The organism is Streptococcus sp. 1F3 (assembly GCF_054968985.1).
On sequence record NZ_JBUEQR010000037.1, the window covers coordinates 1 to 57671 of the forward strand.

48 protein-coding genes, 6 pseudogenes and 1 other annotated feature (1 of these 55 running past the window's edge) are annotated in these 57671 nt (G+C 41.4%); of the genes and pseudogenes, 51 read left to right on the forward strand and 3 right to left on the reverse strand.

Annotation, left to right across the window (positions count from 1 at the left end; all coding sequences use genetic code 11):
* From ACVPON_RS02935 to rplL, 9 genes are all read left to right on the forward strand, one after another.
* A partial coding sequence (locus ACVPON_RS02935) for a transposase (protein WP_462876122.1) occupies positions 1 to 126 on the forward strand: 126 nt, incomplete at its 5' end.
* Positions 127 to 614: 488 nt separating this feature from the next.
* Positions 615 to 2681: a bifunctional metallophosphatase/5'-nucleotidase gene (locus tag ACVPON_RS02940; protein WP_462876024.1), complete on the forward strand. Its 2067-nt coding sequence runs from the start codon at positions 615 to 617 to the stop codon at positions 2679 to 2681.
* Between the two features lie 684 nt (positions 2682 to 3365).
* Positions 3366 to 4205 carry a thymidylate synthase gene (locus ACVPON_RS02945; protein WP_462876026.1) on the forward strand — a complete coding sequence of 280 codons (840 nt, stop codon included), beginning with the start codon at positions 3366 to 3368 and terminating at the stop codon, positions 4203 to 4205.
* 118 nt (positions 4206 to 4323) lie between these two features.
* The gene (locus ACVPON_RS02950) at positions 4324 to 4836 is read left to right on the forward strand and encodes a dihydrofolate reductase (RefSeq protein ID WP_462876028.1); all 513 of its coding nucleotides are present in this window, start codon (positions 4324 to 4326) and stop codon (positions 4834 to 4836) included.
* A gap of 2 nt (positions 4837 to 4838) precedes the next feature.
* Positions 4839 to 5009, forward strand: coding sequence for a hypothetical protein (locus tag ACVPON_RS02955; RefSeq protein ID WP_462876030.1), 171 nt, complete (start codon positions 4839 to 4841; stop codon positions 5007 to 5009).
* A 21-nt stretch (positions 5010 to 5030) separates the two neighbouring features.
* A complete protein-coding gene (clpX, locus tag ACVPON_RS02960; RefSeq protein ID WP_462876032.1) occupies positions 5031 to 6257 on the forward strand; it encodes an ATP-dependent Clp protease ATP-binding subunit ClpX in 1227 nt (408 codons plus the stop codon).
* Positions 6258 to 6266: 9 nt separating this feature from the next.
* Positions 6267 to 6854 (forward strand): ribosome biogenesis GTP-binding protein YihA/YsxC, encoded by a 588-nt coding sequence (gene yihA / locus ACVPON_RS02965; RefSeq protein WP_462876034.1) that lies wholly within the window; start codon positions 6267 to 6269, stop codon positions 6852 to 6854.
* 80 nt (positions 6855 to 6934) lie between these two features.
* Positions 6935 to 7062, forward strand: a sequence feature (ribosomal protein L10 leader region).
* Between the two features lie 37 nt (positions 7063 to 7099).
* Positions 7100 to 7600, forward strand: a complete 501-nt coding sequence (rplJ, locus tag ACVPON_RS02970; RefSeq protein WP_462876036.1) for a 50S ribosomal protein L10 — start codon at positions 7100 to 7102, stop codon at positions 7598 to 7600.
* A 73-nt stretch (positions 7601 to 7673) separates the two neighbouring features.
* Positions 7674 to 8042: a 50S ribosomal protein L7/L12 gene (gene rplL, locus ACVPON_RS02975; protein ID WP_462876038.1), complete on the forward strand. Its 369-nt coding sequence runs from the start codon at positions 7674 to 7676 to the stop codon at positions 8040 to 8042.
* A gap of 161 nt (positions 8043 to 8203) precedes the next feature.
* On the opposite strand, the pseudogene ACVPON_RS02980 reads toward rplL, so the two are convergent.
* Both ACVPON_RS02980 and ACVPON_RS02985 read right to left on the reverse strand, forming a co-directional pair.
* Positions 8204 to 9048, reverse strand: a pseudogene (locus ACVPON_RS02980) (nucleotidyl transferase AbiEii/AbiGii toxin family protein).
* Positions 9045 to 9635: a type IV toxin-antitoxin system AbiEi family antitoxin domain-containing protein gene (locus tag ACVPON_RS02985; RefSeq protein ID WP_462876040.1), complete on the reverse strand. Its 591-nt coding sequence runs from the start codon at positions 9633 to 9635 to the stop codon at positions 9045 to 9047. The pseudogene ACVPON_RS02980 and the gene ACVPON_RS02985 overlap by 4 nt, the downstream one beginning before the upstream one ends.
* 109 nt (positions 9636 to 9744) lie before the next feature.
* Between ACVPON_RS02985 and ACVPON_RS02990 the strand changes: the two are divergent.
* The 28 genes and pseudogenes from ACVPON_RS02990 to ACVPON_RS03125 all read left to right on the forward strand — a co-directional run.
* Positions 9745 to 9882, forward strand: a pseudogene (locus tag ACVPON_RS02990) (helicase SNF2); the annotation flags it as partial.
* A gap of 70 nt (positions 9883 to 9952) precedes the next feature.
* Positions 9953 to 10217: pseudogene (locus ACVPON_RS02995) on the forward strand (DUF5962 family protein).
* A 13-nt stretch (positions 10218 to 10230) separates the two neighbouring features.
* A pseudogene (locus tag ACVPON_RS03000) lies at positions 10231 to 10530 on the forward strand (DUF5966 family protein).
* Positions 10531 to 11469: pseudogene (locus ACVPON_RS03005) on the forward strand (UDP-glucose--hexose-1-phosphate uridylyltransferase); the annotation flags it as partial.
* Positions 11470 to 11567: 98 nt separating this feature from the next.
* Positions 11568 to 11819, forward strand: a pseudogene (locus ACVPON_RS03010) (helical hairpin domain-containing protein); the annotation flags it as partial.
* A gap of 911 nt (positions 11820 to 12730) precedes the next feature.
* Complete coding sequence (locus ACVPON_RS03015; protein WP_462876042.1) at positions 12731 to 16858, forward strand: endo-beta-N-acetylglucosaminidase; 4128 nt, start codon at positions 12731 to 12733, stop codon at positions 16856 to 16858.
* Positions 16859 to 17718: 860 nt separating this feature from the next.
* Positions 17719 to 18534, forward strand: coding sequence for a gluconate 5-dehydrogenase (locus ACVPON_RS03020; RefSeq protein WP_462876044.1), 816 nt, complete (start codon positions 17719 to 17721; stop codon positions 18532 to 18534).
* 36 nt (positions 18535 to 18570) lie between these two features.
* Positions 18571 to 19212 (forward strand): RpiB/LacA/LacB family sugar-phosphate isomerase, encoded by a 642-nt coding sequence (locus tag ACVPON_RS03025; RefSeq protein ID WP_462876046.1) that lies wholly within the window; start codon positions 18571 to 18573, stop codon positions 19210 to 19212.
* 15 nt (positions 19213 to 19227) lie between these two features.
* A complete protein-coding gene (locus ACVPON_RS03030; protein ID WP_462876048.1) occupies positions 19228 to 20229 on the forward strand; it encodes a sugar kinase in 1002 nt (333 codons plus the stop codon).
* 10 nt (positions 20230 to 20239) lie between these two features.
* On the forward strand, positions 20240 to 20881 hold the full coding sequence (locus ACVPON_RS03035) for a bifunctional 4-hydroxy-2-oxoglutarate aldolase/2-dehydro-3-deoxy-phosphogluconate aldolase (RefSeq protein ID WP_462876050.1): 642 nt from the start codon (positions 20240 to 20242) through the stop codon (positions 20879 to 20881).
* Positions 20882 to 21225: 344 nt separating this feature from the next.
* A complete protein-coding gene (locus ACVPON_RS03040) occupies positions 21226 to 21660 on the forward strand; it encodes a PTS sugar transporter subunit IIA (protein WP_462876052.1) in 435 nt (144 codons plus the stop codon).
* 11 nt (positions 21661 to 21671) lie between these two features.
* Complete coding sequence (locus ACVPON_RS03045; RefSeq protein ID WP_462876054.1) at positions 21672 to 22862, forward strand: glycoside hydrolase family 88 protein; 1191 nt, start codon at positions 21672 to 21674, stop codon at positions 22860 to 22862.
* A gap of 9 nt (positions 22863 to 22871) precedes the next feature.
* The gene (locus ACVPON_RS03050; protein ID WP_462876056.1) at positions 22872 to 23363 is read left to right on the forward strand and encodes a PTS sugar transporter subunit IIB; all 492 of its coding nucleotides are present in this window, start codon (positions 22872 to 22874) and stop codon (positions 23361 to 23363) included.
* Positions 23364 to 23550: 187 nt separating this feature from the next.
* On the forward strand, positions 23551 to 24327 hold the full coding sequence (locus tag ACVPON_RS03055) for a PTS mannose/fructose/sorbose/N-acetylgalactosamine transporter subunit IIC (protein ID WP_462876057.1): 777 nt from the start codon (positions 23551 to 23553) through the stop codon (positions 24325 to 24327).
* Positions 24314 to 25129 carry a PTS system mannose/fructose/sorbose family transporter subunit IID gene (locus tag ACVPON_RS03060; RefSeq protein ID WP_462876059.1) on the forward strand — a complete coding sequence of 272 codons (816 nt, stop codon included), beginning with the start codon at positions 24314 to 24316 and terminating at the stop codon, positions 25127 to 25129. Before ACVPON_RS03055 ends, ACVPON_RS03060 begins: the two co-directional genes overlap by 14 nt.
* Positions 25130 to 25135: 6 nt before the next feature.
* Positions 25136 to 25453 carry a preprotein translocase subunit YajC gene (locus tag ACVPON_RS03065; protein WP_462876124.1) on the forward strand — a complete coding sequence of 106 codons (318 nt, stop codon included), beginning with the start codon at positions 25136 to 25138 and terminating at the stop codon, positions 25451 to 25453.
* Between the two features lie 224 nt (positions 25454 to 25677).
* A complete protein-coding gene (locus ACVPON_RS03070) occupies positions 25678 to 29430 on the forward strand; it encodes a polysaccharide lyase family 8 super-sandwich domain-containing protein (RefSeq protein ID WP_462876061.1) in 3753 nt (1250 codons plus the stop codon).
* A 1118-nt stretch (positions 29431 to 30548) separates the two neighbouring features.
* Positions 30549 to 32450: an alginate lyase family protein gene (locus ACVPON_RS03075; protein WP_462876063.1), complete on the forward strand. Its 1902-nt coding sequence runs from the start codon at positions 30549 to 30551 to the stop codon at positions 32448 to 32450.
* 242 nt (positions 32451 to 32692) lie between these two features.
* Positions 32693 to 33727 carry a LacI family DNA-binding transcriptional regulator gene (locus ACVPON_RS03080; protein WP_462876065.1) on the forward strand — a complete coding sequence of 345 codons (1035 nt, stop codon included), beginning with the start codon at positions 32693 to 32695 and terminating at the stop codon, positions 33725 to 33727.
* 612 nt (positions 33728 to 34339) lie between these two features.
* Positions 34340 to 35107 carry a DeoR/GlpR family DNA-binding transcription regulator gene (locus ACVPON_RS03085; protein ID WP_462876067.1) on the forward strand — a complete coding sequence of 256 codons (768 nt, stop codon included), beginning with the start codon at positions 34340 to 34342 and terminating at the stop codon, positions 35105 to 35107.
* Positions 35108 to 35306: 199 nt separating this feature from the next.
* Complete coding sequence (gene lacA / locus ACVPON_RS03090) at positions 35307 to 35729, forward strand: galactose-6-phosphate isomerase subunit LacA (RefSeq protein WP_462876069.1); 423 nt, start codon at positions 35307 to 35309, stop codon at positions 35727 to 35729.
* A 26-nt stretch (positions 35730 to 35755) separates the two neighbouring features.
* Positions 35756 to 36271, forward strand: a complete 516-nt coding sequence (lacB, locus tag ACVPON_RS03095; protein WP_462876071.1) for a galactose-6-phosphate isomerase subunit LacB — start codon at positions 35756 to 35758, stop codon at positions 36269 to 36271.
* A gap of 29 nt (positions 36272 to 36300) precedes the next feature.
* Positions 36301 to 37296, forward strand: coding sequence for a tagatose-bisphosphate aldolase (lacD, locus tag ACVPON_RS03100; protein WP_462876073.1), 996 nt, complete (start codon positions 36301 to 36303; stop codon positions 37294 to 37296).
* A 171-nt stretch (positions 37297 to 37467) separates the two neighbouring features.
* On the forward strand, positions 37468 to 38301 hold the full coding sequence (locus tag ACVPON_RS03105; RefSeq protein ID WP_462876075.1) for a PRD domain-containing protein: 834 nt from the start codon (positions 37468 to 37470) through the stop codon (positions 38299 to 38301).
* A 51-nt stretch (positions 38302 to 38352) separates the two neighbouring features.
* Positions 38353 to 38664, forward strand: coding sequence for a PTS lactose/cellobiose transporter subunit IIA (locus tag ACVPON_RS03110; protein ID WP_462876077.1), 312 nt, complete (start codon positions 38353 to 38355; stop codon positions 38662 to 38664).
* 20 nt (positions 38665 to 38684) lie between these two features.
* Positions 38685 to 40379 (forward strand): lactose-specific PTS transporter subunit EIIC, encoded by a 1695-nt coding sequence (locus ACVPON_RS03115; RefSeq protein WP_462876078.1) that lies wholly within the window; start codon positions 38685 to 38687, stop codon positions 40377 to 40379.
* Positions 40380 to 40388: 9 nt separating this feature from the next.
* Positions 40389 to 41798 carry a 6-phospho-beta-galactosidase gene (gene lacG, locus ACVPON_RS03120; protein ID WP_462876080.1) on the forward strand — a complete coding sequence of 470 codons (1410 nt, stop codon included), beginning with the start codon at positions 40389 to 40391 and terminating at the stop codon, positions 41796 to 41798.
* Between the two features lie 292 nt (positions 41799 to 42090).
* A complete protein-coding gene (locus tag ACVPON_RS03125) occupies positions 42091 to 42672 on the forward strand; it encodes a xanthine phosphoribosyltransferase (RefSeq protein WP_462876082.1) in 582 nt (193 codons plus the stop codon).
* 333 nt (positions 42673 to 43005) lie between these two features.
* Here ACVPON_RS03125 and ACVPON_RS03130 read toward each other — a convergent pair whose 3' ends face one another.
* Entirely contained in the window at positions 43006 to 43965 is a 960-nt protein-coding gene (locus tag ACVPON_RS03130) for a polysaccharide deacetylase family protein (RefSeq protein WP_462876084.1), read from the reverse strand.
* Positions 43966 to 44065: 100 nt separating this feature from the next.
* Between ACVPON_RS03130 and ACVPON_RS03135 the strand changes: the two genes are divergently transcribed.
* From ACVPON_RS03135 to ACVPON_RS03200, 14 genes are all read left to right on the forward strand, one after another.
* Complete coding sequence (locus ACVPON_RS03135; RefSeq protein WP_462876086.1) at positions 44066 to 45352, forward strand: homoserine dehydrogenase; 1287 nt, start codon at positions 44066 to 44068, stop codon at positions 45350 to 45352.
* Position 45353: 1 nt separating this feature from the next.
* Positions 45354 to 46217, forward strand: a complete 864-nt coding sequence (gene thrB, locus ACVPON_RS03140) for a homoserine kinase (protein ID WP_462876088.1) — start codon at positions 45354 to 45356, stop codon at positions 46215 to 46217.
* A gap of 149 nt (positions 46218 to 46366) precedes the next feature.
* On the forward strand, positions 46367 to 47269 hold the full coding sequence (murB, locus tag ACVPON_RS03145; RefSeq protein WP_462876090.1) for a UDP-N-acetylmuramate dehydrogenase: 903 nt from the start codon (positions 46367 to 46369) through the stop codon (positions 47267 to 47269).
* A 134-nt stretch (positions 47270 to 47403) separates the two neighbouring features.
* Positions 47404 to 48558, forward strand: a complete 1155-nt coding sequence (locus ACVPON_RS03150) for an ABC transporter ATP-binding protein (protein WP_462876092.1) — start codon at positions 47404 to 47406, stop codon at positions 48556 to 48558.
* A complete protein-coding gene (locus tag ACVPON_RS03155; RefSeq protein ID WP_462876094.1) occupies positions 48542 to 49342 on the forward strand; it encodes an ABC transporter permease in 801 nt (266 codons plus the stop codon). The genes ACVPON_RS03150 and ACVPON_RS03155 overlap by 17 nt, the downstream gene beginning before the upstream one ends.
* The gene (locus tag ACVPON_RS03160; protein ID WP_462876096.1) at positions 49342 to 50112 is read left to right on the forward strand and encodes an ABC transporter permease; all 771 of its coding nucleotides are present in this window, start codon (positions 49342 to 49344) and stop codon (positions 50110 to 50112) included. Before ACVPON_RS03155 ends, ACVPON_RS03160 begins: the two co-directional genes overlap by 1 nt.
* Positions 50113 to 51183 carry an ABC transporter substrate-binding protein gene (locus tag ACVPON_RS03165; protein ID WP_462876099.1) on the forward strand — a complete coding sequence of 357 codons (1071 nt, stop codon included), beginning with the start codon at positions 50113 to 50115 and terminating at the stop codon, positions 51181 to 51183.
* A 955-nt stretch (positions 51184 to 52138) separates the two neighbouring features.
* Entirely contained in the window at positions 52139 to 53014 is an 876-nt protein-coding gene (locus ACVPON_RS03170; RefSeq protein ID WP_462876101.1) for an extracellular solute-binding protein, read from the forward strand.
* 10 nt (positions 53015 to 53024) lie between these two features.
* Positions 53025 to 53870, forward strand: a complete 846-nt coding sequence (gene pstC, locus ACVPON_RS03175) for a phosphate ABC transporter permease subunit PstC (RefSeq protein ID WP_462876103.1) — start codon at positions 53025 to 53027, stop codon at positions 53868 to 53870.
* A gap of 5 nt (positions 53871 to 53875) precedes the next feature.
* Positions 53876 to 54727 (forward strand): phosphate ABC transporter permease PstA, encoded by an 852-nt coding sequence (pstA, locus tag ACVPON_RS03180; protein WP_462876105.1) that lies wholly within the window; start codon positions 53876 to 53878, stop codon positions 54725 to 54727.
* On the forward strand, positions 54720 to 55469 hold the full coding sequence (pstB, locus tag ACVPON_RS03185; protein ID WP_462876107.1) for a phosphate ABC transporter ATP-binding protein PstB: 750 nt from the start codon (positions 54720 to 54722) through the stop codon (positions 55467 to 55469). The genes pstA and pstB overlap by 8 nt, the downstream gene beginning before the upstream one ends.
* Positions 55469 to 56110, forward strand: coding sequence for a phosphate signaling complex protein PhoU (phoU, locus tag ACVPON_RS03190; protein WP_462876109.1), 642 nt, complete (start codon positions 55469 to 55471; stop codon positions 56108 to 56110). The genes pstB and phoU overlap by 1 nt, the downstream gene beginning before the upstream one ends.
* Before the next feature lie 5 nt (positions 56111 to 56115).
* The gene (locus ACVPON_RS03195; protein WP_462876111.1) at positions 56116 to 56793 is read left to right on the forward strand and encodes a winged helix-turn-helix domain-containing protein; all 678 of its coding nucleotides are present in this window, start codon (positions 56116 to 56118) and stop codon (positions 56791 to 56793) included.
* Positions 56786 to 57671, forward strand: the 5' portion of a protein-coding gene (locus tag ACVPON_RS03200; protein ID WP_462876113.1) for a sensor histidine kinase. 770 nt of this gene lie beyond the right edge of the window; the window shows 886 of its 1656 coding nt (coding positions 1-886); its start codon is at positions 56786 to 56788; its stop codon lies off the right edge, out of view. The genes ACVPON_RS03195 and ACVPON_RS03200 overlap by 8 nt, the downstream gene beginning before the upstream one ends.

Genomic DNA, 57671 nt, shown 5'->3' on the forward strand with positions numbered 1-57671 from the left:
CCACTTCCTGCTTATTCTCCAGAATTGAACCCTATTGAGCAAACCTGGGCTAATTTAAAGGAGAAAGTGAGAGAATTACTAAGAAAAAAGGTCTCTGTGTGGGAAGCTTTGGAATTCTGTTTATAAACTAAATGACTATATAATCGAGGTAATACTTCTTTAGATTCTGTCTTATCTATAGATAAGGCTAGGGAATATATTTATAAGTACATCAAAAATAATGATAATGATTACTATTTTTCCTTTATTTTGGATGAACATTCTTAATGAGCAAACGAACTCTGTGGTGCTGTTGGCGCTTGAGCTAGTGATCGAGGACTTTGAAAACGTGTATCGTTTTCTGTCCTCTTTTTTCCAGCCCCACAAGTGTTCACCAACAGTCTATCCCTAGCCTAAAAGGAGCACCTTTCGTTGCCTATCTTTTGTAGACAGTCTTAGTCTGAATTCAGTTCAATGATACGTACAAAAACCTATATCCGATAGAAAATGGGAAGAGGTGTGTATTTGGTTCGTTTATTATCCGTTTTCATAATTTGTTTGGATTAAAAATTTGTCTAAAATGAAGAAAAATAGTAGAGTAGTAGATGTTCATAAATCAAATATGAGGAGAAGATATGAAGAAACGTTTTTGGTTAAAAAGTAGTGTACTTACCTTGGTAGCAACCTATGGTGTATGGGCAGCTCATGCGAGCGCAGAGGAAGTTGCAGTCCAAATTCTGGGAGTGAATGATTTCCATGGTGCTTTGGATGCGACGGGAAGTGCCTACATGCCTGAGGGGAAAGTATCTGGTGCTGGGACGGCTGCTTTGTTAGGAACCTACCTTGATGATGCAGAAAGCGAATTTAAGGAAGAAAATAGTGATAAGCATAGCGAAAGTATTCGTGTACAGGCTGGTGATATGGTTGGTGCAAGTCCAGCCAACTCAGGTCTCCTCCAAGATGAGCCGACAGTCAAAGTGTTCAATGAGATGAACTTCGAGTATGGGACACTTGGAAACCATGAATTTGATGAGGGATTAGCGGAATATGACCGAATTATGGAAGGGGAAGCGCCAGCTGAAGGGACCTTCCATAAGATTGTGGATGAATACGAACGTGAGCCTGCTAAACAAGAGATTGTTATTGCAAATGTAGTGGATAAGTCTACGGGAGAAATCCCCTTTGGGTGGAAGCCTTATGCTGTGAAGAAGATTGTAACGCCATCTAATGAAGAAGTTCAAGTCGGCTTTATCGGTGTGGTAACAACTGAAATTCCAAACCTTGTCCTTCGGAAACATTATGAACAGTATGAGTTTCTTGATGAGGCAGAAAGTATTGCCAAATATGCGAAAGCACTTCAAAATCAAGGGATTCGTGCGCTAGTTGTCCTAGCCCATGTACCGTCTACTAGCAAGGACGGACAGGCCTTTGGTGATGCTAAAAAGATGATTGATAAATTAAATACTATTTATCCTGAAAATAGCGTCGACGTCGTCTTTGCAGGGCATAACCATGTCTATACAAATGGTTTAGCTGATCCAGATACGCTCATTGTGCAAGCGACTTCTCAAGGAAAAGCGTATGCAGATGTTCGTGGAGTATTGGATACAGTGACAAAGGATTTTGTGACTGTACCAACTGCAACAGTAACTGCAGTAGCACCAAAGGTCAAGCAACCGAAAGCATCAATTCAAGCCATTGTTGACGAAGCAAACCGTATTGTAAAAACGGTCACAGATGCTAAAATCAGTACGGCAGTCAGTGGAGAAACGATTACACGTGATGTCAATGATGCAAAAGAGAGTGCTGTCGGGAACTTGATTACTGCAGGTCAGCTGGCTATTGCCCGTAAGGCAGGCTACAAGGTAGATTTTGCCATGACCAATAACGGTGGTATCCGGGCAGACCTGCTCGTCAAAGAAGATGGTACGATTACATGGGGAGCTGCACAAGCCGTACAGCCATTTGGGAACATCTTGCAAATCGTTCAGATGACTGGTAAGCAGATTTATACTGTTCTCAATCAACAATATGATGAGGAAGAAAGATATTTCCTTCAAGTGGCAGGTCTTAGCTATACCTATACAGACGCAGAACATGCGACACCAGAAAATCCCTTTCAGGTAGTGGATGTCTATGATGAGGCAGGAAATAAGCTAGATCCAGAAAAAATCTATACGGTTGTCATCAATGACTTCCTATTTGGTGGAGGCGATGGTTTTTCTGAGTTCCGCAAGGCGACCCTGATTGGTGCAATCAATCCAGATACAGAGGTCTTTGTAGAATACCTAACGGATATCGAAAAAGCTGGACAGAAAGTATCGGCAATGGTTGGTGGTAAAAAGACCTATGTGAAGAAATCAGAGGCAGAAATAATGCCTGGTGAGCCTACTCCTGTGCCCAATGAAAATCCAGGTACAGTAGGTGGTACAAGACTACCAAATCAGGCCCCTACGGTAGGTCTATTGTCTCAAAATAAGAAGACACCCTATCAAGTAAGAGATGAGAAAGAGGGAGAAACTAGACCAACGATAGTGAAATCAGTTGAAGCCCCTGTTGCTAAGCAAACACTTCCGGATACTGGTGATATAGCAAGTACAGGTTTCTTGACTTTACTTGGTTTGACTAGCTTGCTAGGTGCAGTTGGTGTCCGGAAAAGTAGAAAAATAGCAGATAGCCTCTCAGCATCTTGCAATGAATAAAAACTGAATCAGACTAGAGAGGACAAATTCATCCTCTCTGGTCTTTATATTTAGAACCTATATTCACAATTCATACTCTTTGAAAATCTCTTCAAATTTCGTCAGTGTCGCCTTGCCGTAGGCTACGATGGTCATTTGCTTTGTAATACTCAATAAAAATCAAAAGTAGACTAGCTTTCACAATTCAGAATTGTGAAAGGTTGGAAATGAGAGTAGCACCGCTCATTTCCTTATAATCGAAGCCGAAGGTAGAACGAGTGTTCACCAAGGCAAGTTGACGAAGTATCCTTTTGATTTTTAAAGAGTATAAGCTCTATTTTCCACCTGCGATTATCCACAGGACTATAGCAGTAACCTTCGGCTAACTTTCTCGTTTGCTTTTTGAGTTTCTTTGAGTATCAGTGCTTCCATCTAAGGATCCTTTTTCAGTTACTCATCTGGAGCTAGGAAAATGTATCTTTTTCTATCATTTTAGTTTGACTTTGGTTTCATTCTAAGATATAGTCTAAAAGATTATATAAGACTGTATTTTAATCCTTCTCTGCCAGGGTCTTTTTCGCGTAGCGTTTAGGGGAATATAGGCTAGAGACCTAGAGAGATTGGGCTAGTTTGTTTAGGATACGATTGAGACAGGAAACATACTAGAAGTCAGACAAATGGTCAAAAGAATGGTATACTAAAGACATGACAAAAGCAGATATCATTTTTAAAGAGAACATCCAAAAAATTATGAATGAGGGCGTCTTTTCAGAAAATGCCCGTCCGCGCTATAAAGATGGAAGAATCGCCAATTCTAAATACATCACAGGCGCTTTTGCTGAGTACGATTTATCCAAAGGGGAGTTTCCTATTACTACCCTGCGCCCCATTCCAATCAAGTCAGCTATCAAGGAAGTTTGCTGGATTTACCAAGACCAGACCAATAGCCTTGAAGTCTTAAATGACAAGTACGGGGTGACTTATTGGAATGATTGGGAGGTAGGCTCTACAGGCACGATTGGTGAGCGTTATGGGGCGATTGTCAAAAAGCACCAGATTATGGACAAGCTTTTGAAGCAATTAGAGACCAATCCCTGGAATCGTCGCAATCTCATCTCGCTGTGGGATTATGAGGCTTTTGAGGAGACAGACGGTCTCCTACCATGTGCCTTTCAGACCATGTTTGATGTGAGACTAGTGGACGGGGAGATGTATCTCGATGCGACTCTTATCCAGCGGAGCAATGACATGCTAGTAGCTCATCACATTAACGCCATGCAGTATGTGGCGCTCCAGATGATGATTGCCAAACACTTCGGCTGGAAAGTTGGAAAATTCTTTTATTTTATCAATAATCTGCACATCTATGACAATCAATTTGAACAAGCAGAAGAACTCCTACGCCGTGAGCCAAGTGAATGCCAGCCCAAACTGACCTTAAATGTAGCAGATGGAACCAATTTCTATGACATCAAGCCAGAGGATTTTGAATTGATTGACTATACCCCAGTAAAACCGCAACTGAAATTTGATTTAGCGATTTAACAGGCACATATCTAAAAATAAAATAACAAATGAGGGTACTAGGCGATGCCTAGTCTCTGCGTTTTGTGGTGAATTTTGATAGAATAAAAGTCAAAGGAAAAGCGGAAAGGAAGAGGCAATGACAAAGAAGATTTCAGCTATTTGGGCACAAGATGAGCAAGGTTTGATTGGTAAAGAAGGTGGTCTTCCTTGGTCATTGAAAGCAGATTTAGAGCATTTTAAGCAGACGACTACAGGTCATGCAATGGTCATGGGACGTACAACCTTTGAGGGGATGGGCAAGCGCGTGCTTCCCAATCGTATCTCTATTATCCTAACCCATGACCAAGATTACCAGGTGGAACATGACCGTGCGGTTGTTTTGCATAGCGTAGAGGAAGTCCTAGACTGGTATCATCAGCAGGATCGGAACCTTTACGTTATTGGAGGAGGTCAGGTTTTTACAGCCTTTGAGACTTCGATAGATGAAATTGTCAAAACAGACATTCATAGTAGATTTGAAGGGGATACTTATTTCCCCAAGACTTTTGATTTGTCTGTATTTGAAGAAATCAGTGCGACCATGCACAGACGGGATGCAGAAAATCCTGTTGATTTTACCGTCAGAATTTTAAAAAGAAAAGAGAAATAGGCATGCAGAAAAGTTTATTTGGTTTATTTACTGCAATTTTATGTGCAATCTGTATGCTTTGTTCCATTCAGGCCTTCCATAAAAAACGATATGGATTAGCCCTTCTCTTTCTCTTAAATGCGGTGACCAACTTGGTCAATAGTATCCATGCCTTTTATGGCGTATTATTTTAATAGAAATAAGGACAAGAAATAATGACAGTACATCATCCAACAGAGCTTATCTATTGCTCATTTTGTGGAAAGAACCAAGAAGAAGTAAAGAAAATCATAGCAGGAAATAACGTATTTATCTGTAATGAATGTGTGGAATTAGCCCAAGAAATTATCCGTGAAGAATTAGCAGAAGAAGTCTTGATCGATCTGGCTGAGACCCCAAAGCCGCAGGAATTACTGACGATTTTAAACCACTATGTCATTGGGCAAGACCGTGCTAAACGTGCCTTAGCAGTAGCTGTTTACAATCACTACAAACGGATCAATTTCCAAGACAGTCGAGAAGAAAATGATGTCGATTTGCAAAAATCGAACATTCTCATGATCGGTCCGACAGGCTCAGGTAAGACCTTCCTTGCTCAAACCTTGGCGAAAAGTCTCAATGTACCCTTTGCTATAGCTGATGCAACAGCCCTGACAGAGGCAGGATATGTGGGAGAGGACGTTGAGAATATCCTCTTGAAGTTGCTCCAAGCAGCTGATTTTAATGTGGATCGTGCTGAGCGGGGAATCATTTATGTAGATGAGATTGATAAAATTGCTAAAAAAGGGGAGAATGTTTCTATTACCCGTGATGTTTCAGGAGAAGGCGTGCAACAGGCTCTTCTAAAAATTATCGAAGGAACTGTGGCTAGCGTTCCACCACAAGGTGGTCGGAAACATCCGCAACAAGAACTTATTCAGCTTGATACCAAAAATATTCTTTTCATTGTAGGAGGAGCTTTTGACGGTATTGAAGAAATTGTGAAGCAGCGCATGGGGGAGAAAATGATCGGTTTCGGTCATAACAACCGGGCTATTGATGAAAAAGAATCCTATATGCAACATATCATTGCAGATGATATTCAAAAATTTGGTATTATTCCAGAATTGATCGGTCGCTTGCCTGTCTTTACCGCCCTTGATCCGCTGACGACAGAAGATTTGATTCGCATCTTGACAGAGCCGAAAAATGCCCTTGTAAAGCAATACCAAACCTTGCTTTCCTATGATGGTGTAGAATTGGAATTTGAAAAGGAAGCCCTTGAAGAGATTGCTAAACGAGCAATTGAATGTAAGACAGGGGCACGCGGGCTTCGCTCGATTATCGAGGAAACTATGCTTGACATCATGTTTGAAGTACCAAGCCAAGATGATGTCAGACGTGTACGAATTACGAAAGAAGCAGTAGGTGGAAAGGCTCAACCAATCTTAGAGACTGCATGAGGAGACGAGATGGAAATCAACACAAATAATGCAGAAATCGTTTTGAGTGCAGTTTCTAAGGCTCAATATCCACAAGATGAGATGCCAGAAATTGCTCTGGCAGGGCGCTCCAATGTCGGAAAGTCCTCCTTTATCAATACTCTTCTCGGGCGTAAAAATCTAGCACGAACTTCTAGTAAGCCTGGAAAAACGCAACAACTGAATTTTTATAATATCGATGATAAGATTCGCTTTGTTGATGTGCCAGGCTATGGATATGCCAGAGTTTCAAAGGCAGAACGTGCCAAGTGGGGCAAGATGATTGAGGAATATTTGACCAGTCGCACGAACCTACGAGCAGTGGTCAGTCTCGTCGATATGCGCCATGAACCATCAGCTGATGATGTCCAAATGTACGAGTTTTTGAAATATTATGAAATTCCAGTGATCCTTGTGGCGACAAAGGCGGATAAGATTCCAAGAGGGAAATGGAATAAGCATGAATCCATGATTAAGAAAAAATTGAACTTTGACAAAAATGACCAGTTTGTCATCTTTTCATCTGAGACCAGACATGGATTTGACCATGCTTGGGCTAGTATTTTGAGTAAAATATAAAAAATGTAGGTTTTGACTACATTTTTTCTTATTTTTAGGTAAAATTCTTGCAAAATACTAGAAAGTATGATAGTATGAGAAAGGTTTGAAAAAACTGACCTAAGACAGTAGGGGAGTTCAACTCATAAAGATCCTACCGAGGCACAAAACGGATAGAAACGTATTTGTACTTTCGTGTCTAGGTTTGGCACGTTTTTTTATGGAGACGAGCTCGAACCCAAAATAATAACGGAGGTAAAACACTAATGAGTGAAGCTATTATCGCTAAAAAAGCAGAATTGGTTGATCAAGTTGCTGAGAAGATGAAAGCTGCTGCATCTATCGTAGTTGTAGACGCACGTGGTTTGACAGTTGAGCAAGATACAGTTCTTCGTCGTGATCTTCGTGGAAGCGAAGTTGAGTATAAAGTGATTAAAAACTCAATCTTGCGTCGGGCAGCTGAGAAAGCTGGTCTTGAAGAACTAGCATCTATTTTTGTTGGTCCATCAGCAGTTGCATTTTCAAACGAAGATGTTATTGCGCCAGCGAAAATCTTGAATGATTTTGCTAAAAATGCTGAAGCTCTTGAAATCAAAGGTGGTGCGATTGAAGGTAAAGTTTCTTCAAAAGAGGAAATCCAAGCCCTTGCAGCATTGCCAAACAGAGAAGGTATGCTTTCTATGCTTTTATCTGTACTTCAAGCGCCAGTTCGCAACGTTGCATACGCTGTTAAAGCTGTTGCAGAAAGCAAAGAAGACGCTGCTTAATGCGTCAGTAGGTAGCCTAGGGCTACATCTATCTATTATTCATTAAAAACAAAACTATTTGGAGGAAATAACAATGGCATTGAACATTGAAAACATTATTGCTGAAATTAAAGAAGCTTCAATCCTTGAGCTTAACGACCTTGTAAAAGCGATCGAAGAAGAATTTGGTGTAACTGCAGCTGCTCCTGTAGCTGTTGCTGCAGCTGGTGCTGCTGATGCAGCTGCTGCTAAGGATTCATTCGACGTTGAATTGACATCTGCTGGTGATAAAAAAGTTGGCGTTATCAAAGTTGTACGTGAAATCACAGGTCTTGGTCTTAAAGAAGCAAAAGAACTTGTTGATGGAGCACCTGCAGTGGTTAAAGAAGGTGTTGCAACTGCAGAAGCTGAAGAAATCAAAGCTAAATTGGAAGAAGCTGGAGCTTCAGTTACTCTTAAATAAGAATTACATCATCATTAAATTGCGGAATCCCTATTTACCAGTCTTTGAGAGCGATAAGCGATTGAAAGAAACTGATAAATTGATTTGGTTTCCTGCCAAAACCCCTGCCAAAATCTTGGCAGGGGTTTTGTTTTAATAAATTTTCATAGCACGTAAAGATTTTAATCAGAATCTGTAGAAATCATAATTGTGATGAGACTAATCATCTCATCAAGTACATCTACAAGTGGAATCCCCTTTGTATAGCTATATTTTTTCGAATAATTTTGCCATTGTTGATTCTGAATAGGGTCAGATTTGAATCTAGCAAGTAGTTCAATAATTTTATTGAAATCAAGGTCAGTTTCGCGATAGGAAAAAGTTCTTTGACAAGCATTTTTTAACTGAATGAAATCAATATCTTTTTCTTCAATTTTGAAAGAATATAAACATCGTAAAAGTCTTTGCTTCTGCTGTTCAAGAAATTTCGTGAATAGATGGTTTGGAGTTTCTCAGCTAAAATTGTTTCAATCGTATATGCAATGATTGGAAATGTGTCTTCATTAAAAATAGCTTTGTAGTCATATGTAATCGGCTGTGGAGTTACAACATCACCTGTCGCAATATCTAAATGGATAATTTGTTTAATATTCTCAAGTTGGCACAAAATGGTTGCACGATAGCCTCCATAATCATCACTTTCTTTAATAGCTGTGATAGATTGAATTGTGAAAGAAATACCTTCTTCTAAATCTGCTAAAATTTCTTTAAGTTGCTGTTTAACAGTTTCTTTCGAGAGCCTTATTTGATGGAACAAAAAGTCAATATCAACAGTGCTACGAGACTCAACTCCGATGACATTTGAAAGTAGGAATCCTCCTTTGAAAATATAGTGATTTGAATAGGGACTTTGACTTAATTTTTTCAAAATCACTTCTAGAAAGTAATAGGTCATAACGGAATTAAAGGTTAATCCAGTATTTTTTGATATTTTATGACAGAGTGCTGTTAATTTAGCTTTATTCATATTAGGACCTCCAGAGTTTGTTTAACTCTTTCTAAAGCATTCATTTTTCTAGCATATTCATGGAGTTTTGCAATATTTTTTTTGGGATAGTTCCCATAAGATTGAAGTGTTTTGACAAAGAGTTCAGAATCAATTTTTTCTCTATGTATCACAAAATCACAAACAATACGTTCAAAATCATACACCCTTACTCTGTTTCCCATAGGAGTAGCTACAGTAGTCATTCCTAACTCGCTGTATTCTTTAGAAACGGAATGAATATTCAAATTAGCTGGAGGAGTATTAAAACGGTAGCCTCTAGGAATTGTTACGTCAAAATATTGTGGAATTTCATCTGTAAACTGTTGCAGATACAGTGCCGAAATATAAGAGAAAATAGCTTTGGGATAACGGTACTGAAAGAAGTAGTATTCGTCGTAGTCTCCGTCTGGGGTTAGGAAAATTCCTTTCTCAACTCGGAAGAGAATCCCTGCTTTCTCTAGTCTTGTCAAATATATTGTTGGAATATCTAGTGCTATACAATCTTTATAGGTGATAATGCCATTGTTGTTTTTTATAAATTCGAGTAGAATTTCTTTTTTTGACATGTTTACTCCTTTTTTTGTTGCGTTTATACTACAATTTTACAATATTTGTTGTGTAAAAGCAACATTTTGTTTTCCCTCACTGATTGTGCTGAAGGAAGAGAATTATTAGCTTGTAACGGCTAAGTATGGTGTTTTGGCTCTATTAGTTGAAAAAGAAGCGGAGGTTGAGGAGATAGATGCGGCTTTGGCTAAGTTTAGTGAAGACACAACACCTCAAATGAAGCAACAAATAGCACTCGAGATATAAGAAAAAAGGCTGACAAATAATATTGAACGCGGTAAAATGAAGTCAAGAAATCACAAAAGGAGAATAGACCATGCCCCAAACACTAGAAGAAATGTATCTTCAATTAGAAGAATGGTTGGCACAAGGTTTTACAAGCTCCGAAGATCGAGCCAACCATCAAGCCTTAAAAGAACAGTATGAAGATGAAAATCTTGAGTATAGCTTTTCAAAAGAAGAAATCACAAGTCAATTAGAGACCATCATTACAAGTCGTGAGAATGACTTTCCAGCCCCTTGATTTGGTTGCCAAAGTAGATGAACTATACAAAGAACAAGCTAACTATTACCGTAAGTAGTTGTCCTTGAATGATGTTGGAACAAATTGTGCCAAGCTTTTTGATTACTGCCGCAATAGGACTGATTTTGCTTGCCTTTTATCAGAGCGTGAAAGTTTTAGATGGCTTGTTTTTCATCGAATTCATCAGTGGCTTAGTCTTTATAGAAATCTATGGAATGTACCTCTTCTTCACAGAACAAAATCTCTATACCGATGATTGAGCAACTAATGGTATTTGGACTTTTATAGGATTTTTTATTGCACTTAATTTTTTGCTTGTACTTGAACTTATGACCAATATTGTGAGAAGTAGAAGTACAGTATACAAATAGGGCTACCAAGGCCGTCTGGATTACCCAGCTCGTGCCAATCACCGGATTATCCGTATGGATTTGGGAGAGGAGGAGTGGGGCTTCCAGTACTCGCCTTATGCTTATTTTAACGAGCACTGCATCTTCCTCAACACCCAGCATGTGTCTATGGTGATTACCCGCCAGACCTTTGAGCAACTCCTTGATCTGGTGGATACCTTCCCGGGCTACTTTGTAGGTTCTAACTCTGACCTGCCTATTGTCGGCGGATCCATCTTGACCCACAACCACTACCAGGGAGGCCGTCATACCTTCCCTATGGAAATAGCAGAGCTGGAGAGCCAGTTTACCTTTGCTGGCTATGAGGACATCTCAGCTGGTATCGTCAAGTGGCCCATGTCCGTTATCCGCTTGACAGGAGTGGACAAGGACCGCTTGGTGGACTTGGCAGATAAAATTCGTCTGGTCTGGTCTAGCTATTCTGATCCAGAGTTGGACATCTTGGCCTTTACAGGGGATACCCCTCACCACACCGTAACCCCTATTGCCAGAAAACGTGGTGACCTCTTTGAGTTGGACATTGTTCTCCGTGACAATCATACGTCCGCACAATACCCAGACGGGATTTACCACCCACATCCAGATGTTCAACACATTAAGAAAGAAAACATTGGTCTCATCGAGGTCATGGGGCTGGCCATCCTGCCACCCCGCTTGAAAACAGAGCTGATGGAAGTTGAAAAGTACTTGCTGGGACAAGACCATCAAGTCGCAGATTATCACCTGCCTTGGGCAGAAAAACTCAAAGCAGTCCATCCAGAGGTGACAGCGGAGACCGTGATAGGGATTGTTCAAGAGGCTGTTGGTCAAGTCTTTGTCCGAGTGCTGGAAGATGCTGGCGTCTACAAACGAGATGTAGCAGGTCAGGCAGGTTTTCGACGCTTTGTCGAGGCCATTTAGTAGAAGAATAGGAGATACACTTTAGGTGGAGCTGGCATTCCAACAACCCAGACAGGTATGGGAATCACTAAGAAATAAAAGGCAGTAAGTTCAGATAAGAAAAGAATGGCTTCATGAAAGGAAGAGATTTGATCTGCCAACTGATATTTGTCAACAAGTAACAAGTCTCTTCCTTATATGAGACAACCTACAACAAAAAATTGATTTCTTCAATTTTTTGTTGACACTATGCACTCAAAATAAATCCTTTCTTGAATTGAAAGATGAATTGGTTGAAGAAATTGCACAGCTAGATGTTGATTTGACAAGATTACAAGAAAAATGTCCCCTTAAACAAGGTGACAGAAGTTACTTTTAAATAAGAATTACATCATCATTAGATTGCGGAATCCCTATTTACCAGTCTTTGAGAGCGATAAGCGATTGATAGAGACGGATAAATTGATTTGGTTTCCTGCCAACCCCCCTGCCAACATTTTGGCAGGGGATTTATTTGAATAAAAATGTAAGAGTGGACAATAGAAGTGCCCTCTTTTTGAGGAGTTTAAAGAGAAGAAATACTCTTCAAACCTTGTCAGCCTTGCCTTGCTATAGGCTAGTATACTCATTTAGTTTAACTTTTATTACTTCAACGATTGTGGAAACTATGTTTCTCTATTTCCAACTTCCAATCATCTGCTAGATGATTGGAACTCGCTTTGCCGTACTCTACGATTGTTACTGACTATCGTCAGTATGATTTCCAACCTTCAACAGTCATTAGACTGTTGAAGCAGCCTGCAGCTCCTTGCCTAGTAATAAAAGTAAACGAAACAACTATATAGCTCCAGCGTCAATTGGTCGTACTGAGTAAAAGCTGCAGTGGAAGTTCTAGCCTGTTCTCTTAAAGAAGGAAGTATCTGTGATTGTATCTGCTTGTCTATGTTTGTTTTTTGAGGAATGATGTATGAGGAAGCATCAGTATTTTGATCTGTAGTCTTAGGGAAAGCGCCACATCCAGCCTAAGCACATATCCTAAGCTAGGGGATTAGCAACTATTCTACTTTTTCAATATGTTTTGCTTGTTTTTTTAGAAGATGGGAAATTGCCTTGCTTCTTGTTTTTAAAGAAGATAGAATGAGGAAGTAACGATATGTCAGGACAACCTTATAAGGTTTTTGAAATGCAAAGGAGGGGAAAGATTTAATCTTCAAAAGATAAGGGGAAGTTTGTGGCATTGATCATATAATAAAGATATAAACATTTGCAAAGGGAGAAACAGATGAAAAACAATCATTCAGAAAAAAAGTGTTTCCATAGTATTCGGACCCTAGCAGTCGGGGCCTGCTCTGTCATGATCGGAATGGCATTTTTGGGAGGAACCGTTGTTTCTGCAGAAGAAGTAGCAGAAACAGGTGTAGATACGAGTGTCGTTGCTGCAGCAGAAGAAAAGTCCAGAACTGCAGATGAAGCAGAAATAGCAGGCGCACATCCAGTAGCTGATGAAGTCGAACCTGCTCTTCAATCTACCCCTGTAAGAGCAGAGAATAAAGCCGCATCCACAGAATCAGAAGAAGCGCTGAAAACAGAGAATGAAACTGAATCAACAGCGACAGTAGAAGCAGAAAAATCAGAGAATAAAGCTATTACCTCAATACCGGTAGAAGAAAGTGGAGAAATACCTAAAGATGAGCTCCCTTTTCCAGAAGAAGCGCAACTCAGACCAAAGGAAGTCAAGTTTGATAGTTGGGCGGATTTATTAAACTGGCAACCAGATGCTCGAGAAGACGATGCTTTGAATCGTGGTTCTGTTCCACTAGTAGAGCGACATCAAGGGGAAATCATCAATCCAAAAGCAAGCAGTGAAGCTAAGGTTCAAGCCTTGTCCAATATGAATTCTAAAGCAGAGAATCATGCTTCTGTCGGAGGAGAAGAATTTAAGGCCTACGCTTTTGATTACTGGCAGTATGTAGACTCTATGGTCTTTTGGGATGGCCTTGTTCCAACCCCTGATGTGATAGATGCTGCTCATAGAAATGGTGTGCCAATCTACGGTAGTCTTTTCTTCAATTGGTCTAGTAGTCAAGAGGATCAAGATCGTCTTGCTGAAGCCATGCAACAAGATGAGAGTGGTGCTTTTCCAGTTGCTCGGAAATTAGTAGATCTTGCCAAATACTATGGTTACGATGGGTATTTTATCAATCAAGAAACTGCTGGGCAAAAAGTGTCTGAATTGCCAGAAAAAATTCGTGACTTTATGGTTTATATCAAGGAATATGGTGAGTCAGTTGGGCATCCAATCAAGGTATCTTGGTATGATTCTATGACCAATTCTGGTAGTAGACACTATGTGAATGGTGTCAGTAATGTTAATGACTACTATATCAAACCTGTAGATGGAAAAACTCCTGCAGATACGGTATTTGCAAACTTTAATTGGTCACAAGGCACCAATGATACGACCGTTGAGCATATGAAATCGCTTGGTCTCAATCCATTTGATGTCTTTGCTGGATTTGAATTACAGCAAGGAGGTTCTTATCATTCAAATATCAACTGGGATGCTCTGATTGATAAGGATACAGGAAAGCTTCGTCTATCCTTGGGCCTCTTTTCTCCAGATACCATTACTAGCCTTGGGAAAACAGGTGAAGATTACCATGAAAATGAAAATATTTTTTGGACAGGCTATCAAGGTAATCCAACAGGGAATAAGCCAGCAGATAAACAATGGTATGGAATTGCTAATGTGATTGCGGATAAGACCCCGATTGTCGGACGGACTTTCCATACATCATTCAATACAGGGCATGGGAAGAAGTGGTTTGTAGATGGAAAAGTGTCCAAAGATTCTGAGTGGAACTATCGTTCTGTTTCAGGTATATTACCAACCTGGCGGTGGTGGGTGACGACTGATGGGACACCTTTAGATATTCATTATGATTTTGATGATGCCTATAATGGTGGGAATTCACTTGCTTTTAAGGGAACGGTTGAGCGAGCAACTAAGCAAGATGTAATGTTGTATTCAACCAAATTGGAGCCTACTGCCACCTCTAAACTGCGCCTAACCTATCAAGGAGGAGAAGGAGCAATTGTCAAAGTTGGTTTAGCAACAACACCAGACTATAAGAATGTAGAATTTTATACTCTATCAACCGCAAATAGTAGGGGATGGAAAACAGAAGTTTTTGATCTAGCCAAGTTGACAGGTAAGACCATCTATGGAATCAAGCTCGCTTTTGAATATGATAGAGCTGTGGAAGATTATTCTTTCAAATTGGGGGAATTATCTATTGCAGAGAACGAAACAGCACCTGCCATCCCAACTGAGATAAGGGTGAAAGCAAAAGTGATTAAAAATGCCCAAGATGCTGAAGCTATTTTGCAGTTTAAGGGAAATACTGATGCAGATTATTATGAAGTATATGCAGAAGTTGGAAATGAATGGAAATTGCTAACGGGATCATCTTCTACGACCATTTATATACCAAAATTGAGCCGAGACACTCAAGATACAGGTACTACACAGCGTCTCAAGATTGTCTCCGTCGGCAAGAATGGGATTCGTTCAGAAGCAGGAATTGCAGATTTTGATTGGGGACTGACGGTTCGCGATACGACCCTGCCAAGACAAGCAGCCCCCAATGTAGTATTAGGGGCGATAGTGACAGGGACTAGCTATCCTCAAAATGGTGGGAATGAAGGACCAGAAAGCATGCTAAATGGCACCATTACCAGTCTGTCAGATAAATGGTGTATTTCAGATACTAATGCCTCTGTAGATATCAAATTGACCCAGCCTCGTACGATTGTCCGTTGGGTGGTAGATCATGCTGGTGCTGGTGGAGAATCAGTCAATGATGGTTTGATGAATACCAAGGATTTTGACTTATATTACAAGGATGAAAATGGTGAATGGCAATTAGCAAAGGCTGTTCGAGGGAATAAGGCTCATACATCGGACATCCTCCTTGATCAACCAATCACGGCTCAGGAATGGCGTTTACATGTTATTGTCGCTGACAATGGAACACCGTGGAAAGCGATTCGGATTTACAACTGGAAGATGTACGAGAAACTTGATACAGAAACTCCAAATATCCCAATGAACCATGCCCTTGCGCGTGATTTGGGAAATAACCATATTCAGCTTGGATTCAAAGATGTTCCTGCTCATACAACGATTCGGGTTTATGATTCGAATGAAGCTAGTGAGCCAATTGCAGTGGCAAGAACAGATCAAAAAGGCAATCTTATCCTTGATCCCATTGCCTTTGACAAGCGTCCATCTGTCCTCTACTATAGAGCCCAGGCTGAGAATATGGATGTGAGTAATCTGTTAGCAGTGCTAGTACCGAAAGAAGAAACGAAGATCAAGACCGTTAATTGGGAAACACCAGTGATGAAACGGGTCTATCAAACCGGAGAAGCCTTGTCCTTGGCAGGCTCTAGCCTTCGAGTAGCCTACGATAGTGGTGAAGCTGATAAGATTATCCCGCTGACTTATCCTGGTGTTACCGTCCAACCTATTTCAACCAATCAGTATGGGGAGCAACGTTTGGCAGTTCAGTATCTAGGACATCTATTAGCCTCACCTTTGACAGTTTATGTCTTGCAATCTGCCCTTCCAGCCACAGAGGTTGTTGGTCTGGAAGTAACAAGATTTCCTAAAGCAGCATATATGCTAGGGGAGGATTTGTTTTTAGAAGATGGCAGGTTTAAGGTCTGGACAGCAGATAATCAATCGTACGAGCATGCCTTGACTGATGAGGGTGTCGTGGTCACTGGCTATAATAAGAATCAGGTTGGAGAGCAAGTCCTTACGCTTAGCTATAAAGGGGCAAGTACCCAGTATCGGGTGCAAGTTTTGCCACAACCAAGGGTGGAGAATCCAACACCTCAGCCACGTCCAGACACTCCTCCAGGTGATGATAGCAATAAGGAAGAAGGAGTATCTACAGTGCGACCACCAGAGGTAGAAAAAGATCAAGGTGTAGCAATTCAAGGACGTCACCGCCTTCCTGTCGTCACACAGGTGGTTCATCAAGGGCAGACAGTTAGTCCAGAACAGGAAACAAGGCTTGCTCATTCCCCTCAGACTTCTTCAGAAAAAGCAGCGAAGTCAGAGACCAAGGTCGAGAAAAAAGATGAGGCGACCAAGGCTATTTCCTCTTCTGACAATAAGAGCAAGAAAGTAGAGAAGAGTCCAGGCTCTTCGTCTGCAGCTAAGAAAGAAAAAACGCCTACATCTTCTCCTGATACGATAAAGGAAGCTGGGACTAAAGAAACAAAACCAGCAAGTAAAAACGATTCAGGTCCAATTGTAGCAGGACTCGCCCTTATAGCAACCGTGATCGGCACCCTCTACTATTTTGTAATGAAGCATCGAAAAAAAGAAAGCAAATAGTAGTGTTGCTTTTGGGAAACCTAACCGTTAGATTTTACCTGCCTTAGTTGCCAATGTCTAGCCCGTGGGGATGACAATTTTTAGAAATAGCAGCTTTTTATAAGAGATGTTGCCTAAGCAAGAACATGTTAGAGTGTTCTTGCTTTTTTGATGCATAGCGCCCCGCAAGCCATCTGTCATTTATACTCTTGAAAAATCAAAAGGATCCTTCGCCAACTTGCCTTGGTGAAGGATCGTTCTACCTTCGGCTTCGATTATAAGGAAATGAGCGGTGCGAATCTCATTTCCAACCTTTCACAATTCTGAATTGTGAAAGCTAGTCTACTGTTGATTTTTATTGAGTATTAGTTCATACCTAAAGGGAACCACAGCTATACTCATTTCGTTTATCTTTTATTACTTCAACGATTGCGGAAGCTACGTTTTCTTATTTCCAGCTTCTAATCATCTTCTAGATAATTGGAACTCGCTTTGCCCTACTCTACGATTGTTACTGACTATCGTCAGTATGATTTCCAACCTTCAACAGTCATTAGACTGTTGAAGCAGCCTGCAGCTCCTTGCCTAGTACTAAAAGTAAACAAAATAACTACAATGCTGACTCCCTCTGTGTCTTTCTTAAGATTAGGTAAACAAGAAGTTAAAAGTTTACCAATCTTTTATAAATTTAAGAATCACTAACTCGGTCGTCTTTCTAATCCTAGTCTTTTAACTAAAAGGGGTAGTGATATATCTGTATTTTAAGGGAATGGAGATAAAAAATAAGCAATAAATGAGAAAAATGATTGACAAAACCGGTTTACTAGATTATAATGAACCTGTAAACGCTTTACAAATCGCTATATAAAGGAGTTAAGAGTATGGATCAAGAGTTTTCATTGGATCAGTTTTCTCTAAAAGGAAAGATTGCTTTGGTGACAGGAGCTTCGTATGGGATTGGCTTTGCCATCGCATCTGCCTATGCTAAAGCAGGGGCGACAATTGTTTTTAACGATATCAATCAAGATTTGGTTGATAAAGGGATAGCAGCTTACAAGAGCGCAGGAATTGAGGCACACGGCTATGTCTGTGATGTGACAGATGAAGAGGGAATACAAGCCATGGTAGCTCAAATTGAGCTAGAAGTTGGGGTGATTGATATCTTAGTGAACAATGCAGGTATCATTCGGAGAACCCCTATGCTTGAAATGACAGCAAGTCAGTTCCGTCAAGTAATTGATATTGACCTGAATGCTCCTTTTATTGTTTCTAAGGCAGTTATTCCATCTATGATTAAAAAAGGTCACGGTAAAATCATCAATATTTGCTCGATGATGAGTGAGTTGGGACGTGAAACAGTATCGGCTTATGCAGCAGCTAAGGGCGGTCTTAAGATGTTGACAAAGAATATTGCTTCAGAATATGGTGAGGCTAATATTCAATGTAATGGGATTGGTCCTGGTTATATCGCCACCCCCCAAACAGCTCCCTTGCGGGAACTTCAAGAAGATGGCTCCCGTCATCCTTTCGATCAATTTATCATTGCGAAGACACCAGCAGCTCGTTGGGGAGAAGCTGAGGATCTGATGGGGCCAGCAGTCTTTTTAGCGAGTGATGCAAGCAATTTCGTGAATGGGCATATTCTCTATGTAGACGGGGGAATTTTAGCTTATATTGGGAAGCAGCCAGAAGCATAAGACAAGGAAAGAATAGAAAAGGAATAAGGGATAGATATGAAAATTGCACTGATCAATGAAAATAGTCAAGCGACTAAAAATAGTCTCATTTTTGAAACGCTGAAAGAAGTAACAGATGCCAAAGGCTATCAAGTCTTTAACTATGGAATGTATGGCAAAGAGGGGGAAAGTCAGTTAACCTATGTCCAAAATGGTTTATTGGCATCCATTCTTCTAGTTAGTAAAGCAGCAGACTTTGTCATTACAGGATGTGGCACAGGAGTAGGGGCTATGCTAGCGGCTAATAGTTTCCCAGGAGTAGTCTGTGGCTTTGCAGCAGACCCTACAGATGCCTACCTTTTTTCACAGATAAATGGAGGAAATGCCCTGTCTCTCCCATTTGCAAAAGGATTCGGCTGGGGAGCTGAATTAAATCTCAAATTACTTTTTGAGCGTCTGTTTGCAGAGGAGATGGGTGGCGGTTATCCACGTGAACGCGTCGTTCCAGAGCAACGAAACGCCCGTATTTTGAATGAAATGAAGGCGATCACCTATAAAGACTTGCGAACTGTTCTTCAGGAAATAGATCAGGAGTTTTTGAAAGAGACAATTTCAGGTGAGCATTTCCAAGAGTACTTCTTTGCGAATTGTCAGAACGAATCCATTGCAGCCTATTTGACTTCCGTGTTAGAAAGCTAAGAAAGAGGGGCAGGTATGAAGAAGGTTCTACTGATTGGAGAACCCTTACTGCGCATTACACCAACGAACTATCAAGAAGTGGCAGATGGTGTGGAAAGCCGGATATTTTTTGGGGGATCAGAAATCAATGTCGCCTGTAATCTTCAAGGTTTTGGACGTGCTACCAAACTCTTGACCGCTCTACCCCAAGGTTCTTTAGGCGATAGATTTTTACGTTTCTTAGACGAAAAAGGAATCGATACTTCCAGTATCCAACGCCAAGGAGAACGCGTGGGATTATACTATATGGAAGCAGGTTTTGGTTGCCGTCCTAGTCAAGTCTACTATGACCGTGGCCAATCGAGCTTGGAATGTCTTCAGCTTGATCAAGTTCAGATGGATTCATTATTTTCAGAAGTGGAATGGGTTCACTTTAGTGGGATTACGGTGGCTGTTGGTTCAGCTGTGAGAGCCTGGCTTATTCAGCTACTACAAGAGGCAAAATGCCGCCAGATTCCGATTTCAATGGATCTGAACTGGCGCTCTAAGATGATTGGGCTCAAAGAAGCAAAAAAGATTTTTTCAGACTTTGCGACTTATGCAGATTACTGCTTTGGTCTAGAACCTATTATGGTGAATGCAGAAGATTGGACCTTATTTGAACGGGATAAAGCAAGTGTTCAGATGATACAAGAACGAATGCAGGCTTTAAAAGAAGTTTATGGATTTCAGGCAATTTTCCACACAATGAGGCAAACAGATGAAGTGGGGAGAAATCTCTATAAGGCCTATGGCTTAGCCGATGTATTTTCTTGTTCACAGGAATTGAAAACACAGGTATTGCAGCGCGTGGGCAGTGGCGATGCCTTTGTCGCAGGGGCATTGTACCAATTATTGGAGGGAAGCTCTTTAACGTCGATCTTGAATTTTGCAGTTGCTAGTGGGACCTATAAATGTAGTGTAGAGGGAGATCAAATGAGGCAGTCCGCTCCCCAAATCGCCTCCCTACTAGACGGAAAAAATGATATTGTACGATAAAGGAGGAGAGATGAGACCATCACAAATGATTGCAGAACTGAAAGCACAAGGCCTGGTTGTAGTCGTTAGAGGAGATGATAAGGAAGTTGGCTTTAAGACGGCGCAAGCCTGTATCGCAGGAGGGATTACAGCTGTAGAAGTAGCCTATACAAATCCAGATGCAGGCATCATTATTGCGGAACTAAAGGCCTATTATCAAGGCAATCCGTCCGTTTTAATTGGAGCGGGAACCGTTCTAGATCCTGTAACCGCACGGCAAGCGATTATGGCAGGTGCTGCCTACATTGTTTCGCCATCTTTTAGTAAGGAAGTGGCAAAGATATGCCATCTTTATGCAGTCCCATACCTCCCGGGCTGTATGACCTTGACGGAGATTACAACTGCTCTAGAAGCAGGATGTGAAATGATCAAACTATTTCCTGGTAGCGTTTTGGGACTGGGCTATATTGGAGCCATCAAAGCTCCGTTACCTCAAGTCTCTATCATGGTGACAGGAGGGGTCAAACTGGATAATATCGCAGATTGGTTCACTGCTGGAGCAGACGCCCTTGGGATCGGTGGGGAATTTAACCAATTAGCTTCCAAGGGAGAGTTTGATACCATTCAAGAATTGGCGACTGCATATAGCCGTTCTAGAAACAGTCAGAACTAAATCCCTCAAAAGAAAATACCAACCTCCTATCCTTTTCCATAAAGACAAGAAACGATTGGATAGGGTTTATTGAGAGTACAGATAGGAAGAAGGGGAAGTGATTCTTGCTTGGCTAGGGATTGTTTCTTCTTCCCCATTTTCCCTATTGGGGTAGGGGCTTGCTATCTTTAGTCTTGTTTGGTATCCTATTTCAAACGTTTGCACTGTTTGAGACGAAGGATTATTTTTTTGAAATAAAACATTGTTAACATACTCACAAATTTTGTAAAAGCTATTGACAAGTGATGTTCAATAGTCTACAATACAAAGTGTAAGTAAACCGGTAAAGTTAGAAAGAGAGAGTTATGATTAAAATCCTCATCGTTGCTCATGGAAGCTTTGCTAGCGGGATTCTGACTTCATTAAAGTTAATTGCAGGAGACATAGAGAGAGTTGAAGCGATTGATTTTGTGGAAGGAATGTCGGCTAAGGAAGTAAAGGAGCACATCCAATCAGCCCTATCAAACGAGAAGGAAGTGCTGATTTTAACAGATTTATTAGGAGGTACTCCTTTCAAAGTGAGTGTAGAATTAGCCACTAAACAGTCTGAACAGGCAGTTCTAGTCCTTTCAGGTCTGAATCTTGCTATGTTACTGGAAGCTCATTTTGCTCGGGCGACAGCTGATATCCACCAATTAGCTAGTAAACTGATTACTACAGCCAAGGATGGGATTGTCGATTCCGTCAGTCTTTTAGCAGAAGATTGTCAAGATGAAGATGTATTTGAAGACGGTATTTAAAAGGAGGAGTTATGATAAAAGAAGTTGTGATTGAACCCATTGCAAAAGCAGAAGAATTCAAACGTTCCCCTCTTTTGAGTAAGAAAGAAGTGGAAGCAGCAATAGAGTTGGCGATTCAACAACTTGTCATGAACTGTGATTATTTTGGTGATTTATTTCCGACCCCTGCTACGGCTGCTAATCGTTATCCTAAAATGGATAATACGGAGTGGACGAATGGTTTTTGGACAGGCATGCTTTGGCTAGGGCAGGAGTATTCTTCAAGTGAGAAAATGAAAGCGTTAGCAAAGATGAATACCCAGTCCTTTCTAGAACGTGTTCAAAAGAGAATCGAATTAGACCATCATGATTTGGGCTTTTTGTATTCGCTCTCCACAGTAGCCGATTATAAACGGACAGGTAGCAAGGAAGCCTTGGAAGCCTCGCTCTTAGCAGCGGATAAGTTGATGGAACGGTATCAGGAAAAGGGTGGTTTTATTCAGGCTTGGGGAGAGCTGGGGAAGGCAGAAGATTATCGCTTGATTATTGATTGCTTGCTCAATTTACAACTACTTTTCTTTGCTTATGAGCAGACAGGGAAACAGGCTTATTATGATGTAGCAGTTCAGCATTTTTATGCTTCGGTGAACACGGTTATTCGCAACGATGCTTCGACCTTTCATACCTACTACTTTGATCCAGAAACAGGAGAAGCGCTGAAAGGGGTTACACGTCAAGGCTTTAGTGATGATTCTTCTTGGGCACGTGGGCAGTCTTGGGGAATCTATGGGATTCCTTTGACCTATCGCAAAGTAAAAGACCCTGCTTGTTTCAACTTGTTTAAGGGAGTGACCAATTACTTTCTTAACCGTTTACCAGAGGACTATGTTTCTTATTGGGATTTGATTTTTAGCGATGGCAGTGGCCAGGCACGTGATTCCTCAGCTACAGCAGTAGCGATCTGTGGTATCCACGAAATGCTCAAATATTTACCGGAAGTTGATGAGGATAAGGAAACTTATAAATATGCGATCCATACGATGTTACGGTCGCTGATTGACAACTATGCCAATCGTGACCTAGCACCGGGTCGTCCCTTGCTGCTTCACGGGGTCTACTCTTGGCATTCAGGAAAAGGGGTAGATGAAGGGAATATCTGGGGAGATTATTATTACTTAGAAGCCTTGCTTCGTTTCTATAAAGATTGGGAATTGTATTGGTAGGAGGATAAGATGACAAAACCAAATATTGTAATGGCTCGTATTGATGAGCGCTTGATTCACGGACAGGGGCAACTATGGGTTAAATCTTTAGGTTGTAATACAGTTATTGTAGCAAATGACAAGGTGAGCGAAGATAAGATTCAGCAGACATTGATGAAGACAGTTATTCCAGAGTCAGTAGCGATGCGCTTCTTCTCTTTGCAAAAAGTGATTGACGTCATCCACAAGGCAAATCCTGCTCAGACCATCTTCTTGGTCATCAAAGATTTGCAAGATGCCTTGACCTTGGTTAAAGGGGGAGTGCCGATTACAGAATTAAATATCGGGAATATCCATAATGCACCCGGCAAAGTTCAAGTTACACGATCTATCTTTTTCAGTCCAGAAGATAAGGCAGCAGTGAAAGAGTTGAGCGATGTCTATAAGGTTCGTTTTAATACCAAGACCACACCATCAGGCAATGACGGTGCAGTCGAAGTGAATGTATTGGATTATATCTAAGAACCTATATTCACAGTTCAGTGCTTTCATCGTAAGGGGCGATTTTCAGCTCGTCATCGTTCGTTTTTTTCAAAAATACAGCCAGTATTTCCTCAAAAAACGGTCTTGATGAGCGAAAAACCATCTCTTCTATAAAGGCACTTTACTTGTGAATACAGGGTCTAAAAAGTAAATAAGGAGAATTATCATGACAATCAGTCTAATTCAAGCAGTGCTCATCGGTCTGTGGACGGCTTTCTGTTTTAGCGGTCTATTGTTGGGAATTTACACAAACCGATGTATCGTACTTTCTTTTGGGGTCGGAATCATCTTAGGAGATCTTCCAACCGCCTTAGCGATGGGAGCTATCAGTGAGCTTGCCTATATGGGATTTGGCGTTGGTGCAGGGGGAACTGTTCCACCTAATCCAATTGGACCGGGTATTTTTGGGACCTTAATGGCGATTACCAGTGCTGGTAAGGTCACACCAGAAGCAGCTCTCGCCCTTTCAACCCCTATCGCAGTTGGGATTCAGTTCTTGCAAACATCCGCATACACCTTGCATGCTGGAGCGCCAGAATCAGCTATCAAACATCTTCGTGCAGGAAATCTAGCTAAATTTAAGCGGGTTGCAAATGGGACAGTGATTACCTTTGTCGTTTTAGGTTTTGTTCTTGGTTTCTTAGGGGCTTATTCGATGGATACTCTTTTGAAATTAGTTGAGTTGATTCCACCAGTATTATTAACTGGTTTGAGTGTAGCAGGTAAGATGCTTCCAGCTCTCGGTTTTGCGATGATTTTATCTGTCATGGCTAAGAAAGAATTGATTCCATTTGTGCTTCTGGGCTATGTCTGTGCAGCCTATTTGCAACTACCAGTTATCGGTATTGCGATTGTCGGTAGTATCTTTGCCCTTAATGAATTCTTCAATAAGCCAGAACAAGTAGCAGTAAAACAGGAGGAAACGCACGATGACTGGATCTAAATTAACTAAGAAAGATTATATCAATACCTCATTGAGAGCATTCTTCTTGCAGAATGGCTTTAACTACAGTAACTATCAAGGTATTGGCTATGCAAATGTGATGTATCCAGCCTTTAAGAAACACTTTGGCGATGACAAGGAAGGCTTGACAAAAGCATTGGAAGAAAACTGTGAATTTTACAATACCAATCCACATTTTCTGCCTTTCATTACCAGTCTCCATTTGGTCATGCTAGAAAATAATCTCCCAGAAGAAGAAACTCGTGGGATTAAGATGGCTCTCATGGGACCATTGGCGGGTATTGGGGATTCCCTATCCCAATTTGTATTAGCTCCGCTCTTATCCACCATTGCAGCCTCTCTGGCTGGTCAAGGTTTGGTTCTTGGTCCAATCCTCTTCTTCCTCGGAATGAATAGTATCTTAACCTCTATCAAACTATTGACAGGCTTGTATGGCTATAAATTTGGGACAAATGTGATTGATAAATTGAGCGACCAAATGGCGACCATCTCCAAGGTAGCTAACATCATCGGGGTGACCGTTATCTCTGGTTTAGCTGTTACTTTTGTAAAAATTTCAGTGCCGATTACGTTTGCGGCAGGTGAAGTGACAGAGGGAGCTGATCAAAAGATTGTAACGATTCAAGGAATGTTGGATAAGATTGCACCAGCCTTACTCCCAGCCCTATTTACAATTTTAGTATACTATCTCATCAAAAATAAAAAATGGACCACCTACAAATTAGTTATCTTGACCGTGATTATCGGTATCTTGGGTAGCTGGTTGGGGATCCTTGCCTAAGTGATGATGGAACAGCAGACTTTTTATTTCCTACTGATTAGTTTCGTCGTTCTATCGACCATTTTTCCCTTTCTTGCTTCTTTTATGAACCGTAAGCGGCAAAAGAAAGCCCTTGAAGAGCAGTTGGAAAAACGCCAACGTTACTTAGCAAGCCTAGAGGTTGGAGATGAGGTTGTCCTCTTTTCTGGACTGCATGGCACAATAAGCAAAGAAAGAGCTCGTGTGGTAGAATTGCAGATTGCAAAGGGCGTTCTTGTTTACGTTGAAAAAGAGTCCATTATGGGAAAGGCTGAGGAACTTGGGGCAGAAACATTGCTTTCATAATAGGTTGATGGTATAAATAGTTTGAAGCAGTCGTTGTCGGACTTGTAAAAGGTTGATCTCTCAACAGGCTACAAGTCTTGTCAATCTTGCGGGGGTGGGACTACCAGAGTTGATTTCTATGAAATCATGATTGGAGCCTGCTCCCCTCTTTGTTTGCTTTCAGAAGCAAGGAAGCAAAGAATCAAGGGGAGATGTTCGCCCCTAGAGAAAAGAAAGGAAAAAAGATGGAATTTTTCACCAATAAAACCAAACAGTATTATAGTATTCGTAAGTATAAAATAGGGGTATGTTCAGCCCTTGTTGCCCTATCTATTTTGGGGACAAGAGTTGCAGCCGAACAGGTACCAACACCAGAAACCACCAGTGCAGAAAGCAGTCAGCTAGTAGGGACAAGCCCCGAGCTTACACCACCTCCAGTAGAAACAGGGACGAGTGAGGCTAGCACAGCACCTTCTCCTATTCAAAGCTCAGAAGTAGTTCCCGCAAGCCCCGAGGAAGAACATCTTCCTGGTGTCCAGAACCTTCAAGCGACTAGTGCAGAAGAAACGAACCTAGTAACCAATGGGGACTTTGCGAGTACTACAACACCATCAGGGGACTGGACAGACCAGGCTGCCACGGCTTGGGAAACCTGGCTTCCTACGAATGTGAAGAAAGGAAATGGACAGGTTAGCGTTGATGGAGAGCGCCTCCACATCTCTTCTACAGATAGCTACCGAGTGGCGGTTCACCAAACGCTGGACCTCAATCCTGGCAAGGACTACCTATTTAGCTATGATGTAGAAACCAAGGATTTAAAAGGAAGTGGTGTCCGTGCTCGTTTGCGCAGTTTAACAGCACAAGGCAAGGATCTAAGTCCACAAGAATTTACCTACACCCCTTTAAAAAGTGGTAGTCAAAAGGAACACATAGAGCAAGTCCTAACCATTTCTCCAACTGCTCGTAAATTAAAGGTGGAACTCTTTTTTGAAAACAGTATTGGTCAAGCCTGGCTAGATAATATTTCCTTGGTTGAATATGGAGGAAAAACATCAGCAACACCAGCGACAAATCCGAAGCTCGCCCAACCTGAAACAGGACAAATCCAGCTTGCTAGTAATAAGGTCTATCTACCTGTCCGACCTGATTTGATCTATCAGATTGCGGATAAGACAGTAGCAAATATAGAAAATCGTATGATTCGTCCGCTTAGGACTGGTACTACTCAGGTTGATGTCTATGACAACCATACCAAGCTCTCAAGTTTTGAGTTGACAGTGACAGATCATCAAGCAACTGTCTTTGATGAGTTAAGAGATAACTGGGAAGATATTTCTCTAGCCAATAAACGTTATCAATCTAGTGATGGTCAGATGAAAGCCTTTCTAGGGCGCTTAGATGGAGGTGTTGATTCCTCTCTTCAAAAATGGATTGAACCGACAGGTCAGACCAAGACGATTTTCAATGATATTGATTTTACCAAATCCAGTCACCTGACAACCGCCTACCGTCGCTTGGAACAGATGGCTCAAGTAGTTGAAAATCCTGATTCAAAATATTATCACGATCGCAACCTCATTGATCTGGTCAGAAAGGGAATGGAGTGGCTCTATACCAATGTTTACAATGAAAGCAAGTCGATTGATGGGAACTGGTGGGACTATGAAATTGGAGCTCCCCGTGCTGTGGTTGATACCCTAATCTACATGTATCCTTACTTTAGTCAAGAGGAGATTTTAACCTATACCAAACCCATTTCAAAATTTGTGCCAGATCCAACGATTATCCGTAAGACAACAGCTGCTCCAACGCCAGCAGTCGGGGGCAATCAGACGGATTTGAGTAAGGTAGCCATTTTAGAAGGGGCTTTGCGTGAAGATGCTGACCGTGTAAGAGCTGGTGCGCAAGGATTGACTACGATTATGAAATTTGTAGACAAGGGAGAGGGCTTTTACAAGGACGGCTCCTTTATCGACCATACCAATGTGGCTTATACAGGAGCCTATGGTAATGTTCTGATCGAGGGCTTCTCTCAACTCTTGCCAGTGATTCAATCAACGGAGTTTGCTCTTAAAGAAGAGCAGACTGAAATCCTTTATGAATGGATTGAAAAGGCTTTTATGCCAATATTGGTTCATGGCGAATTGATGGATATGACCCGGGGTCGTTCGATTAGTAGGGCAAGTGGTGAATCCCATGTCCAAGCGATGGAAATTTTGCGTTCCTTGGTTCGGATTGCAGAGTCTGCCCAACCAGAGCAAAAGAGTAAACTTCTGTCCTTTGTAAAGGCACAGCTGACGTCTGATACATTTTACGATAGCTATAAGGCCCTTCGATCCTATAAAGATATTGACTTGATGAACAGGCTCTTAGCAGACGACCAAATCCTTGCTGAAGTAGATAGAGATTACATCGCTGCCTTCAACAATATGGATAAGTTTGTCTATCGAAATGCCCAAGAAGGGTTTACCTTTGCCTTATCCATGTACTCTTCCAGGACCCAAAATTATGAAGACATGAACAATGAAAATCGCAAAGGTTGGTATACAGCTGACGGCATGGTGTATCTCTATAATGATGACCTCAGTCATTACAGCAATGATTATTGGCCAACTGTTGATCCCTACCACCTACCGGGGACGACCACGACCAAGGATAAACGAAAAGACGGTAGTGGTGAGGTGACCCTTGCAAGTGACTTTGTTGGTGCTAGTCAACTAGGGAACCGTTTTGCAACCCTTGCTATGGATTTCAACAACTGGAACAATACCTTAACGACTCGTAAGGCATGGATTGTCTTAGGAAATAAGATTGTATTTCTAGGTACTGATATACAAGATAAGTCCAATCAAGGAGCTGTGACAACGATTGAAAATCGTAAGCTTTTAAGCGGGGAACAGTATCATTATTATATAAATGGTCAACCAGTTGATTTATCCAATCAAGTAGTAACAGATGAGACCAAATCTTTTTATATGACCAATGGTCAGGACAAGCAGTCTATTGGCTATGTTTTCTTGAATCCCTTGAAGACGCAGGCAAAGGTAGAAACTCGGACAGGTAAGTGGAGCGACATCAATTATAATCAACCCAAAAATGATGTGAGCAATACCTTTGCCAGTCTCCAGCATGAGCATGGTCAGGCTTCTAGCAACTATGCTTATGTAATGGTTCCGAACCAGTCCTATGAAAAGGTGAATGAAGCGGCTGCGAGCGTTCAGTTATTGCATCAGGATAGGGATCTTCAAGTCGTCTATGATCAAGAACAAGGGGTCTGGGGTGTTGTCAAATATACAGATACTGCCTATAAATTGACAGATAGTGTGACGTTGACAGATGCAGGTTTGTATACGATTCAAAAGATTGAGGATGGCTATCGCATCGCCTTTTACAACCCATCAACCCGAACTGTCCAAAATGGTATTGAGTTGACAGATAAGGCTGCGAGTTTGAGTGTTGAGAGGACACCAAGTCCAGCTTATCCATCGATTGTCTGGAAGATTGCTCTTTTAGACAGCTCCATTCAGCAAACGGCTAGCCCGGCAGATAAAAAAGGAGCAACTCAGACAGGTAAACCAACGGATAAGCAAATAGCCAATCAGCTAGGTAGTCTCGTCCTAGTGGATAGACAAGCCAAAGAGCAAACAGATGGCAAAAAGGATAACCAAGCAGGTCCCATCACGACAGTCAATACTTTGCAGAGGGCGGGGCAGTCAAATCAAGGTAACCAGTCGACTTTCCCACTCTTAGCTGCATATCCCAAAGAGCTAGCTCAAAATATGCCAAAGGAAAACCAACTTCCTCAAACTGGTGGGAAAGGGAGCATGGCTATGAGCTTATGGGGAACGATTGCTTTAGGCATTATAGCGGGTTATATCAAGATACCAAGCCCGTTAAGAACTCAAAGTAAAAATAGGCGGCCGAACAGAAGTTGCTTGCAACTTCGTCGTGAGACCCCGGCGAAGATAGCTAGGCTAGTCACAAATGGAATGCAGTGAATAGTCAGCTAGCTACCGCCAACAAAACAAGTTCTGCCTCTTATTCATTGTTGGTCTTTTTTCAGAGAGTTGTAGCTCGAGTTCAATTAAGATGTGAAGCCGTTAAAAAACCGAATGAAAAATAGGAAATCGAAGCAGGTTGCTTGGCAACCAATGAGATTTATCTTTTTTCCGAGGTTTTAGGCTGAACTCAGTTACATAAGATACAGAGTCCGTAAAAAACTCAACGTAAAAATAGGAAACTTTGCGAAGACGCTTGCGTCTAGCAAAAGTTTATCTTTTTTACACAGAGTTTAGGGCGTGTTCAGTTACATAAGATACAAAGTCCGTAAAAAACTCAACGTAAAAATAGGCGGCCGAACAGAAGTTGCTTACAACTTCGTCGTGAGACCCCGGCGAAGATAGCTAGGCTAGTCACAAATGGAATGCAGTGAATAGTCAGCTAGCTACCGCCAACAAAACAAGTTCTGCCTCTTATTCATTGTTGGTCTTTTTTCAGAGAGTTGTAGCTCGAGTTCAATTAAGATGTGAAGCCGTTAAAAAACCGAATGAAAAATAGGAAATCGAAGCAGGTTGCTTGGCAACCAATGAGATTTATCTTTTTTCCGAGGTTTTAGGCTGAATTCAGTTACATAAGATACAAAGTCCGTAAAAAACTCAAAGTAAAAATAGGAAACTTTGCGAAGACGCTTGCGTCTAGCAAAAGTTTATCTTTTTTACACAGAGTTTAGGGCGTGTTCAGTTAACTCAAGATACCAAGCCCGTTAAGAACTCAACGTAAAAATAGGCGGCCGAACAGAAGTTGCTTGCAACTTCGTCGTGAGACCCCGGCGAAGATAGCTAGGCTAGTCACAAATGGAATGCAGTGAATAGTCAGCTAGCTACCGCCAATAAAACAAGTTAGTGTATCTGATCATTTTTGTCTTTTTACACGGCTCATAGGCTAAATAGATACTAATACTCTTTAAAAATCAAAAGGATACTTGGTCAACTTGCCTTGGTGAAGGATCGTTCTACCTTCGGCTTCGATTATAAGGAAATGAGCGGTGCTACTCTCATTTCCAACCTTTTGATTTTTATTGAGTATAAGGGATTAGAAAAACGAGAAAGGAAGGGTTATGCAGATTAAAATAGAAAAGCAAGCGAGGAGCAAGATGTCAGACACGGTGAGAGACTATATTCTCCAGGAGCAGTTAGCAGCGTATAAGAAGCTGGCTCTGTCTTGTCAAAACTTAATGGAGAATCTCTTTCTTTTTGATGATAACTGGGATATGGAACCCTGTCACATAGGCTATCACCTCTCCCCCTTGGATTGGTCAGCGGATTGTCACGGGGATGAAGAATGGACTTTTATGCTCAATCGACAGGAATACTTGTGGAAATTGGGTTTGTCTTACTTGGTTGAAAAAGATGATCGTTATATGGAGCAGGCCAAGCGCTTTATCTTTAGTTGGGTAGAAGAAGTAACAGACTGGCACCCCCAAAAAACAAATAGCAGAACCTTAGACACTGCTATTCGCTGTCTAACTTGGCTGAAACTGCTTCCTTTCTTGAAAGAATGGGACGGGCTAAGTGAAGAAGAGTATGAGCACTGGTTGAGGTCGATTCAGAAACAATTAACCTATCTTTATCGCCAATATCGCGCCAAGGATACTCTTAGCAATTGGGGAATTTTTCAGACGGGAGCGATGCTTTTAGCCCATGCTTCTATCGGAGATAGGGTTGACCTAGAGGAAGTCTATCTTTTTGCCTACAAGGAAATTGAGGAGCAACTTCAAACCCAGATATTGGAAGACGGCACCCAGTTTGAACAATCCTTTCTTTACCATGTAGAAGTCTATAGACTTTTGTTGGAACTCGCATTTTTGTTACCTGCCTATCGAAAAAAATGGACTCCTATTTTGAAAAAAATGGCTCATTATGTCCTCCAGATGACAGGACCAGATGGTAAGAGTTTCGCTTTTGGAGATAGTGATGTCCACTCTACCTCTGATATCTTGCAGCTAACTGCTATCTTTTTTGAAGATAGTAGCTATCTAGTAGATAATGCCAAGCTAGACCTCGGCGTTCTCTACTTGGTTGGGGAGGAGGGATTACGTACTTTTAAAAGGCTCATAGCGCAAGCCCCTTTGCCTGGAGGATCCCATTTTTCGGAATCAGGTCATAGCATTGTCAAAGAGGGAGATAGCTATTTATTTTTCAAGGCGGGTCCTATGGGAAGTGGGCATAGTCATTCGGATCAAAATAGCTTGTGTTTCTATCATAAGGGACAGCCTATCATGATAGACAGCGGTCGATATAGCTACCGCGAATGTGATGAACGCTACCTACTAAAGAGTGCCTGGGCACACAGTACCTGCATTCTTGACGGCAACCCCCCAGAGCAAATAAGCAGTTCATGGGACTATGAAGCCTATCCAAGTTTTGTCAGTCACCATTACAAGAATGTTGACCACTACTACTGGATGCAGGGAATCTATCAGGCTCAGACCAGACAAGGCGTGCCTTACTGGCATAAAAGACAGCTTGTAATGCTAGGAGGAGATATCTTACTGATTGTCGACAGCGTGGATTGCTTAGGTCAGCATGAATTAAGCAGTCAATTGATTCTGGACGAAACAGTTGAGATTTGTCACCAGCAGATAAATGACCTTTGTCTCTATAGTTCCAAGGATTTTACAGTGCAGAAAACCCACTCTTCGCAGCGTTATAATCGTCTAGGAAGGACCCATAAGTTGGTGAAAACAGAGACGTTTCAAGATCGTTTGTTGACCTTTACTTTACTAGCCGACTGCTCTATTCAGATTGAGCAGTTACCCGTTTATCAGACAGACCATCGTTTAGTGGACGAGGCTTTTGCTTTTAGTTGCAAAGGAAAAGATGTAGATCTCCTTTTATTGCTATCAGATAAGGAAATATACGAAGGGGAAAAACTCTTTCAGGTAGATGGATTCAAGTTGAGGGGGAAATGCCTGATTGTGGACAAGTGTAGGCGGAAGACTGTCAGATTGAAAAACTAGACTAAAAGGGCGTATCTACCCTGTTTTTAGAATGAAGTGTTTTATATACGGGCTTGTTTTTCACTCGTCAAGGTCGTTTTTTGAGGAAATACTGACTGTGGTTAAAAAATGAACGATAAGTAGCTAAAAAACGAGCCTTAGATGGAAGCGTTAAACTGTGAATACAGGTTCTTGGGTAAAATATCTACTAAAGAGTGGGGACTTGTGGTAGAATAAAAGAAATGAGAGGAGGGGTGGAAAAGATGTCAAAGAAGTTTACCATTAAGGATATTGCAGAATTAGCTCAGACTTCAAAAACAACAGTTTCCTTTTACTTAAATGGCAAATATGAAAAGATGTCCAAGGAGACACGTGAAAGAATTGGGAGAGTGATTCATGAGACAGACTATCGACCTAGTGTTGTTGCGCGAAGTCTTAATTCGAAAAATAGTAAGCTAATAGGCGTATTGATTGGTGACATTACCAATACCTTTTCAAATCAAATTGTGAAAGGCATCGAAGAAGAAGCGCATCAGAATAATTATCAAGTCATCATTGGAAACAGTAATTACGACCAAGAAAGCGAAGACAAGTATATAGAGAGTATGCTGATGTTAGGGGTGGACGGTTTCATTATCCAGCCGACCTCGCATTTTAGAAAATACTCACGCATTATCGAAGACAAGCAAAAGCATATGGTTTTCTTTGATAGTCAGCTTTATGAACATCGGACTAGTTGGATTAAGACCAATAATTATGATGCCGTTTATGATGCTATTCAATTATGTGTGGAAAATGGTTATCAACACTTTATTTTGATTACTGCTGATATCAGTCGTCTCAGTACGAGAATTGAGAGGGCAACAGGTTTCATAGATGCTCTGTCAGATTGTAAAAAGGATTATCAGGATTTGACGATTGCAGACGAACACACAGATATAGAGGAAATCAAGCACTTCCTCCATGAAGCAGTTAATCCTCTAGAAAAGACCTTGGTATTTGTTCCCAATTGTTGGGCACTGCCCTTGGTCTTCAATGCCATGAAGGAACTTCACTATCCCTTTCCTCAGGTTGGTCTATTAGGCTTTGATAATACGGAGTGGACCAATTTTTCCTCCCCTACAATCTCCACCATTGTTCAACCCGCTTTTGAAGAGGGCTGTCAGGCAACAAAGATGCTCATCGATCAGATTGAGGGAGGAAATCAAGTAGAACGCCAACAGGTTTTAGATTGTACCGTTCATTGGAAAGAATCAACGTTAAACCAAGATACAAAGCCCGTTAAAAACTCAAAATGAAAATAGGCGGTCGAACAGAAGTTGCTTGTAACTTCGTCGTGAGACCCCGGCGAAGATAGCTAGGCTAGTCACAAATGAAATGCAGTGAATAGTCAGTTAGCTACCGCCAACAAAACAAGTTATTGTATCTGATTCATTTTTGTCTTTTTACACAGCTCGTAGGCTGTGTTCAATTAAGATACGAGGACGTGAAGAAAATGGAAAGAAAAATAGGGAATCGGAGAAGATTACCCCAGTAATCGATACGATTCATCTTTTTTCTACCATTTTTAGTCCGAACTCAGTTAAATGAAGATACGAGAGCGTTTGACACGAGTTTCACTCGTTTTATTTCCAACCTTCACCAGTCTGAAAGAGACTGGTGAAGCAACTCTTAGAAAAAATAGACAATCGAAGCAGGTTGTCTTGCAAGCAATGAGATTTAACCTCGCTTTCCGTTTTTTCGGCTCGGGTAAAAGGAATCCACGGCCTAATTCTCCTCTGCTTCATAGTCAATTTCCCTTCTTTTTTCGATTCTAGCTTTCTAAACAACCAAACAGTTTATGTTGTTTTTTTCAACATTTTAAGCAAAATTTGGTATAATGGAATGAGAAAAAAGCAAAAGGGGAAGAGATGAATAAACAGGAACGTTTGGAAGAAATTACGCGATTGGTTCATAAAAAAGGAACGATTCGCATTTCAGAAGTTGTTGATTTGTTGAATGTGACAGATATGACAGTTAGGAGGGATCTTAGTGAGCTAGAGGAAAAGGGGATTTTGACAAAGATTCATGGCGGTGCTAGGAGTAATAAAGCCTTTCAACTAAGGGAATTTTCTCATTCTGAAAAGCATGTGCAGAATATTGAAGCCAAGCGCTCCATTGCAGCCAAAGCAGCTCGGTTGATTGAAGACGGTGATACGATTTTTCTAGGTCCAGGTACGACAGTCGCTTGTCTTGCTGAGGCGATTACCAATTCTAAGTTAACGGTGATGACCAATTGTCTCCCTATATTTACGATCTTATCCCATAAAAAATCAGAAGACTTTCAAGTGTTTTTACTGGGAGGAGAGTGGCGGCAAGTGACCGAGTCCTTTGTGGGAGAGATGACCAATACCCTCTTAGAAACGATGCACTTTAGTAAGATGTTTTTTAGTGGCAATGCAGTTAAGGGAAATGATATCATGACCTCAACCCTAACAGAATCCTATACTCAGCGACTAGCTCTAAAACATTCGCTAGAGAAGTATCTCTTAATCGATACCAGTAAAATCGGCAAAGAAGACTTTACGACTTTTTGCCAATTGAAAGATGTCACTGCAGTCATTAGTGACCATTTGACAGATGAGGAACAATATCATTATCTGACCTCCTATACAGAAGTCATTAGCGACACTCTTTGAAAATCATTGGAATATTTTTTGAAAGGTAACTGTTTTAAAAAATAGTTGCTTTTTTGTTGATTTTTTCCAAAAATCAAACAAAAAATGTTGACTTCGTGTTTTGTTTTATGTATAATACAAACATAAAAGCAAACTGCTTTTACTTGTTTTGCAAAACATTTTTTCCGGAAGAACATACAAGACACATAAGGAGAAAACTATGACAATTATTATCGGTGCTGATCCAGCAGGAGAAAAACTAAAAAATCTTCTTCATCATTTTCTTGTCGAACTAGGCTATTCAGTGCTTGATGTGAGCAGTGGTAAGGATTTTGTTGATACGACTTTAGCGATTGCACAAGCAGTGAACAAGCAAGAGGACAATCTGGGAATTGCAATCGATGCCTATGGTGTAGGTTCTTTTATGACAGCTACAAAAATCAAAGGCATGATTGCGGCAGAAGTCTCAGATGAGCGCTCTGCTTATATGACGCGTGGGCATAATAATTCCCGTATCATTACAATCGGTAGCGAAATTGTTGGGGAAAGTTTAGCCAAAAATATCGTTCGAGGATTTGTAGAGGGTGTCTATGACGGTGGGCGTCATCAGATTCGTGTTGATATGTTAAATAAGATGTGTTAGAGCTAGCGTAGAGAAAGGAGAAAAAGATGAAAATTGCAGTTGGATGCGATCATATCGTGACCTATGAAAAAATAGCAGTGGTCAATCATTTGAAAAATCAAGGCTATGAGGTACTCGATTGTGGGACTTATGATAGCGTCAGAACCCACTATCCTATCTTTGGTAAAAAGGTTGGAGAAGCAGTTGCTAGTGGCGAAGCGGATTTAGGGATTTGTATCTGTGGGACAGGTGTTGGAATCAACAATGCCGTAAACAAGGTACCGGGTATCCGGTCTGCGCTTGTTCGAGATATGACCTCAGCCTTGTATGCTAAAACAGAGCTAAATGCAAATGTCATTGGCTTTGGTGGGAAAGTGACTGGGGAGTTGTTGATGTGCGATATTATTGACGCCTTTATCCAAGCGGATTACCAACCAACAGATGAAAACAAGCGTTTGATTGAAAAATTAGCAAAAATCGAAACCATCAATCAAGAGCAAACAGACAGTGCCTTCTTTGATGAGTTCATTGAAAAATGGAATCGTGGGGAGTACCATGACTAAGCCTAAAAAATGGATAGGTGGAATATAAGATGACAGTAGAAAATCAAAAATATAGTTTAATGGAAAAAGTCAGTAATCCAGCAGGAATTATTTCTGCCCTCGCCTTTGATCAGCGAGGGGCCTTGAAAAAAATGATGGCAAAGTATCAGGAAGCAGAGCCGACATCTGAGGATATGGAACTCTTAAAAAGCATTGTATCAGAAGAGTTGACCCCCTATTCTTCTTCTATCCTGCTCGATCCAGAGTATGGGCTTCCGGCTTCTTCTATCCGTGATAGCCAGTCAGGATTATTATTGGCCTATGAAAAGACCGGATACGATGTCAATAGTACCAGTCGCTTGCCTGACTGCTTGGTCGAATGGTCGGTTAAACGCCTCAAAAAAGAGGGGGCAGATGCTGTCAAATTTCTCTTGTACTATGATGTAGATGGTGATCCCTACATTAATTTACAAAAACACGCTTATATTGAACGATTAGGGTCAGAATGTGCTGCGGAAGGACTTCCCTTCTTCTTGGAGATTTTGAGCTATGATGAAAGGCTTCAAGATACTACTAGCCCAGAGTTTGCCAAGGTCAAGCCGAGAAAAGTCATCGAGGCAATGAAGGTCTTTTCTGATAAGTGTTTTGGAGTAGATGTTTTAAAAGTAGAAGTCCCCGTCAATATGGCTTTTGTTGAAGGGTTTGCCCAAGGAAATGAAATAGTGTATACAAAAGAAGAAGCAGCTGCTTATTTCAGACAGCAAGATGCAGCAACTTCCCTACCCTATATTTATTTAAGTGCAGGTGTGTCGGCTAGTCTTTTCCAAGAAACCTTGCGCTTTGCCCATGAGTCTGGAGCTGCATTCAATGGTGTCTTGTGCGGGCGTGCTACTTGGGCAGACGCTGTCAAAATCTACATAGAAGAGGGAGAAGAAGCAGCTAGGAATTGGCTGAGAACCCAGGGCCGTCAGAATATTGAATCGCTAAATGAGGTCTTGGCTAGCACAGCTTCTTCTTGGAAAAAACGAATAGGATTGCATTCTTAAATGTAAAGGTTTACAAGAATAGTCTTTCGTGATATAATTGTATCAGTAGTTTGCATAGAGTGGATTGTAACTAAGAAAATTAGGCAAGACCGCAGATGAATAAGGGAGAGGACTTCCTTATCTCATTTGTGGTCTTTTGTATTTTAAAAGATAAAGGAGATTACTTTGTAGATGTATCGTATCGTACAATCTTTAAATAATAATGCAGCTTTGGTTAAAAACGAACAGGGAGAGCAGTCGGTGGTGATGGGAATGGGGATTGCTTTTCAGAAGAAAAAGGGAGATTTAGTGACTGCACAAAAAATTGAAAAAGTGTTTTCGCTCAAAAGTTCTGAATCAAAAGACCATTTCTTGATGTTGTTAAAAGATATCCCACTAGACTTTATTACCGTCACTTATCAGGCTATTGATCAATTATCGCATCAATATGATTATCCGCTACAAGACTATATCTATGTGACCCTAACAACCCATATTTACTGTGCCTATAAGGCTATCTTGGATCAGACCTATCAAGAAAGCAAGCTCCCAGATATGTTGCAGGACTACCCTGTTGAATATCAGATTGCAACAGAGGCTTTAGCTATTTTCCGGCAAAAAATACTGCCAGACTTTCCAGAAGATGAAGTCGGAAGAATTGCCCTGCATTTTATAAATGCTAAAGGAGAGAAAGCAAAAGAGCAACACTTAAAGGTAGAGACCTTGCAGATGGTTCTATCCTTGGTTGAAAAAGAATTAGCAGCTAATGGCATTTTAAGGACAAAAGAAAATAGCAAATTTTACGATCGCCTGATGGTTCATTTGACCTATTTTATCCGCTATTCAGATAAGGAAAAAGATAGGGCTTCCTCTTTAGAACAGATGGCAGCTACCATGCAGCTAGCGTATCCTAAGGCCTATGCCTTGGGGGCCCAGCTCCATGATATGATAGCTGATGAATTAGGGATCCGTTCAAATGAAGGCGAAAAAATGTACATTGTCCTTCACGTTCAGCGTTTACTATAACAATCTCTCTTATCCAATACATCAACAAATACATCAACAGGAGGAAATAAGATGAATAGAGAAGAAATTACCCTATTGGGTTTTGAAATCGTTGCTTTTGCAGGAGATGCTCGCTCCAAATTACTAGAGGCTCTGACAGCTGCTAAACAAGGGGACTTTGATCGAGCAGAAGAATTGGTTGCAGCAGCCAATGAATGTATCGTAGAGGCCCACCATACCCAGACCTCTCTTTTACAAAAAGAAGCAGCCGGAGATGATTTGGCATTTAGCGTGACCTTGATGCACGGTCAGGATCACTTGATGACGACTTTATTATTGAAAGATATGATGTCACACATGATTGAACTCTATAAACGGAGCTAAGCATAAAAAGGAGTTAGAAAATGAATGGATTGATTACCCAAATTGAGAAAGCGAAGCCTTTCTTTGAGAAAATTTCACGTAATATTTATCTGAGAGCTATTCGTGATGGATTTATTGCAGGTATGCCAGTTATCCTGTTTTCAAGTATATTTCTACTGATTGCCTTTGTACCAAATTCATGGGGCTTTTACTGGTCAGATGATGTCGTATCGCTTTTGATGAAACCTTATGGCTACACAATGGGAATCTTAGCAATGTTGGTTGCTGGTACAACGGCTAAATCATTGACGGATTCCGTGAACCGCACCTTGGAAAGAACCAATCAAATCAACTTTATTTCAACAATGTTGGCTTCGATTTGTGGTTTGCTCATCTTAGCAGCCGACAGTATGGAGGGTGGGTTGGCTAATGGATTCCTTGGGACAAAAGGTCTACTTTCAGCTTTTCTTGCTGCCTTTATCACTGTTACAATTTATAAATTCTGTGTGAAGAACAATGTGACCATTCGTATGCCAGAAGAGGTTCCGCCGAATATTGCTCAAGCATTCAAAGATGTTTTTCCTTTTGCTGGCTCCATTCTTTCGCTCTATGCCTTGGATATTCTTGTCCGTAATACGGTGGGGACTGGTGTGGCTGAAGCCATCGGTAAGTTCTTTGAGCCTCTCTTTAGTGCAGCCGATTCTTACATTGGTATTACACTTATCTTTGGAGCCTTTGCTTTCTTCTGGTTTGTAGGGATTCACGGGCCTTCAATCGTAGAACCAGCCATTGTAGCTGTTACCTACGCCAATGCTGAAGTGAATTTGGGCTTGCTTCAAGCTGGTCAGCATGCGGATAAAATCTTGACTTCAGGTACCCAAATGTTTATCGTAACGATGGGAGGAACAGGTGCGACACTGGTGGTGCCATTTATGTTTATGTGGTTGTGTAAGTCAAAACGCAACAAAGCGATTGGTCGTGCCTCAGTCGTGCCAACATTCTTCGGTGTTAACGAACCCATTTTATTCGGTGCACCTTTGGTATTAAATCCTATTTTCTTCATTCCCTTCATCATGGCGCCGATCGTTAACGTTTGGTTGTTCAAATTCTTTGTTAATACATTAGGGATGAATTCATTTACTACAAACCTGCCATGGACTACCCCAGCACCACTTGGTCTGGTAATGGGGACAAACTTCCAGATTCTCGCCTTTTTCCTTGCGATTTTACTGGTGGTCGTGGACGTGGTGATTTACTATCCATTTGTAAAAGTCTATGACCAGCAAATTTTAGCAGAAGAAGCGGCAGGAGTTTCTTCAAACGAATCATTGAAAGAAAAGGTCGCAGCAAACTTCAATACTGCAAAAGCAGACGCTATCCTTGAGAAGGCTGGAGCAGTGGAAGTAAAAGAAATGACAGAACAAACCAATGTTTTGGTCTTGTGTGCTGGTGGTGGAACGAGCGGTTTATTAGCCAATTCTTTGACAAAAGCTGCCAAAGAATATGGTGTCCCTGTAACAGCAACTGCAGGAAGCTATGGAGCCCACCGCGAGATTCTACCAGAATATGATCTCGTGATTCTTGCCCCTCAAGTTGCCTCCAACTATGCAGACATGAAGCAAGAAACAGATGCCTTGCAGATTCGCCTAGCGAAAACAGAAGGTGCAGAGTACATCAAATTAACACGAGATGGCAAGGGTGCATTAGCATTTGTCAAGCAACAATTAGAAAACTAGGGGTGGAAAATGGTCAAACAATTACCGACAGACTTTATTTTTGGTGGAGCAACGGCGGCTTACCAAGCAGAAGGTGCAACTAAATTAGATGGAAAAGGGGCAGTTGCCTGGGATCAATATCTAGAAGATAACTACTGGTATCGGGCAGATCCTGCTAGTGATTTTTATCATCGCTATCCCGTTGACTTGGAACTGGCGGAAAAATTTGGTGTCAATGGTATTCGCATCTCAATTGCTTGGTCCCGCATTTTTCCAACAGGATATGGCAAGGTGAATCCCAAAGGTGTTGAGTTCTACCATCGATTGTTTGCAGAATGTCATAAACGGAAGGTTGAGCCTTTTGTGACTTTGCATCATTTTGATACACCTGAGGCTTTGCATTCTCAAGGAGATTTTCTCAATCGCTCCACCATTGACCATTTTGTTGCCTACGCAGCCTTTTGCTTTGAAGAATTTCCTGAAGTAAATTTCTGGACGACCTTTAATGAAATTGGACCAATCGGTGATGGTCAGTACTTGGTTGGTAAATTTCCCCCAGGTATCCAATACAATCTTGAGAAAGTCTTTCAGTCCCACCATAACATGATGGTGGCTCATGCACGAGCGGTCAAACTGTTTAAAGATGAGGGCTATGCAGGTGAGATTGGGGTTGTCCATGCTCTGCCAACCAAGTATCCTTATCATCCAGAAAATCCAGCCGATGTTCGAGCAGCAGAATTAGAAGACATTATCCATAATCGTTTTATCTTAGATGCGACCTACCTTGGGCGATATTCTGATAAAACGATGCAAGGTGTCGAGCATATCCTAACGGTGAACGGTGGACAGCTTGAATTGTTGGAAGAAGATTTTGAGCATTTACAAGCAGCGAAAGACTTGAACGATTTCCTAGGAATCAATTATTACATGAGTGATTGGATGCGGGGAGATTTTGAGGGAGAGACTGAAATCACCCATAATGGAAAAGGTGAGAAAGGTGGTTCCAAGTATCAGATCAAAGGCGTTGGTCGTAGAGAGTTTGATGTAGATGTTCCAAGGACAGACTGGGACTGGATGATTTATCCGCAAGGGCTGTATGATCAGATTATGAGGGTCAAGACAGACTATCCAAACTATAAAAAAATCTATATTACAGAAAATGGCTTGGGCTATAAGGACGAATTTGTAGATGGCACAGTCTATGATGACGCTCGAATTGACTATGTCAAGCAACACCTAACGGTCATTTCCGATGCGATTGCTGATGGAGCTAATGTCAAGGGCTACTTCCTTTGGTCCTTGATGGACGTCTTTTCATGGTCAAACGGTTATGAGAAGCGTTATGGTCTCTTCTATGTTGATTTTGAGACTCAAGAGCGCTATCCCAAGAAAAGTGCTTACTGGTACAAGCAGGTTGCAGAAAGTAAGAGGATTCAATAGGGAGCATCTACTATTTTCCTATTTAGAAAAGGATGAAGGAGTGGGACAGGATGACTATCCTGCTCCTTTATTTTTATGGTGATTTCGTTTTTAAATAGAAAGTAGGGATTAGTTGACACCTACAAAATAATAGTAAATCTAAGTGAACTTTTAAAAGCTAGTTCTCGCTGGAGTAGCATCCCAGATACTATATTTTTAATTCTGGGATTTCTTCTATCAATTTTTGGTTTTGCATTGAAAAAGGGCATAAAAAAAGCTAGAATAGAAAGAGATATCAAGAAAAGGAGAGAATATGAAGAGCTTAGAAAGCAAGATTCAAACTGTGGGAGAAGTTTTGGGGGAATCGATTTTAAAAGTGGATTCTTTTTTGACCCATCAGGTGGACGTGGTCCTGATGAAAGAGATTGGTCAAGTGTTAGCTGAACGATTTGCGCAGGAGGGGATTACCAAAGTAGTAACGATTGAGGCGTCAGGCATTGCCCCTGCCCTCTATACAGCAGAGGCCTTACAAGTACCGATGATTTTTGCCAAAAAATCAAAGAATATCACGATGACAGAAGGAATTTTGACAACGGAGGTCTATTCATTTACGAAGCAGGTAACAAGCACAGTGTCGGTGGCTCAACGTTTTCTCACATCTCAGGATCGGGTGCTGATTGTAGATGATTTTTTAGCAAATGGAGAAGCAGCGAAGGGCTTGATTGATATCGTAGAGCAGGCAGGCGCTGAAGTGGTCGCTGTTGGTATTGTCATTGAAAAATCATTCCAGCAAGGACGTAGCCTTTTGGAAGAGGCAGGTCACACCATTGTTTCCCTTGCGCGATTAGACCGTTTTGAAAATGGTCAGATTGTTTTTAGAGAAGCAGATATTTAGGGAAGAAGATACTGCAATTGTTTAGATAAAAATGTCACTAATCCGAAGAGAAAATAGGTATTCAAAAAGGCTTCCTACCAGAATATTGTAATGGTACGAGGCCTTTTTTGTGTTAGAAAATTGATATATTTATACTCAATAAAAATCAAAAATAGCAAACGTAAAAAACGTATAAAATCTAAACACGTATAGTGTGGTTTACATTACTATAGAGGAGCTATCTACAAATTATTTTCGACTTGCATCGCATTTCAAAAAACGATCAGTTGCCTTTATTTTCGGTGAATTAGCGCTATTTTTGATTCTAGGCGAGTATAAAAAGTCTCTTTGATGTCATTGTCCGATGGTTTGAAGCAGGCTTTCAGCAGTGGTAACTGGGAGGATACGGACACGATTGAGGGTGAGAAGCCCATTAGCAGCAGAGGCAAGTCCTTCGTTGGTGGTTACTCCGAGTTTGTACTGGGCCTCTTCAACTGTTTGGATGGTTTGTTCAGAATAGCGCCCTGCCGGATAAGCGACTGCAAGGGTATCTTGACCAAGATGATCATCGAGGTATTTCTTGGAGTCTTTTAATTCAGCACTTTGGGCTTCTGGCGAGCTATATTGTAAATCGGGATGGGTGACTGTATGGCTTTGAAAGGACATGCCATTTTCCTGCATCTCCTTGATTTGCTCCAATGTCAGGTGGTCAGGTTGTGTATCGGTAGTACCTGTGATGACATTATTCGTTGCCTTCATATTGTACTGTTTGAGTAATGGATAAGCGATACTATAGAAATCCCAAAGACTGTCATCAAAGGTGAGCCAGACGACTTTTTTATCTTTTGGGAGGACGTTTTCCTTTAGGATTTTATAGGCTTCTTCGGGTGTAAGAGTATAGTAGCCTGCTTCTTGGAATGCTTTAAGGTGACTTTCAAAGGTAGCTGGATCGACAATTAGATTGGCATTGGCAGTCTCTTCAGGAGCCATGACGTGGACAGCATGATACATGAGAATAGGAAGGGTGACAGGCTCTGCTTGCGTCTCCCATATCGTCTCTTGCGGGGGAGTAGGCTCTGTTTTCTGAGTGTCGCTTCCGCTCTCTTTTGTGGTCACTACCGAGCTTGGAGCAGGTGACCTGTCTTCGTGAGTTCCAGAATTTAGGGCTGCTAACAGTTTATCTCCATTCAGATAGAAAATGATTGCTAATAAGATGATGAGTAGGGTGCTTATGATAAACCATAACCTTTTAGTATGGTTGTGTTGTTTTTTCCTATGTTTGTGTCGTTTAGAGCGACTTCTTTGTGCAGACATAAAAACCTCCTTTAATCTTCATCTACTAGTATAGCAAAATTTTTGCCAACTGCTTCAATTATCTGATATAATGATAAAAATAGTTTTTTAAGGAGTAGGTATGACAGTGAAAATTGGACTACTAGGATTTGGTACAGTAGCAAGTGGAATCCCATTTTTGTTACGGGAAAATGCAGAAAAGATTCAGCAGGCTGCTCAAGATGAGATTGAAATCACCAAGGTTCTAGTACGTGACGAAGCAGAGAAAGAACGCCTAGAAACAGCAGGACATTCCTATCATTTTGTGACCAGTGTAGATGAGATTTTAGGAGATGACGAAATTCAAGTTGTCGTTGAGTTAATGGGACGGATTGAGCCTGCGAAGACCTTTATCAGCCGTGCTTTAGAAGCTGGTAAACATGTGGTAACAGCCAATAAGGATTTGCTTGCAGTGCATGGTAGTGAACTGCAAAGCCTTGCTACAAAGCATGGTGTGGCGCTTTATTATGAAGCAGCAGTTGCGGGTGGAATTCCGATTTTGAGAACCTTATCCAATTCATTCGTATCTGATAAGGTAACCCGTATCCTTGGTGTTTTGAATGGGACTTCTAACTTTATGATGACCAAGATGGTCGATGAGGGTTGGACCTATGAAGAAGCCTTGAAAACAGCCCAAGAACTGGGCTATGCTGAATCTGACCCGACCAATGATGTTGAAGGAATTGATGCTGCTTATAAGGCTGTTATTCTCAGTCAATTTGCCTTTGGGATGACCATTGATTTTGACAAGGTTGAACACAAGGGAATCTCAACGATTTCTCCAGATGATGTAGCGATCGCACAAGAGTTGGGCTATGTGATTAAATTAGTTGGCGATATTCGGGAAACAGCTTCTGGCTTGTCTGCTGAGGTCTCTCCTACTTTCTTGCCGAAGGGGCATCCTTTAGCGAGTGTCAATGGTGTGATGAATGCTGTTTTTGTGGAGTCAATTGGGATTGGTCAGTCGATGTACTATGGACCAGGGGCTGGACAAAAACCGACTGCAACGAGCGTGATGGCAGATATTATCCGTATTGCCCGTCGCTTGAAAGATCAGACAATCGGAAAATCTTTCAATGAATTTTCTCGTCCGCTTCAACTTGCAGCACCTAGCGATGTGCATAGTGAATATTATTTCTCTATTGTAGCACCTGATAAAAATGGAACCTTGTTGAAATTGGCAGAGATGTTCCATGCTGAGGGAATTTCTTTCAAGCAGATTCTCCAACGAGCTTCTGAAAGCAATCAAGCATGCCTCGTACTTGTTACCCATCGTATGAGCAAGACACAGTTGGAAAATGTAGTTGCTAGATTAGAAAAAGCTACAGATTTCATGCTTCAAAATACCTTCAAAGTATTGGGGGAGTAAGATGAGAATAATCGTACCAGCAACGAGTGCTAATATTGGGCCTGGCTTTGATTCTCTTGGTGTCGCTCTGTCCAAATACCTGATTATAGAAATCGTAAAGCCTCAGAAAGAGTGGTTTGTTGAGCATGATTTAGAGTTTGTTCCGTCAGACCAGTACAATCTATTGATTAAAACAGCCTTAAAAGTGTATCCAGACTTGCAACCCCACCATGTCCGCATGATGAGCGATATTCCGTTGGCGCGTGGTCTTGGCTCATCAAGCTCGGTCATTGTGGCAGGAATTGAACTAGCAAATCAATTAGCCCATTTGCAGCTGAGTGATGATGAAAAATTACGTTTGGCAACAGAAATAGAAGGTCATCCGGATAATGTTGCACCAGCTATTTTAGGCAACTTGGTTATTTCAAGCTATGTCAATAAAAAAGTAGCAAAGGTTGTAACGGATTTTCCAGAAGCTAGTTTTGTCGCCTTTGTTCCAAATTATCCTTTGCGAACTAGTGAGAGTCGTAGTGTCTTACCGACACAATTTTCATCGAAAAAGGCTGTTGCCGCAAGTGCCATTGCAAATGTTGCGATTGCAGCCCTGATGACAGGTGATTTAGTGGAAGCAGGTAAGGCGATTGAGGCAGACTTATTCCATGAGCCTTTCCGCCAAAAGTTAGTGCAGGAATTTTATCCAATTCGCAATTTGGGACATGAATTGGGGGCGTATGCTACTTATCTATCAGGGGCAGGACCAACAGTGATAGTTTTGGTAGAAAGAGCAAAAGAAACCCTTGTAAAAGAAGCGATTGATGCCTTGCAACTCGACGGAGAGAGCTTCATCTTAACCGTAGATAGACAAGGTGTGCGTGTAGAAGCATAAGGGATTTTGTCATTTCCCTTTAAAATCATCAATCAAGTAAATATAAAAAAGAAACAAGGAACCCATTCTTTTGTTTCTTTTTTTCTTTTTATCGTTTTCTACTAGGATTTTTGGTATAATGGACTGAACGTACTTTGGGAGTAAAAAATATGAGAGAGAAAATCAAACAAACCTTAGCAGAAGTCGATATTCGTTTCGATGAGCCCTTGAAAGATTATACGTATACCAAGGTTGGAGGTAAAGTCGATTATCTGGCATTTCCTCGTAATCGCTATGAGTTAGTGCGGATTGTTGAATTTGCAAATCAGGAAAAGATTCCATGGATGGTGCTTGGAAATTCCAGCAATATTATCGTGCGTGATGGCGGGATTCGTGGCTTTGTGATCCGTATGGACAAGTTAAATAGTATCACTGTATCAGGGTATACGATTGAGGCAGAAGCAGGTGCTAATTTAATTCAGACTACTCAGGTTGCGGCCCATCATTCCTTATCAGGCTTTGAATTTGCCTGTGGTATTCCTGGAAGTGTGGGCGGTGCGGTCTTTATGAATGCGGGTGCCTATGGTGGTGAAATTGCTCACATCCTCGTTTCTGCCCAGATTTTGACACCTAAGGGTTATGTAGAGACCTTGGATGCACGTGAGCTGACCTTTGGTTATCGTTCGTCTGTTTTACAGGAAAATGGAGCCATTGTTCTTTCAGCGAAATTTGCCTTGAGACCTGGAAATCACACGGCGATTAAGCGAGAAATGGAACGCTTAACTCACTTGCGTGAATTAAAACAACCCTTGGAATATCCCTCTTGTGGATCTGTCTTTAAGCGTCCGATGGGGTATTTTGCAGGTCAACTCATCATGGAGGCGGGTCTAAAAGGGCATCGGATTGGCGGTGTTGAAGTGTCTGAAAAGCATGCAGGATTCATGGTCAATATTGCAGATGGGACTGCCCAAGATTATGAAGATTTAGTAGCTTATGTCATCGAAACTGTTGAAAAACATTCAGGAGTGACCTTAGAGCGTGAGGTGCGGATTTTAGGAGATTCCTTGGATTAAAAAATTAGGATAAGTAAGGGAGGTGAAGCCTATCGTAACCGGTAGTATAGAAGGTAGTGATCATACCTTAGAGGCAGAAAAGGCCTAACAGAGCCTTTAATCTGTAATCCATATGAAGAAGGAATTTATGAGAATTGAAGAAACCAATCATCGAATTTAAGAACGTTTCCAAAGTATTTGAAGATAGTGGGACAGTTGTTTTAAAGGACATTAACTTTGAGCTAGAAGAAGGGAAATTTTATACTCTCTTAGGTGCTTCTGGTTCAGGAAAATCAACTATTTTAAATATCATCGCAGGCTTGTTAGATGCTACTTCAGGTGATATTTATCTAGACGGTGAACGAATCAATGATGTACCGACCAATAAGCGCGATGTCCATACAGTCTTCCAGTCCTATGCGCTTTTTCCGCACATGACTGTTTTTGAAAATGTAGCCTTTCCTCTTAAATTGCGAAAAATCCCCAAGGAAGAAATAGAGCAACGCGTGACGGAAGCTTTGAAAATGGTTCGCCTAGCAGGTTATGAAAAACGTGCGATTCAAAAGTTATCAGGAGGCCAGCGCCAGCGGGTAGCGATTGCACGCGCCATTATCAATGAGCCACGAGTGGTCTTACTCGATGAGCCTTTATCAGCTCTTGACTTGAAACTACGAACCGATATGCAGTATGAGTTGCGTGAATTGCAACAGCGTCTAGGCATCACCTTCGTCTTTGTGACCCATGATCAGGAAGAAGCTCTTGCCATGAGCGACTGGATTTTTGTGATGAATGATGGTGAGATTGTTCAATCGGGGACGCCGGTTGATATTTATGATGAGCCGATTAACCATTTCGTCGCTACTTTTATTGGTGAATCCAATATTATTTCTGGGCGAATGATTGAAGACTACCTAGTGGAGTTTAACGGTAAGCGGTTTGAGGCGGTCGATGGTGGAATGAAGCCCAATGAGCATGTTCAAGTTGTGATCCGTCCTGAAGATCTCCAAATTACCTTACCAGATGAGGGCAAATTAAGGGTAAAAGTCGATACCCAGCTCTTTCGTGGTGTCCACTATGAAATTATCGCTTACGACGATTTGGGTAACGAATGGATGATTCACTCAACCCGTAAGGCGATTGAGGGGGAGGTTATCGGATTAGACTTTGAACCTGAAGATATTCATATCATGCGCCTCAATGAGACAGAAGAAGAGTTTGATGCTCGGATTGAAGAATATGTGGAGGTTGAAGAAGTCGAAGATGGTTTGATTAACGCGATTGAGGAGGAACGAAATGAAGAAAACCTCTAGATTATTCGTTCTTCCCTATCTTCTTTGGATTCTCCTTTTCGTCCTAGCCCCAGTCGCGATGATTGTCTATAAATCCTTTTTTGATATTGATGGCACTCTTACGCTGTCAAACTATCAAACCTATTTCAACTCCCCCAATATGACCTATCTGCGAATGAGTATGAACTCTATTCTCTATGCAGGAATAATTACCCTTGTGACCTTACTCATTAGCTATCCAACAGCGTTTTTTCTCACTCAGTTAAAACATAAGCAACTCTGGTTGATGTTGATTATTTTGCCCACCTGGGTCAATTTGCTTTTGAAAGCCTATGCCTTTATCGGTATTTTTGGTCAACATGGGTCTATCAATCAGTTTTTGAATTTTCTAGGCTTGGGTTCCCAGCAGATCCTCTTTACTGATTTTTCCTTTATTACTGTTGCCAGCTATATTGAAATTCCATTTATGATTTTGCCAATTTTTAATGCACTAGATGATTTAGATCAGAATCTTATCCATGCTAGTCGTGACTTAGGAGCAAATTCTTGGCAAACCTTTACCAAGGTTATTTTTCCTCTCTCTATGAACGGGGTAAGAAGCGGTGTACAGGCTGTTTTTATCCCAAGTTTGAGCTTGTTCATGTTGACCCGTCTTATCGGTGGAAATCGTGTGATTACGCTCGGAACAGCAATTGAGCAACACTTTCTCACTACCCAAAATTGGGGGATGGGTTCAACGATCGGTGTGGTCTTGATTCTGGCGATGCTTTTGACCATGTGGCTAACGAAAGAGAGGAAGAAATAATGAAAAAAATTGGAAAAGTGTATTTGACGATTACCTTCCTTGTCCTTTATCTGCCGATTTTATACTTGATTGCCTATGCCTTTAATGAGGGTGGGGATATGAACGGGTTTACCGGCTTTACCATGGAGTATTTTTTCTCCATGCTAGGGGATAGTCGTCTCATGCTGATTTTAGCGCAGACCTTTTTCCTAGCCTTTCTTAGTTCTTTACTTGCAACCATTATTGGTACCTTTGGTGCTATTTATATCTACCAAAGCAAGCAAAAATGGCAAAATATGCTACTTTCGGTCAACAATATCCTCATGGTAGCACCAGATGTCATGATTGGGGCGAGCTTTTTAATTCTCTTTACTGTGATTGGTTTCCAACTAGGTTTTGTTTCTGTCCTTTTGAGCCATGTAGCTTTTTCCATCCCGATTGTGGTCTTGATGGTATTGCCACGCCTCAAGGAAATGAACGGTGACATGGTACTTGCCGCTTATGACCTAGGAGCTAGTCAATTTCAGATGTTGAAGGAAATCATGTTGCCTTATTTGACACCAGCTATTATTGCAGGCTACTTTATGGCTTTTACCTATTCCTTAGACGATTTTGCTGTGACCTTCTTTGTTACAGGCAATGGCTATTCCAATCTTTCTGTTGAAATTTATTCGCGTGCCCGCCAGGGAATTTCCCTTGAAATCAATGCTCTTTCAACCTTGGTCTTTCTTTTTAGTATTGTATTGGTAGTGGGTTATTATTTTATCTCTCGGGAAAAGGAGGTCCACTAAATGAAACGCTTGTACTCCTTTTTAGTCGGTATTATCGTGATTATCCTTCTTCTCTTTGGGATTAGCCATAAGCTGGAAAGTCAGTCCAAGGAGGGAACTAGTCAAAAATTAGTCATCTATAACTGGGGAGACTACATTGATCCTGAACTTTTAGAGAAGTTTACAACAGAGACAGGGATTCAAGTTGATTATCAGACCTTTGATTCTAATGAGGCTATGTATACTAAGATTCAGCAAGGTGGAACGACCTATGATCTAGCCATTCCGTCTGAATATATGATTGCCAAGATGTTAGACGAAGATCTTCTGATTAAGCTAGACAAGAAAAAAATCAAGGGTCTTGAACAGATTGATCCGAAATTTCTTGGTTTAAGTTTTGATGAAAAAAATGATTATTCAATCCCCTATTTCTGGGGAACCTTGGGAATTGTCTATAATGAGACGATGGTCCAAAATCCTCCAAGACAATGGGAAGACCTATGGTCAGAAGAATACCGTGATAACATCATGTTAGTGGATGGTGCCCGTGAGGGAATGGGGATTGGTCTTCAGACCCTCGGTTATAGTCTAAATTCTCGCAACCAAGCAGAGCTAGAAGAAGCTGCTGACTATCTATACGCATTAACCCCTAACATCAAGGCAATTGTTTCTGATGAAATCAAGGGCTATATGATTCAAGATGCAGCCGCCATTGCTATCAGTTTCTCAGGTGAAGCAAGAGAAATGCTGGACGGAAATGAACACTTACGCTACGTTGTCCCATCAAAAGGATCGAATCTCTGGTTTGATAACATGGTCATTCCCAAGACCGCAACAAACATAGAGGGAGCCTATGCCTTTATCAACTTTATGTTACGCCCAGAAAATGCTTATCAAAATGCCCTGTACATCGGTTACGCAACACCAAATATCAAGGCTAAAGAAATGCTACCAGATGAAGTAAAAAACAATCAAGCTTTCTACCCTTCGGAAGAAACCTTGAAAAATCTAGAAGTTTATGACAATCTCGGTCGCAAGCTCCTCGGTGATTACAACGATCTTTATCTACAATTTAAGATGTATCGTAAGTAATACTCCATGAGAGTCAGCTTCAGATTAGGCGATGTAAAGCAGATAACAAAGATTCATCAAATACTGATATAAATTCTAGGAAGTAGTGCTGGGCTTAAGCTCAGCCTATTTTTTATAGCGTTCGCCTTATATTGTTCTTTTAAACTAAAGGAGTATATTTATCACTGAATTGAATGTAGACTAAGAGCTGTGTAAAAAAGATAGGCAGGTGTTTTGGCTTTAGCCGATTACAGCTGAGAATCCTGTAAGGATAGATTTCCTTGGGTTCATCGAACATGTCGTCAGTCTCCTATTTTTCATTCGCTTTTTTCACGCCCTTCGTATCTTAGTTTAATTGAGTTCGAGCTAAGCACTGTGTGAAAAAGATAGGCAAGCTGTTTTGGCTTTAGCCGATTACAGCTGAGAATCCCTTTAGGGATAAATCTTCCTAGCTCCAAAGGTATGGTATAGCTTTGGAGGTGGGAAATAGCCTATTTTGCTGTAGCCGTTGCGAACTTTGTTCGCTTACGGATACGGATGCCCTTGGTACACTTTGTGCTTTAACAGTCTAAGGATAGACTGTTAAAGATTGGAAATAAAACGAGTGAAACTCGTGTCAAACGCTCTCACATCTTAAGTGATTTTACAAAAACTTTACAGAAAGGAGGGGAAAGATTTGATAGTAAAGCTGTAAGATAAGAATATAAGAATCAGTATCTAAGTGGATGCTTTTAGTCAAGAGAGTTGCATTTTTGCCTGTATGTTCGTCCAGAATGGAATCTGGATACAAGCAGGGAGAAAGGAGGATCTAGTTTCACTAGTCCAGACTAGTGAGCTGTATCTTGTTGTTCAACTATTGAGTGGTTTTTGGGATACAACGTGTACGGCTGAAACCTGCAGGTTGAAGAAACAGGAACTTGCCTAAAAGTTTTGGCTGGTGAATACAGATTCTAAAGATTAAGGAGTTGATGATCGTATGTCCAATCGTTTTACAAAAATTGCAGTCATTAGTTTTGCCTGTCTAGGTTTTCTAGCAGCATGTGGCTCAAAAGATGCCAGTACGGCTGATCAGCCTATCACTGTTGTGTCTCGTGAAGAAGGGTCAGGAACTCGTGGAGCCTTTATCGAGCTATTTGGTATTGAAAGCAAGGACGACCAAGGAAATAAGGTAGATAAAACAACTACCCAAGCTATTGTGACAAATTCTACTGCAGTGATGCTAACGACAGTTGCTGGTGATAGTAGTGCAATCGGCTATGCTTCGCTAGGAGCATTGGATGGAACCACTAAAACCCTTGAAATTGATGGTGTAGCACCAAGCAGAGAAAGCATTACATCAGGTCAGTACAAGATTGCCCGCCCTTTCAACATTGTAACCAAAGGAGCTGCTAGTGAAGCTGCACAAGATTTCATTTCCTTTATTCTTAGCGAAGAAGGTCAGGCTATCGTTGAAAAGACAGGCTACATTCCTGTAGATACCAGTTCGACCTATCGGTCAGTAGCGCATTCTGGTAAGGTCGTCGTTGCTGGATCAAGTTCGGTTAACCCTGTTATGGAGAAGTTGAAAGAAGCCTATCAGACAGCTAATACTGGGGTGACAGTAGAAATTCAGCAAAGTGATTCTTCAACAGGAGTAACAAGCGTTATTGAAGGAAGTGCAGACATCGGAATGGCATCGCGTGAGTTGAAAGATTCAGAAAGCTCAAAAGGTGCATCTGCCACAGCTATTGCAATGGATGGTATTGCGCTCATTGTCCATAAAGAGAATCCCTTGTCTGGTCTAAGCGTTCAAGAAGTACAGGATATTTACACTGGTAAAGAAGGGCAATGGTCAGCCTATATTTCAAAATAAGGGGAATGTCATGCGCCAATTCAGAGAAGTCGGAATGCAAGCAGTCTTTTTTATGACTGCCTGTCTTTCCGTTTTATCCGTTATTTTTATTTGTATTTTTCTCTTTTCAGCAGGTTTGCCGGCTATTCAGGAAATTGGGTGGGGAAACTTTCTTCTAGGTTTGGAGTGGAGACCTTCTAATCATGTATTTGGTATTTTGCCAATGATTATTGGTTCTATTTACGTAACCCTAGGAGCCTTGCTGATTGGTGTTCCTATCGGGATTTTAACCTCTTTATACTTAGCGTTTTTTTGCAAAGAAAACTGGTATCCTCTTTTTAAAAAAGCAGTGAGTTTAATGGCTGGGATTCCTTCTGTTGTATATGGTTTCTTTGGCTTGGTCGTCCTTGTCCCCTTTGTACGAAATCATATCGGGGGTCATGGAATGGGGGTATTGACAGCCTCCATTTTGCTGGGAATGATGATTTTGCCTACGATTATTAGTGTATCAGAAGCAGCCTTGCGGGCAGTTCCAGAAGCCTATTATCAAGGAGGCTTGGCATTAGGTGCTTCTCATGAGCGTAGTATTTTTTTCATCATTTTGCCGGCTGCAAGGCGAGGAATCTTGGCAAGTGTCATCTTAGGATTGGGAAGAGCAATGGGAGAGACGATGGCAGTCATTATGGTAGCTGGTAATCAAGCCTTGATTCCTACTTCATTGACTTCTGGTGTCCGTACTCTTACGACCAATATTGTGATGGAGATGGGGTATTCAACAGACTTGCACAGAGAAGCTCTTATTGGAACAGCAGTTGTGCTCTTTATCTTCATACTCATCATCAATACGACCTTCTACATAATGTATAAAAAGGAGTAGCCATCGTGTCACTTTTAAAAAAAGAATCTACTCATGACCATTTGTCCTTCTTTTTGAGGTGGATCGTCTATCTATCAGCAGGCTTAGCTGGGCTAGCGACTAGTTTTATTGTTCTCTATATTTTAATAAAAGGCTTGCCTTACCTAAATTTGTCCCTCTTTTCATGGACATATTCTAGTAGCAATGTCTCCATGTTGCCTGCCCTATTAAATACCGTTTTAATGGCAGTATTGTCCTTAATGATTGCTCTTCCCATTGGGATAGGTGCTTCTATTTATTTGACAGAGTATGCCAATCCAGACAATTTTTTGGTAACGGTTGTCCGTCTGGCAACCGAAACCCTGTCAGGTATTCCCTCTATTGTCTACGGCTTATTTGGCGCCCTCTTTTTTGTAAAATTTCTCCATATGGGCTTGTCCATGATAGCAGGGGCGTCTACGTTAAGTATCATGATACTACCCTTGATTATGCGGACGACAGAAGAAGCCCTGCTGTCGGTAGAAGAGGGCTATCGTGAGGGGAGCTTTGCCCTTGGAGCTGGTAAACTACGGACCATCTTTCAAGTAGTATTGCCATCAGCTTTACCGGGTATCTTTTCTGGGGTTGTCCTTGCTTTGGGACGCGTCATTGGAGAGTCAGCTGCCCTTATCTTTACAGCAGGTACTGTAGCAGAGGTGGCAACTGGTTTGACCCGTTCGGGTAGAACCTTGGCGGTACATATGTATTTGATATCAGGAGAGGGGATTTATATCAATCAAACCTATGCAACAGCAGTTATCCTCCTGCTCCTTGTGATTGTGATGAATCTTTTCTCCGAATGGATTGCATTAAAATTAGGAAGAAATAAACATGAGTAAATTTAGCATTCAGAATTTGAATCTACACTATGGAGATTTTCAAGCCTTGAAACAGATCAACCTGGAAATCCCTAGCAATCAGATTACAGCGTTTATCGGTCCATCTGGCTGTGGAAAATCCACTCTGTTAAAAAGTTTGAACCGTATGAATGATTTGGTCAAGGATTGTCATATAGACGGGCAGATTCTTTTGGATCAAGAAGATATCTACCAAGAGATGAAGACAACTGTTCTGCGAAAAAAAGTAGGAATGGTCTTTCAAAAGCCCAACCCCTTTCCAATGAGTATCTATGATAATGTCGCTTACGGACCACGTACGCACGGGATTCATAAGAAATTGGAGCTAGACCAAATAGTGGAACGTTCCCTCAGGCAGGGAGCCATTTGGGAGGAAGTCAAGGATCGTCTGAATAAATCGGCACTTGGCTTATCAGGAGGGCAACAACAACGCCTTTGTATTGCAAGAGCCTTGGCGATTGAACCAGAAGTTTTACTAATGGATGAGCCTACCTCTGCTTTAGATCCCATCTCAACATCTAAGATCGAGGAATTGGTTCTGGAGTTAAAAAAGGACTATACGATTATCATGGTGACCCACAATATGCAACAGGCATTGCGGGTATCTGATCAGACAGCTTTCTTTCTATTAGGGGAAGTCGTTGAATATGATAAGACCAGTCAACTATTTAGTATGCCTAAGGACCCACGTACAGAAGATTATATTACAGGGAGGTTTGGTTAATGCGTTCACGTTTTGAAAGTCAGCTAGAAGCCTTACAGAAAGACATGATGTATATGGGAGGTTTGTGTGAAGAGATTATTGCTCGTTCTGCTGAGGGCTTAACTGGCATTGATTGCTTAGATGAGGAAGCAATCCAGCAAATCTACCAGCAGATGGAAGAATTAGAACGAGATATTGAGGCTCGCTGTCTCAAATTGTTGTTACGTCAACAACCAGTTGCCCGTGATCTGCGGACAATCTCTTCAGCCTTAAAAATGGTCTATGATATGAAGAGGATTGGTGCCCAATCATCGGAAGTAGCAGACCTCATCAGCCACAATACCATTCATTTAGTAGATGAAATTCCTCTGGTTAAGAAAATGGCAGAGCAGGTCAGCCAGATGGTGGTTGGGAGTCTAGATGCCTTTGTCAAAGAAAGTGATACCCTAGCGCAGGAAATCATCGCAAAAGACGATACAGTTGACCAATATTTTGGTACAATAAAAGAAAAACTGGCCTGTTATTTAGGAAAGCAGTCTGCTAATGGAGACCAGGCCATTGACCTGTTGATGATTGCGAAATATTTGGAAAGGATTGGAGACCATGCGGTAAATATTGCCAAATGGGTCCAGTTTGCAATCACGGGTCAGTTAGAAGGGTGAAGAGAATGATCTACTGCGTAGAAGACGATGATGCCATTCGAGAATTGATGCTCTATAGCCTTAAAACCGCTGGTTTTGAGGCTAAAGGCTTTTCAGAGGCAACTGGTTTTTGGAAAGAGTTGAAAGAGACACTTCCAGATCTGATTATCCTAGATGTGATGATGCCTGGTCAGGACGGTGTATCTATCCTTGCAGAATTACGGAAAACCTCGATAACTAGCCATATTCCAGTTATGATGGCAACAGCTAGAGGGACAGAATTTGACAAGGTACAAAGTCTGGACTTAGGGGCAGATGACTACTTGGTTAAGCCCTTTGGAATGATGGAAATGCTTTCTCGTATCAAGGCAGTCCTTCGTCGTGTTCAAAAAACAGAGAAGAAAGAACGATTGCAATATGGGCAGATTGAGCTGGATTTGGTACGCCATCGGGTAGTCGTTGAGGGAAAGAAGTTAGAGTTGACATTGAAAGAATTTGAACTATTGCGTCTGCTCGTTCGTGCTCCCCAAAGGGTATTTACTCGACAGGAACTACTGGATAAGGTCTGGGGACAAGATTTTCTAGGAGAGACTAGGACAGTCGATGTCCATATTGGAACCTTGCGCCAAAAACTAGGACCTGTATCCGGCTATATTAAAACAATTAGGGGAGTAGGCTATCTCTTGGAGGTTGGAAATGACTAAAAAAATCTTTCAAGCTATTTTCCTATCGACAATGGGGATTTTTCTTGGAGCGATTCTTCTTATCCTCGGCTATCTATTCCATTATTTTTCTGCGTTACAGTTGGAACAGTTGAGTACCCAGACTAGCTTGGTTGCTCAAGCAGTAGAGCAAGAAGGCTTTCATTATTTAGAGGAGCTTGAGACCAAGGAAGTACGCATCACCTGGATTGCCCCTGATGGTTCGGTGCTCTACGATTCGGAGAAATCAGTAGACCAGCTAGGAAATCATGCGGATCGTGAGGAAGTAAGGGAGGCTTGGGAGAAAGGGCTTGGTCAAAGTATCCGTCAGTCTGACACACTTACGCAACGCTTGCTCTACTCGGCTCAGCGCTTAGCAGATGGAACGGTGCTTCGTCTGTCCCTATCCCAAGAAACAATCTGGGTTTTGATGGGGCACTTGACTCCGTGGATGGGCTTGCTGTTTATCCTCTCCAGTCTGGGGTCACTTTTTATCGCTAAGAGAATTTCTCGAAAATTGTTGCAGCCACTGGAACGATTAAATCTCGAAAAACCATTTGAAAATGATGTCTATGTTGAACTATCCCCGCTTCTAAAGCGTTTAGAAGAGCACCAGATACAACTGGCAGAAAAAGAAGCTTTACTCCGGCAAAAAAGGGAGGAATTTGAGACCATTATCTCAAAAATGAAAGAGGGGCTAGTCATTGTGGATAAAAGAGGTCACTTGGTCTCCTACAATGATGCAGCAGGGCAACTCTTGGGCTTGGAAAGGGCAGCTATCGGTCAAATCGTTCCTGCTTTTTCTCGTCATATCGGTCTGAAAGAACTATTAGAGGACGGATTAGCAGGGCAAAAAGCAGAGAGGATTTTTGAATTTGGTG

Excerpts from the sequence above, each read along its gene's own strand:
- ACVPON_RS03065 (WP_462876124.1), top strand. The coding sequence starts at position 25,136 with ATGGAACAGCAGACTTTTTATTTCCTACTGATTAGTTTCGTCGTTCTA.
- clpX (WP_462876032.1), top strand. The coding sequence starts at position 5,031 with ATGACAGTACATCATCCAACAGAGCTTATCTATTGCTCATTTTGTGGA.
- ACVPON_RS03160 (WP_462876096.1), top strand. The coding sequence starts at position 49,342 with ATGAAAAAAATTGGAAAAGTGTATTTGACGATTACCTTCCTTGTCCTT.
- ACVPON_RS03115 (WP_462876078.1), top strand. The coding sequence starts at position 38,685 with ATGAATGGATTGATTACCCAAATTGAGAAAGCGAAGCCTTTCTTTGAG.
- ACVPON_RS03105 (WP_462876075.1), top strand. The coding sequence starts at position 37,468 with ATGTATCGTATCGTACAATCTTTAAATAATAATGCAGCTTTGGTTAAA.
- ACVPON_RS02945 (WP_462876026.1), top strand. The coding sequence starts at position 3,366 with ATGACAAAAGCAGATATCATTTTTAAAGAGAACATCCAAAAAATTATG.
- ACVPON_RS03025 (WP_462876046.1), top strand. The coding sequence starts at position 18,571 with ATGAAAATTGCACTGATCAATGAAAATAGTCAAGCGACTAAAAATAGT.
- ACVPON_RS03020 (WP_462876044.1), top strand. The coding sequence starts at position 17,719 with ATGGATCAAGAGTTTTCATTGGATCAGTTTTCTCTAAAAGGAAAGATT.
- yihA (WP_462876034.1), top strand. The coding sequence starts at position 6,267 with ATGGAAATCAACACAAATAATGCAGAAATCGTTTTGAGTGCAGTTTCT.
- ACVPON_RS02940 (WP_462876024.1), top strand. The coding sequence starts at position 615 with ATGAAGAAACGTTTTTGGTTAAAAAGTAGTGTACTTACCTTGGTAGCA.
- ACVPON_RS03040 (WP_462876052.1), top strand. The coding sequence starts at position 21,226 with ATGATTAAAATCCTCATCGTTGCTCATGGAAGCTTTGCTAGCGGGATT.
- ACVPON_RS03045 (WP_462876054.1), top strand. The coding sequence starts at position 21,672 with ATGATAAAAGAAGTTGTGATTGAACCCATTGCAAAAGCAGAAGAATTC.
- ACVPON_RS03170 (WP_462876101.1), top strand. The coding sequence starts at position 52,139 with ATGTCCAATCGTTTTACAAAAATTGCAGTCATTAGTTTTGCCTGTCTA.
- ACVPON_RS03075 (WP_462876063.1), top strand. The coding sequence starts at position 30,549 with ATGCAGATTAAAATAGAAAAGCAAGCGAGGAGCAAGATGTCAGACACG.
- rplJ (WP_462876036.1), top strand. The coding sequence starts at position 7,100 with ATGAGTGAAGCTATTATCGCTAAAAAAGCAGAATTGGTTGATCAAGTT.
- ACVPON_RS03110 (WP_462876077.1), top strand. The coding sequence starts at position 38,353 with ATGAATAGAGAAGAAATTACCCTATTGGGTTTTGAAATCGTTGCTTTT.
- ACVPON_RS03085 (WP_462876067.1), top strand. The coding sequence starts at position 34,340 with ATGAATAAACAGGAACGTTTGGAAGAAATTACGCGATTGGTTCATAAA.
- lacB (WP_462876071.1), top strand. The coding sequence starts at position 35,756 with ATGAAAATTGCAGTTGGATGCGATCATATCGTGACCTATGAAAAAATA.
- pstC (WP_462876103.1), top strand. The coding sequence starts at position 53,025 with ATGCGCCAATTCAGAGAAGTCGGAATGCAAGCAGTCTTTTTTATGACT.
- ACVPON_RS02950 (WP_462876028.1), top strand. The coding sequence starts at position 4,324 with ATGACAAAGAAGATTTCAGCTATTTGGGCACAAGATGAGCAAGGTTTG.
- ACVPON_RS02985 (WP_462876040.1), bottom strand. The coding sequence starts at position 9,635 with ATGTCAAAAAAAGAAATTCTACTCGAATTTATAAAAAACAACAATGGC.
- ACVPON_RS03195 (WP_462876111.1), top strand. The coding sequence starts at position 56,116 with ATGATCTACTGCGTAGAAGACGATGATGCCATTCGAGAATTGATGCTC.
- lacA (WP_462876069.1), top strand. The coding sequence starts at position 35,307 with ATGACAATTATTATCGGTGCTGATCCAGCAGGAGAAAAACTAAAAAAT.
- thrB (WP_462876088.1), top strand. The coding sequence starts at position 45,354 with ATGAGAATAATCGTACCAGCAACGAGTGCTAATATTGGGCCTGGCTTT.
- ACVPON_RS03055 (WP_462876057.1), top strand. The coding sequence starts at position 23,551 with ATGACAATCAGTCTAATTCAAGCAGTGCTCATCGGTCTGTGGACGGCT.
- rplL (WP_462876038.1), top strand. The coding sequence starts at position 7,674 with ATGGCATTGAACATTGAAAACATTATTGCTGAAATTAAAGAAGCTTCA.
- ACVPON_RS03030 (WP_462876048.1), top strand. The coding sequence starts at position 19,228 with ATGAAGAAGGTTCTACTGATTGGAGAACCCTTACTGCGCATTACACCA.
- ACVPON_RS03165 (WP_462876099.1), top strand. The coding sequence starts at position 50,113 with ATGAAACGCTTGTACTCCTTTTTAGTCGGTATTATCGTGATTATCCTT.
- ACVPON_RS03035 (WP_462876050.1), top strand. The coding sequence starts at position 20,240 with ATGAGACCATCACAAATGATTGCAGAACTGAAAGCACAAGGCCTGGTT.
- lacG (WP_462876080.1), top strand. The coding sequence starts at position 40,389 with ATGGTCAAACAATTACCGACAGACTTTATTTTTGGTGGAGCAACGGCG.
- ACVPON_RS03125 (WP_462876082.1), top strand. The coding sequence starts at position 42,091 with ATGAAGAGCTTAGAAAGCAAGATTCAAACTGTGGGAGAAGTTTTGGGG.
- pstB (WP_462876107.1), top strand. The coding sequence starts at position 54,720 with ATGAGTAAATTTAGCATTCAGAATTTGAATCTACACTATGGAGATTTT.
- ACVPON_RS03080 (WP_462876065.1), top strand. The coding sequence starts at position 32,693 with ATGTCAAAGAAGTTTACCATTAAGGATATTGCAGAATTAGCTCAGACT.
- ACVPON_RS02955 (WP_462876030.1), top strand. The coding sequence starts at position 4,839 with ATGCAGAAAAGTTTATTTGGTTTATTTACTGCAATTTTATGTGCAATC.
- lacD (WP_462876073.1), top strand. The coding sequence starts at position 36,301 with ATGACAGTAGAAAATCAAAAATATAGTTTAATGGAAAAAGTCAGTAAT.
- murB (WP_462876090.1), top strand. The coding sequence starts at position 46,367 with ATGAGAGAGAAAATCAAACAAACCTTAGCAGAAGTCGATATTCGTTTC.
- ACVPON_RS03015 (WP_462876042.1), top strand. The coding sequence starts at position 12,731 with ATGAAAAACAATCATTCAGAAAAAAAGTGTTTCCATAGTATTCGGACC.
- ACVPON_RS03060 (WP_462876059.1), top strand. The coding sequence starts at position 24,314 with ATGACTGGATCTAAATTAACTAAGAAAGATTATATCAATACCTCATTG.
- phoU (WP_462876109.1), top strand. The coding sequence starts at position 55,469 with ATGCGTTCACGTTTTGAAAGTCAGCTAGAAGCCTTACAGAAAGACATG.
- ACVPON_RS03135 (WP_462876086.1), top strand. The coding sequence starts at position 44,066 with ATGACAGTGAAAATTGGACTACTAGGATTTGGTACAGTAGCAAGTGGA.
- ACVPON_RS03130 (WP_462876084.1), bottom strand. The coding sequence starts at position 43,965 with ATGTCTGCACAAAGAAGTCGCTCTAAACGACACAAACATAGGAAAAAA.
- ACVPON_RS03050 (WP_462876056.1), top strand. The coding sequence starts at position 22,872 with ATGACAAAACCAAATATTGTAATGGCTCGTATTGATGAGCGCTTGATT.
- ACVPON_RS03155 (WP_462876094.1), top strand. The coding sequence starts at position 48,542 with ATGAAGAAAACCTCTAGATTATTCGTTCTTCCCTATCTTCTTTGGATT.
- ACVPON_RS03070 (WP_462876061.1), top strand. The coding sequence starts at position 25,678 with ATGGAATTTTTCACCAATAAAACCAAACAGTATTATAGTATTCGTAAG.